This is a genomic window from Ovoidimarina sediminis, assembly GCF_032586175.1.
Lineage (GTDB): Bacteria > Pseudomonadota > Alphaproteobacteria > Rhodobacterales > Rhodobacteraceae > Ovoidimarina > Ovoidimarina sediminis.
The window spans coordinates 1-57,671 of record NZ_JAWHTE010000010.1; the positions used below are offsets into that span (position 1 = coordinate 1).

A 57,671-nucleotide genomic window follows, 5' to 3' on the forward strand; every position below is an offset into this window, starting at 1 on the left:
ATAAGCTGGAACCACAACGAGCCAGGGCCTCCGTTACAGATCAAGCCACCCTGTCCCAAATCATCTGACGACGGACACCCAGTTCTCTGGAACCTCAATCTGACCGCAGACCATAGTCTCGCCGTCAATATCGCCTTCGGCGAGAGACATCGGGCACGGTAACGTTTCGGACCTAAATGGCCATGCAGTATTGGGCCTGTCCTGTGCAAGCGTCGGCGCGGCCCCGAAAGCCATGCCTGTTGCGGCTGACAAGACAATTCGCGTAAGAGCTTTTAATGGCAGTTGAACTTTTCCTCGTCCAAGCAAAGACGGCAAGCTAGTCGATTTCGCGCGTAGAGACACTTAGGTCAGCCTCCAATAGGTCTTAAGCCTGAATTGCTCACCTCTACACGCCGTTCATTCGTTTGTCGGCCGGGCGAGTAAAGTGGTATGATTGTGCTCAGCCGACGACACAGAGGGATGATTGATTTAGAGCCCACAACGAATTTGGTATGTTAATCCGCTCTGCTTAGCTGTCTTTGTCCAAATGTCTCAATTCGATCCTCTAGAAACAGATCATTTTCGAAGCAGCGCTGACTAGTCTGAAAGCTCTTCCGAAAGCTTCCACGACTTCGCAGTACCAAAGTTCGGATACAACTCGGCTCGCTGCATCTTTGAGCCGTAGAAAATACCTGGAGGTCTAGGCAAGTTTCCGTGATCCGATGATCAAAGAATTCTGCTCGCGAGCCTTAAATTCAACGTTCCACTTGGCCGCTCAGCAGTTTGAGACGTTTGGACAAAGACAAACATATCGTTTCAGACAACTTTTTGCGCCGTGTGATTGGTACGACTGAAGGTTCGTCTTAGCACACGAGGCGCTAGTTCAAGTTGAGGTTGGGAAGCATGCGCTTCCTGTTGAAACGCTCTCATGGCATTGCGCATATTGTATAAACGCTGCGCCCATTGGATAGACAGGGTCCTCGCAAACTGAAACCTTTCTGCCGGTGTGGTGCCACTAAATCGAAGGAGAGAACATGATCCACAAATTGATGCTGCCCTTGGCGGCTACCGCAGTCGTCGCGTCCGTTTCTACGGCTTCTGCAGATATGAACCTGATTGACTGCGTGGATTTCACGATTGCGATCAGGGATGACATGATGGTGCTGGCGGAAGTGCGGGCAGGCTCGCTTGAGGCGGCCCAGGAGATGGTTTGCGCTACTGCTGAACAGCTTGAACGCCCAGAAGGTACGGATCCAGAGCGCAAGCTCGTCCACATCATGCCCGCCGATATCCATACGGTGGTTGTCTACTTCCCCAGGGCGAACTGAGGGAGTTTTTTGGACTCGCACCTCTGTGGATCCCGGACACGTTCGGGGTCTACGGACCGCTAAGATGGCGACGTCCCGCGCCTTCCAAAACATCGGGCGTCCGCGTCTGCCTTATAGCCGAGATACCTCGTAACGAGAGCGTTACAGAGTCCTGTATGCTAGGAGCAAAAGAAGGGGATTTGCTTAAGTTCGTGTGCAGATTGTTTTCGAATGCTGAAGGTTCTCTCGTGTCTGACGTCGCCGTTACAGGAGACGCAGTCGGCCGGAGGTGGGTTTGCTGGAATTTCTGGTTACACCGAGGCAACCCACCTCTGGCAAATATACTTCGTGATTAACCAATGCCTTGAGGGCTTTTTGCCGTAGGTAGCGTAAGTAGGCCGCACCCTTTGGTCCATGGAGAACTGGCCGGCGGAATGACAAATAGCCCAATCATTTGTGAGGTTTGACATGTCGATCTTGAAAAGGGGAATGCGCGGGGCTCCTGTGGCACGGTTGCAGGAGGCGCTCGGCGTGGAGACAGACGGGATCTTCGGTTCCGGAACTGAAAAGGCCGTCCGTGATTTCCAGTCATCCAAAGGCCTTTCCGTCGATGGCATCGCCGGCCCCGATACATTTGTTGCCATGGGACTTGATGAGCTTGTCTTACTCCGTGTCGGCACGCGTGGAAACGCCGTGAAGAAGCTCCAGACCGCACTTGGTATAGACGCCGATGGCCGCTTTGGGCCTGCCACGAAGAAAGCAGTCGAGGATTTCCAGCGTTCTCAGGGCTTGGATCCCGACGGGCTTGCCGGACCGGAGACACTCTCTCGGATCGACGCATTCTCGTCCTTCGATGAAACGACCGTGGCCAAAGCCGCCGTCCAGCCGGATGAGGCCGGCTACGAAGGGGAGGCGATGCCTGGGATCGATGGCGCAACAGTGGTCGCTGGATCAGAGATTGACGTTCCCGAGGAGAAATCCGTTTGGGCGAAGGTAAAGGGCTGGTTCTCGTAATGAAATCCAATCGCCAAGATGAAGGTCGGGGCGTCCTGGCGGCAGATGCTTTCGCGGTCCTACGGAGGAAAGAGACCTCGCAATTCGCGCGTCGCAACGCGCTTCTATCAACAGCAGACTGATCTACCCAGGGAGGAAAACTATGAGGATATTTGTTGCAGGTCTGATTGCCGGTTCATTGGTTGCCGGATCAGCGGTTCCGGTTGCCGCGCTGACCGACAAGGAGAAGTTTGGTCTGGCCGCGGCGGCAATCTTGGGTATCGCAGCGCTCTCGCATCACGATAATCACTACCAGGAAGGATACCGTCCTCAGAGTGAAAACGAGACGGCGATGTTTGAAGCGGGCTACCGTGACGGTTTGCACAATGTGCAATTCGACACCGGATATGGCACGCGCGCATACAGCGAGGGCTATGCCGCCGGGCATAAAGAGCGCGAAAACAGGCTCGCGCACAAGCGCAACAACACTCGCTCAGTTAAGGTCCCAGCTGCAGCCATTGCTGGCTGCAGGGATGAAGTCTCTTCGAGCTTTGGCGTGAGCACCCGCGACGTGCACATCATCAATGCCGGACAGGAAGGCTCGGACAACTACTACATCGAGCTTGCCGCGGGTCATCGCCACGCTGTTTGTGGGACAAACTCCCGAGGTCAGGTGTTCAACCTGCGCGATGGACGGCTGTAGTCGAAAGATAATCAAGCATGTGGCGCGGGGCGTTTCCGCGCCATTTTTCGGGGTTCACCCCAAAGGTACATCGTCCGCTAGAATCCACTCAGATCGTATGAGAAAGCAGACCATGAAAAAAATCACCGTAGCGCTTCTGATGTCTTTGGCTCTGACCGCCTGTCAGGAAGATGACGCCCCGGAAAGCACAGGCGGCGAGACAAGCTCATCCGAAAGTGCACCGACCGAAACCCCTGCTGAAAACACAGCAACAGCGGATGACGGCGCAGGAGCCATGGATGGTGCGACTTCGGGCGAGACAGCCCCGGCCGAGACTTCCTCGACCGCGGCAAGTAGCTCCGAGGTCACCCAGGATGCGATCGATGGCTGCATTGACGCCTTGCGTGGGACGGAAGGTGTGAGCGGCGGGACTGTGACGTCAACGGAGTTCTCGGAGGCGAACTCGCTGGTCATGCTGGAGGATAGCAGCGGAACTGCTTGGCGTTGCCTCGTGTCGAATGACGGCAGCAATGCCACGGTCGAGGCAGCAGAGAATACGGCGACTGCGGATGACGGTGGCGGTGCAATGGATGGTGCAGCACAAAGCGATACTTCCTCGACCGGCAACGCATCCGACTTATCAGACTTTGTGGGTGCGCGTGGAGGTCAGGCCGAAGGCGGCCTTATGGCCCTTGGCTTCGAGTCTATTCGCAGCGAGGGTCTGACGACCTGGTGGTTTAACCGCGAAACGGGTGCCTGTGCACGGATAACGACCTCAGAAGGCGTGTTTGCCGAGATCGAGATGCTGCCTGCCGAGGATTGCTAGGTAGTCGGTGGCTGACTCTCCAAAGCAGCGGCTAGCTTGTCTTTTTACGCTTGCAAAAGACTGTCTGAGGAATTCGGAAAAATACACGTATATCATTTGCAAATTAACTCGCATTAAAACAGGGCACCTTTTGCTGATGACTGTAGTTAATACAGAGCCCTGTATCGGAGACATTTACTGCGGAGCTGAATCCCGTTTGCTGAGGAGAGGCCGATAACTAGCAAAAAGTGTCTAGAGCTCTTCATTACCAGTCAGTCGATCATCAAACTGCGGCGGATTTGCAACCTCGGTTGCGCTCATCCTTCCGACGATCAGATGACTTTAGACAAGAAATCTAGAGACGGTCAATCATAGCAAATCAATAAGAGGCAACCGGGTAAAATAATGCGCATAATCAGGTCTTCGTGTCTCGCCACGTTGCTCTCGGCCATCATTTTTGGGCCAGCTTCAGGTCAATCCGAACAGTACAACCTCACTGGCGTCACCGTTTACGATCCGGCGGAGCTTTTGGGTTTTGCCGCGGGAATAGTGGCGCAGCGGACCGGCAGTGTGCATTCGGACGATCTGGCACAGACTGTCGAGCTGATCTACCGCGAGGACGGTCATTTCCTGGCTGAGGTCTTTGTATCCGAAGATGGGCAGACGCTCGTCGCCGACGAGGGCGAAATTGGCGAGATTGCAATTGAAGGGGCCGATGCGCGCACGTTCCGCCTGATTAAATCCTACATGTTGCCGGTGGTTGGACGTCGCGGGGTAACCCAGCGCGAGTTTGAGCGCGCGCTTATGCTTGTCGAGGACATCGAGTCGATCTCGGCATCGGCAGAGATCGACTATCCCGACGGAGCCAGTACGGCCCGCGTGCGCATCCACGTGCAAGAGATAGATAGAAGCTTCGGATACGTCACGCTTGATAATCCGTCCCGGGAATTTGGTGAGGCGGCGACACTGACTTTCAATCAGAGTTTCCTAAGCGCACTTACACCAGGCGATCTTCTTCGGTTCGAACTGCAGGGGACGGCAGAATTCGATGGCGGGGATGATACACTCTGGGGGTCGGTGGTTTACCGCATGCCGCTCGGCGGATCGGGTGCATTCGGTGAAGTGTACCTTGGTAACGCGACGGCGCGTCGAGACGCCGAAGGGGCGTTGTTGGCGACAGATATCGAGGGCAATACCGCGATCGTCGCACTGGGCTATCCCGTTTTGAGAGATGTGGACACCTACGGCTACGGCATTCTGGAATATCGCCGGTCCAGTTCGGACGTCGACGTAGGTGGGACTGAATTCGATAGCGATGTGGACGTGCTGGGCGCGAGTTGGATCTTTGGAAAAGCGCTGCCGCGCGGAGGCGCTTACGAATACGTGTTGAACGCATCTTTCGGGCATCGTGGCTCGGATGCCATAAGCTTCGATGACGGCGATGAGGATTTCTTCCACCTCCGTTTTGGGTTTGGATACGAGCACCCCGTGAAACTGCTCGGCCCAGAAACCACTGTTCGCGCCGAATTCTGGGCGCAGCATTCCAATGATCGCCTTCCACGGATCGAAGAGTTCCACGTAGGAGGACGAGAAGAGGAACGTGGTTACGTTTTTGCGGAGGCGCAGGGGGACAGCGGCGTTTCGGCAACCTTCGAGGTTAGCCGTGACCTGTTTCCCGAAGCCGGCATGCTGCGCCGCATCCGCCCGTTTGGGTTTCTTGATGTCGGCTATGTCGAGAACAACGACCCCGCACCGGATGAAGTGGAGGATGAAACCTTCGCATCGCTCGGGCTTGGTGTTGATGCAGAGCTTTCGTCCGGCTTCTTTGTCAGAAGCTACCTTGCAGCACCCCTGACCGATGGCCCGTCCACGGATTCAGGCGATCCCGCGTTCTACCTTGCTCTTACAAAAAGCTGGTGATCCCATGAACAGACTGAAGCTCGCCCTTGCAATTGCCACTCTCGCCCTTTTACCCGGCGCGGCATCCGCAAACGGCAATCAGTACGGATGGTGTATTGGTGTCGGCAACCCGCACCAAAGCGCAAACTGCGGTGGAAGCTCGGGTCTGCAGTCAGTGCCGTTGCCGTCGAATGTCCCCACGTCGAACCAGATCCCCTCGGCGGGCACGGGACCAGGACCGACGCCGGGTGGCACGCCTGCGACGATCACGGTGGTGCCAAACCCGTCGCAGACCGTGACCGGCACTGGGCCAATTCCGCCTGCGGTCGGCCAGCCAGGCCCGGCCATCACCGGGACCGGGCAACTCCCGATTATCGTGCAACCGCTCCCGCAGACGGTACTGACTGGTGTCAGTCCGGTTCCGCCACTTCAGACCTTGCCAACTCCGTCCTTCACCGGAACTGGCCAGGTCCGTATCACTGTGCAACCTGTGCCACCGATAGTTCTGACGGGCGTCTCTCCGGTTCCTTCGATTCAGACTGTTGCAGCGCCGCCCTTGACCGGCACCGGACAACCCCCTGTGGTCATCCAACCGCTTCCGCCCGCGACGTTTACCGGAACAGCGCCAGTCGGAACGATCCAGACCGTTCCAAGCCCATCATTCAATGGCCAAGGGCTGCCGACCATTATCGTAGTCCCGAACCCTCCGACAACGGTGACAGGATATGCCCCCGTGACTGCGTCGATCATTGTGCAGGGGCGTCCCGGTCCGGGCTTTTCCGGTTACTCTGCTGTGCCTCAACAGATTCCGCAAGCAATCCCTCAAGCTAGTCCCCATGCGGCACCACAGTCCACACTGCAGGCGACGCCAACTATGATACCGCGTCCGCTGCCCCGCCCTGTGGCGGTTGTCACGCAACCAGGCCGGATCACCCACACGCAGACGCCCACGCGCGCAGCCGTCGGGGAAAACCTCATCACACGAAAGACCGGTCGCCAGTCTGTTCACGACGCGCCGCGCTTTGCCGCGAAAGACGGAGGCACTTGGCATTGCCTTGCCAGCGGGCACGGCAAACGGCGCAGCTTCGTCGACGGTGAAGTGGCGGTGACCGGTGCGCTGCGGCACGTGGGTGCCGTTGATGTGCTCGGGCGCGATCTGCCGGCTCTCCACCCCGATCGGACGGGATGTCTAATCTCGATCCGCAGGCGAAAAGAGTGAAGATCTCAGGCGAAGATAGGACGTGAATCTCTGACAAGTTGACCCTTTTAGACACCTTGCTTAGGGAAGCGGGGCAGCATCGCAGAGCCCCAACAAATGCTAAAGGGACCTGCCGTGTAAGCATTTGCCGTAAGGTGGTTCTCTCTCTGGCGGGACCCAGCCGTCCTCTGGCCTATTTTCCGGTTCTCCCTTGAGCTGGCGTCAGGGTGCGAGTGCGGGCATCGCGTAAGCGCAGACAGGTATCGAGCGGAATGTAACCGATGCCAAGCTGTTGACTGACTGCCTTGCCAGGGCGTCTTCCTTGAGCCCAATCCCGAGGTCGATCATCGAAGCAGCGCCTGGCGCGCCCGCACCCGAAACTCTCATCCAGATGGATCAGAGGCCGATCATGCACTAGCACTGAATATGTACCGGTCGGATCGGGCGGCTCGTTTCTTTGGGAAGCTATCGAGGTTTCAAACTATCTATGAAGAGTAAGACGGAAGATATCCCGGAGGCAGCCCATTGAAGGTAACTCTAAGAGCCGCAGTACTGCTTTTCGCGCTCCTTGTACTTACTGCGTGCACGGCACTCAGACCATTCGACGGAGCGGTTGAGACAACGCCTCCTCCGGTCACAAAGGGTGTCTGGGCAGATATTGAGCGTATTCGTTCTGCCGATTGGCAAGTTCCTCTGAATGAAGGTTCGACAGCGCTGGAGTGGCGATTGCGCGCAATCGATTCTGCGACCAGCTCAATCGACCTTCAGAGCTTCCTATGGTCGTTCGACAAAGTGGGAAGCATCGTTCACGACCGACTCGTCGCAGCTGCAGAACGGGGTGTGAATGTCCGCATCCTGATTGATGACAGCTTCCTGCTCGGCGAAGACCGCCATGTACTCGAACTGCACCGCCACCCGAACGTTCAGTACCGTGTGTATAATCCCTACAAGCGCCGTTCGGGCAGTGCGGTGTCGCGCTTGGTCTTGAACCTGGGGGAGTTCCATAGGCTCGACCATCGGATGCACAACAAGGCGATGGTGATTGATAACCAGGTTGCCATCATAGGTGGCCGGAACCTGGCGGATGAATATTTCGGTTTCGACGATAGCTACAATTTCAGGGATATGGAGCTTCTCGTTGGAGGACCGATTGTCGAGGAAATCAGCGGCTCATTCGATGAGTACTGGAATGACCGCTGGTCCTTCCCGATAGACGCAGTCTCTCACGTGCGTGCATCGCATGTAGAGAAGGGCAGTATATCGGCTAATGCGTCCACACTAGGCTCCATGTTCCCTCCAGAGTCGGAAGGTGAAAGGAATGCGGATTGGCTCGCGGTTGCCCGTAGGGCGTATACAGGGGCGTCTCGCCTTGTCGTCGATGCCCCGCCGGAAGAAGAACCACAAGCCATGGCTGATCGGCCAGTTCAAGTGGCCGAAGAACTCGGCCGCCTAATCAATCAGGCGCGGAAAGAGGTAACGATTGTCTCAGCCTACCTAATTCCCACCCCCGGCCTCGTCGACGCTCTGCGAGATGCTGTCCAGCGCGGGGTCCGGGTGCGTCTCCTGACAAATTCAATCAATTCCAACAATCACCTGACCGCGTACACCGCCTATCACGGGCATGTTCGAGAGCTGATCGGCCTCGGAGCGGAGGTCCACGAAATGCGCGTGATGGCGCAATCTCGCAGCCGCTACATCTTGCCGCCAGTCAGCCGGAAATCGCTCGGCCTTCACGCGAAATATATGATTATCGATGGACGCCGGGTCGTTGTCGGCAGCGCGAACCTTGATCCCAGGTCGCTGCGTATCAATACGGAAATGATACTGGTTGTGGAAAGCAAGCCGCTCGCAGAGCGCCTCCTTGGTCTGACAGAACCTGACTTCGATACACTCAATGCATGGCGGCTTACGATTGGCGAAAATGGCAAAACGCTTTGGGTGGGCGATGACGTGGTGCTCGATGCGGATCCTGCAAGAAACGGATTTCAACGACTAGAAGAGTGGTTCTTCGCCCATCTCCCGATCGAGAATGAGATGTAGGATCCCACGGTTGCATGCCGACAGCGAGTAATGGTGCAATCAGGCCTCGGAGGAGACATCTGATCGTTGCACCTCGATGTCCGCTTTTTCGCGCTTGGTGGGCATTCGCGGTTGTTCACCGATCAAACGGAAACCTCGATTGTAAGGCTTTGAGTAAATCCAGGGACCACAACCAAACAAGCTCTCCCCAGGTATATGCGAACTCTCGGTGGTTTCAGGCCCCTGCAACCACCAAAAATTGAGGCTCTGACGCAACTGCGTCGGAGCCTTTTCCTTTGGCGCGGGGCCTGTTTCGAAGAGCGCGAGGATAGGGAACCGCTGGAACTTGGTTCGCGGACGGCCAACATTCAGTAACTTGCTTCATATTCCGCTTTGCGCCGTTCTTCCTCGGCGACGAAAGCGTAAAGTGCCACTGGATCGATCGATCTTGGGACCATCTCGCCTCCTCGGTTAGCCATCTCAAAGCCCTCCGCCGCAACCGATTGCTCATAGGTACGAACAATGACCTTCGCGCCGACTGCCACGCGCGCGTAAAGGTCAATGACATCTTGGTTGAACATGCGGATACACCCCGCGCTGCCCTGGTTGCCGATCGTCGCGGGGTCGTTCGTCCCGTGAATCCTAAAGTAGGTGTCGCGGCCATCTCGATAGAGGTATAGCGCGCGCGCCCCAAGGGGACTCGCCTTGCCGCCCGGAATGCCCCGAGCGAAAGGTCCGTAGACTTCAGGTTCGCTTCTCAACATATTGGTCGTTGGCGTCCAGCCCGGCCATTCCGCTTTTCGTCCGATTGTAGCCTGCCCTTTGAACCCGCGCCCCTCTCGGCCCACCGCTATGGGGTAGCGGATTGCGCCCCCGAAACCATCCACAAAGAAGAGAAACTTAGCGTGGGGATCGACGATAATGGTTCCGGGCGTCTCGTCGCCGTAATAATTGACGTACGTCCGCCGGTTAGGTTCCTGAAGATATCTGGGATCAATCGCAGCAATGGTAATGTATCCCTCTTGGACCTCACCATACTCCGGATAGTTTTTCGGAACTCCGATGGTCTCCTCCGGACTCGTTCCCGAGCATGCGGCGAGAACAAGACCGAAGGTTACGAGGACAATTTTTCGTAATGGGAAATTCTTCATTTATCACTACACTGAAACCGGTCGCTTTGAGTTCAAGGTAAGCCTCTGCCTGCGAATGGCAATCGCAAGGAATCCAATGGGTGCTGGGAAACCAATGCGAACCAGTCTCCAAAGGCACAGCATTTCAGAATGCCCAGCGGATAATGACTGTCGAAGTTAATCAAGTCACACATCAAATGGCGCAAAGTCGTTGGCACGTGATCTTTTCCATCGATCAAGATAGCCAAATTCATCAGCTTCGTCGCGCAACAGGAACCCTTCCGGCAAATAAGGATAGACCTCTTCTCCAGTTACCATATCGCGGTCACTTTCACGCATAATCAGGTGATGAGGTAGGAATTCCGAAGGATGCGAAAGCCCAGCAGCCCCGGTCATCTCAGCGAGCGCGGAAAGCGTACCATGGTGAAAGCGCGTCACACGTTCTGACTTGTCTTTGACATTGAGAGCCCGCATTCGCAGTTTGTCCTGAGTGGCTACGCCAACCGGACAGTGATTGGTGTGGCACGCTTGGGCATGTATGCACCCTACAGCGAACATGAAACCGCGTGCTGAGTTCGCCCAATCGGCGCCCAATAACATCGCCTTTGCGATGTCGAAAGCGGATATCAGTTTAGCTGAAGCGCCAATTTTTATGCGATCCCGAACCCCGGCTCCGCGGAGTGTGTTGTGCGCAAACGTCAAGCCCTCGACCAAAGGCATACCCATATGATTGGCAAATTCAAGCGGCGCGGCGCCAGTACCCCCTTCTTTGCCATCGATAACGATGAAATCCGGTGTCACTTCGGTCTCAAGCATTGCCCTCACAATGCACATGAACTCACGACGGTGGCCGATGCAAAGCTTAAAGCCCACCGGTTTACCCCCTGAAAGCTCTCGCAACTGCGCGACGTATTCCATCAGCTCGATCGGCGTAGAAAAAGCAGAATGTGACGCTGGTGATATGCAGTCCATGCAAATGGGCGGATTGCATTCAAGACATGGTCAGTTTCCGCACAATCATTGAAAACGCGAGCGAATGTAAAAATGCAACTCAAGCTATCCTCAAAAATACTCCTTGCCGCTTCTGCTTCAGTCATGATGGCAGGCATGGCGATTGCCCAAAGCTCAATAGAGATCCCCCCAGTAACACTCATCAAGAACGTTCATGTCTGGGATGGAACGAGCGATAATCTGCAAGAGGATACCGATGTACTGATCGTTGGTGACAAAATCAGAAGGGTCGCCAAGGACATTCCCGCGAGTGGAACCTACAAAGTTTCCGGCGTTCGTAAGACGGCCGAGCTGGTTCCCGATGCGCCAGGCTTCGAAGGCAAGGGATACAACCTGTTTGTCAGCGGTGAGGATGGCTCCGTAGAAGAGATTGAGGTTGAAGTCTCCGTAATCGATGGCAAGGGCGGCTACCTGATCCCCGGTCTTATCGACTCGCATCAGCACATCATGCTGTCCAAGGGAACGGGACCCCAAGACATCTTGAATAATCAGCTCCCTTACACGCCAGCCTACAATGCAATCCCTCAGGGGCATATTATGCTGGACATGGGAATAACCACGATCCGGGACACAGGCGGTAATTCGGTTGAACTCGGTATGGCGATCGATCAGGACTTTGTCGATGGCCCTCGAATTTACTCGTCGGGAGCGGGTATCTCCATTACATCGGGGCATGCGGATTTCGGGGGGCTGGCGCCCGGCCAAGGTGAAATTTATCCGGGTAGCACGGCCCATTGGTCGAGAACGCTAAACTTTATGCAGCTTGCCGATGGCGTGCCCGAAGTCAGAAAAGCTACTCGCTGGGCACTCGCGCAGGGTGCCAAGCAGATCAAGATGATGGCGGGCGGCGGCGTTGCCTCGCTGAAGGACCCGCTCGAGTCAGTCGGTTATTCCGAGGCAGAAATGCGCGCGATGGTGGAGGCGGCCACCGATTATGACACCTACGTCATGGCTCATGCGTACAACGACGAGTCAGTTCGTCGGGCAATTCGCGCAGGCGTCAAGGATATCGTTCATGGCCACCTTTTGAGCGAGGAGACAGTGAAGATGATGGCCGAGAATGACGTCTGGTTGGGCAGCTTGTCCAAGCCTTTCGGTCTAATGGAAGTGCCTTGGTTTACCGAGGAGAATCGCCGCAAAGGGAGATTGGTGCTCGAGGGCTACGAGAACGTCATGACTTGGGCAAAAAAGTACGGCGTCAAAATGGGCTGGGGTACCGATGCCGCAGCCGGAATGGTTGAAACGATAACCTACGAGTTTCAATCCCGAGCGCCATTTTTCACGCCGCTCGAGCAGTTAAAACAGGCGACTTCGACCAATGCGGAATTGCTCCGATTCTCGAACTCTCGTGATCCTTATAAAGAGGCACCGCTGGGAGTTATCGAGGAAGGCGCTTGGGCAGACATGCTCATCTATAACAAGAATCCGCTTGAGGACATCATGGTAGCGGCTGAACCGAAAGATACCCTCAAGGTCGTCATCAAAGGCGGCAAGGTTTGGAAGAACGAACTTTAGTGTCCGGGATCAGCACCTTTGGGACTGATTGAGCTCGCTCATCGGAACCATCACGGAGTGAAGATGGGAAAGAAAACCGTACCAAAGGAAGTGACGACTGAGCAGGTCGTGAAAGACATTCGCCGCAGGACCCGCAAGGTTCATTTTGCGGAGGAGAAAATCGGCATTGTGCTGGAAGGGCTGCGCGGCGAAGAGAGCATCGCAGCCCTGTGCCGGCGCGGAGGGATTGCCACCAGCCTGTTTTATTCCTGGTCGAAAGAGTTGCTGGAGGCCGGGAAGAAACGGTTGGCGGGTGATACCGTGCGTCAGGCCACAAGCCTGAGGTGAAGGGTCAGCGGGCCGAGGCTTTGGCTCTTAAGGAGGCGGTTGCCAGGGAAGAAGCCGGATCCGAACTCTGGGACCGGAATCGCGAATATCATTTTGGTGCTGCCAGACGAATTCGAACCCGTCTCCACAAGGACAGTATACCTGCCCCTATGCCGCGCCAAGTTCACGCCACTCTGCGAGAGCGGCGGCGCGGTTCCTTTTGAAAATGGCTCGGGACGTAAGATTGCGATCGGAGTTGAAGTGGTTGGAAACGGAGGCGTGGACAGCGGCGAATTTCTGAAGACTTAGCATCCGCCGAAACCGGAGCATCGCCCGCTCCCGTCGTCGGAATGGTAGGTGCGAGTTCTCCGCCCTATTGTTGAGCCAGCGACCCGTCTCCTGCCGATCGTCAGCTCCGAGTTCTTTCAGAGCAGCTCCATATGACCGCAGCTTGTCCGTCACGATGACCTCAGGCTGACCATGTTTTCGCATTGCTTTCTTGAGGAATTTCAACGCCGCCTCCTTGTCACGCGTCTTTGTGACGAAGCTCTCAAGAACCTCCCCCTCGTGATCGACGGCCCGCCAAAGATAATGACGCTCGCCGTTGATCTTCACGAAAATCTCGTCGAGGTGCCATCTCCAACGGCTCGATTTCATGCCCTCGATCCGGCGCTTTCGGATTTCGGAGGCGAACATCGGCCCAAACCTGTGCCACCAATATCGAACCGTCTCGTGGCTGACATCAACCCCGCGCTCGTGGATCAAGTCTTCGACATTCCGCAAGGAAAGCGGGAAACGGACGTAGAGCATCACCGCCAGGCGGATGATTTCCGGGCTGCTGTGAAAGCCCTTGAACGGGTCAGATTTGGTCATGTTCCGACGCTACGAGGCCGCCCTGCCCGCCTCAAGCCGAGTCTTTCTGACAGTGCCGGCTTGGTCATCCGAGGAAGCTATCCAACGCCCCCTGCCCCGCTCAAGCCGATTTAGTCTGACACTGCCGAACCTAGAGCATGACCGCCAGGCGGATGATCTCGGGGCTGGTTTTGAACCACTTGAAAGGGCTGTCCTTGGTCATGGCCGGACGCTAGCCAAGCCCCTCCCCCGCCTCAAGCCAGGTTTCTCTGACAGAGCCCGTCTCTGCCAAGATTTTCAAAGCATCGCTCGCCTTGGGAAAGAGATGCGTGAATCCTACACCTTGTTGCTGAGCCAGCAGCCGGTCTACTGTTACCCTGCATCGATCTCATTGGGGGCACACACTTTAGCTTCGAACGCGGCTGGAACGATGACGGCGAACAGTCTCTTGCTTACCGTATTGGTTGGTTGGGTTTGTCGCAATTCGCGATCGCAAGAAGGGGCGCGGAAGATCGAAATTGCTCTTAACCACCTTTGATACGAGGGAGCCAACATGCAGATCATGAAACACATTGTCTTCGTGACACTCGGCATCCTGGCTCTGGCCCTTCTGTCTGGATGGCTTTTCCTGGCCCTTCCACTCTTCTCGGATATGCGGCGTGGGCTGGCGGAAAATGTGCTTTCATCGCGGATCGGGCAACCTGTCGAGGTTCGAGGCGATGTCAGGGCCGTGATTGGGCGCAATGTCTCGGTATCGGTGTCCGGCCTGACGATCCCGAGCGAGACCATGGCCGAGGTTGAACTCGCCGCGCTGGATAGCGCGGATTTCAAGCTTGAAACTGCCGCGCTTTTCACAGGCAAGATACGTGCTGACGAAGTCGTCGTGGATGGAATGCGGGCGAATCTGCTGATCGCCGAAGACGGCACCAAGAGTTGGTCCGGGTCACTTGCCGAACTCACCAAAGCGGACAATGGTGTTGAGCCCGAAGAACGCTCGAGCGCAAACGAGAGGAGAACCGCCGCCGAGATTGTCGAACTTCTCAACGGAAGATCGATCCATATTGGTGCGCTGGAACTCCACGTTTCAGACGCACCAAGCGCATTCGAGTTCGATTTTTCGCTCAAGAACCTCGACGTCGAAGCGATCGGCGAAGGAGGGGCGCAGATCGACACGGCTGGCACGGTCAATGACGTTAACTTCAATCTTGCGGCCAGCTTCCCCGGAGACGGAAGCGGGAGCATTTCGGCTGACCTGGGAGACACGACGTTCCACTACGCCGGCCCCGAGGCAGCTGCAGGCAGCGAGCCCGTAGGAGCCGGGCAACTCTCGGTCGCCGTCGGCTCGCTCGCCCAAGTCCTTCAGGCTGCGGGTCTCGATCTGAGTTACGACGGCGTGGCGTCGTTCGATACGGCCGTGGCGTTCGAGGGCGGCCAGGTCGCGTTCGAGGATGTTCAGTCAAACGTCACGTTCGCAAACGGCCGGGAGCTGGCCATTTCGGGACGACTAAGCCGACCATTTTTAGGGAAGGACTTTGATCTGCGCGTGGCCGCGACGCTGAACCCGGGGAGCGCGCGCCCGGAAGCGGCCGAGAGGATCAAAGATTTAAGTATATCCGCACTAGATGCCCGGGTCACTGGGGATCTCGAAAATTTCGCAGTCACAGAACTCATCATGGAGACGAACACGTGGAACCATGGGCTGGACGAGATCGGGCCTGTTTCGGTCGGGAGCATCAAGCGAACTGAGGATGGAAAGCTGTCAATCCAGAACATCGCGGCCGAAGTCAGCGTCGGGGATGTTCCGATTGTGTCGGCCACCGGGTCGATCGGCGACGCGCTCAATCTTCGAGAATACGCTTTCACCGGGGTCGTTTCGGTACCGGCCTCACTCGTCGTCGGCGGATTCGACGGCCTTGGACGCGATATCGGGCGCTTCGATGCGAACGTCGCAGTCTCAGATGGCAACGGCCAGGTCCGCGTGGAGAGATTCGCGGCGAATGTTACTGGAACGGATGTCTGGAGCCTCGCGGCAAGCGGGACATGGCCCGACGTAACCCGGCTTGAAGGCGCCGGTCTGTCCGTCGCTCTGGAGATACCCTCCCCAGAGGCGTTCCTAGCGGCGATGAATGCGGGCGCCGCGGCGGCGGATCCCCTTCGCCTAACACTCGAATTCGGCGCAGATGCGAGTGCGGCAGACATCGATGCGGACCTGGTATCGGGCGGAACCCTGCTCGGATTGGATCTGGAGCTTTCGGCTCAGGATGACGTACCCAGAGCCAGAGGAAGCCTCAACAGCCAGGAGCTCATCCTTTCCGACGTGGAAAACCTGCGCAATTTTATTGTCGCGATGAAGGAGCTTGCCGACGACAAGGAAATTGAAGACGGGCGCGAAGTGCAACAGCTTGTCCTCGACGATGACCGGAGTGTACAGCCGCTTGTCCAGCCAAAGGACGGGATTGCAGCCATTCGAGAGATGTTACAGCCGTCAACGCTGCTGAGAAACGCCGACGTAGAGTTTAGCATCAACATCGAGAAGATCGTCGGACCGAAAGGTGTGACCGAACTAGACAGCACTTTGATAGCCAAAGACGGACAATTCAGATTCGGGCCGTTGAACTTCCAATACGGTGGTGGTCTCGTGACCATCAATGCTGACGCCGATCTTGGATCGGATTCAAATCTCCTGCGCGTCTCGGGCACTGCCCGCGGTTGGGACCTGGGAGATGTACTTGCAGTGGCAGATATCGACATGGATGCCCGCGGGACCATTTCGGCGGATTTCGACCTTGCAGGTCCGTTCTCGTCTCCAAAGGCATTCGCCGGAGCTGCAAGTGGCGGTGTTACAATCCGCGTCGACGATGGCGCGATTGCGTCAAGCCTCCTCGAACTCGCCGGACTTGGGATTATGCCATGGTTGTTCTCGAACGAGCGCAGGCAGGGCTACACCCGGCTCGTTTGCGCGAACGCGCCGATACGCATCGACCGAGGCAAGATTTCGACGGAGGGATCGGTGGTTGAAACCGAGCGCGTCCAATTCGTGCTCCACGGCGACATCGACGTAGCCGGCAACAGCCTCAACATCCATGGACGTCCTCGGCCTGTGGGCGAGCCCCTGTCACGCAGCGCATGGCCGTTCAACGTAACCGGTCCGCTCAACGATCCGAAATTTGATCTTTTGATCGGCGGGAACCGGCAACGCAGGGCCGACGGCGCCGACGTCATGCCGCTAAACCGGGTTCCGTGCCGGCCGGATATCCTGCAGTTGCAGTAAATCGATGGGCGTATATCGTCGTGAAACCCGAGACCTATTGCTCGGATTGACAACTCTGCACGGCGGCCAGGGCGGCGGAGGTCCCTTTGAGATCGATCTCAAACCCTGCCGCGCCCTTCGGGTAGACCCACACCGAATTTCTTTTCGCGAACTCGTCGATGAAACCGGGATTATCAAAGAATACGTAGCCACCCGGTCGGTCGCTCTCGGCCACGATCTCTGCCTCTCCCCCAAATAGTGCGTCCCCGAAATCGAACCGGAGATCCTCGATCTTTCCTTCACCAAGTTCCGTCCATCCTGCGTTGTACGCAGCAAAGAACCCCCCCCGCCGGTTGGGAACATGTCCCATGCGGACCAGCGTCGCATCGTCGAACTCTTTCTCCATGAAACAGCCGTTCCCATTTTCAGGGTCGATCAATATGACCCAGTCCCCAGCCTCACTCCAAGTTCGGCCTTCTGTAGCGTGACCTGGTAAACCAAAAAGGATCAGCGTAATGGCAAGCTTCTTGATCATTGTGCCTCCGAGTCTCGTCCCATGATCGAGCCACCAGTTTAGCAACCGGATGGGTTCAGGGCACGGCTTGCCCCTCAAGATCATCCTCCTTTGAGAGATAGCATGTTCCGCTTTGTTGTCTAATATTGCTGCGTCTGTACGCAAGGTTGCGCGAACGAGGCAGATCATGCGAACCAACCACCGCTGAAGATGCAATAGTCGAGTTTCTGTTAAGCGTCGAAAGTGCTATCTTCAAAGGGAGACAGCAATGATAATGGCGCGCTCCGGCATGTTCCTTGAAATCTTTCGAAGACCTCATGTCGCTCTAAGCCTCGCAATCGCATTACTCGCAATGCCGACTTATCCGCTTTGGGCTATTGCGCAGAACGCCGAGAGCCTGCGCGGCATCCACTATGTCACGGTCCGCGATAGGACTGGTAATGAGACACCAGAACGCTTCTATGGCGTTGGGCGCGGAACCCTCAGTAGCGGCTGGTGCGGCATCCAGGAGACGCTTTTCAGTGCTCTCTCGCCGATTTCGCAGACCGTGCCGTTTCACCTGCCAGACGAGTTTTTGAGTGTTGATTTCATTCGCGAGACAGACAGTCGTGAAACATGGACTTCACTTGAAACGTCGGCCCAAGGACGCCCCGTAACACTCTACATTCATGGCTTTTTTATTGACTTTGAGAAGGGCTGTCGGCGTGCCACGCTCTTCCAGGAGAACGCCGGAATAGAGGGATCAATGCTGTGGTTCAGCTGGCCATCAGATGGCGCAATCTTCAACTATGCCCAAGATGAGGCCGATCTTTACTGGAGCGTTCCTGACATCGCCGATCAGATCGAAGCCCTTGGGAATCGTTTCGGGCACCTTGAAGTTAACGTTGTAGGGCATAGTCTCGGCGCACGCGGTGTCGCCCTAGCACTTTACGAGCTTGCCTCTCGCAAACCGGAGATCCGGCTGGGCAACGTCGCACTTCTTGCGCCGGACATGGACTTCGGGATTTTCCAGAGGCTTCTGCCGCGCATACGCCCGATCGTGCGAAGTCTGACCGTCTACTATACCGACACTGACCGGCCGCTGGCGCTGTCGGCTCGGTTGCAGGGCTACTCGCGTCTGGGCGAGGCCGGGAACGATTTTGCCAGCCTTGAGGGCGTCGAGGCGATCAGTGTAAGCGCACTTGAGGTGCGAAGCCCAACGGGTCACCTCTACCACCTTTACAATTCCGAGGTGGGAGAGGATTTACGCCAGCTTCTACTGGAGGGACGGCTCGCTGGTGCCAGATCGAATCTTATTCCGACCGCCGGCAACATCTGGGCCCTTCAGAGCTCGAAATAGCAGCGCCGAGCTTAAAAAAGTAACGGGGGCCGTGTGGCTGAATTGAGGTCAGGATATTCTGTCGACCCATTGTTCTAATCAGGCAGGCACCTCCCGCTTCGCCACCCCGAAAGATATAAGCGACACGCCGCTTGAGATCAGTTCTATGGCAAGAAGGACGCCCAGGATCGACGCGGCAGACGCTGGAAAATTCGAAAAGATCATACCGGCAAGGACAATCGAAATAGCCCCGCTCAGCGCAACCAGCCAGAATTTCGAAATCCCGGCGATAAAAGCAAGAACGATCTTCGAAACACCGCCTGCAAGAAAAAGAAATGCGACCATCAGCGTCAGCGACAACACACCTGCGAGCGGGTTGGTAAAGAGAGAGAACCCGATGATTAGCGACACGATACCAATAAGCACGTTGAGGATCCGCGTTCCCATGCCGCCGTCTCCGCCAAACACGGAAACGATCTGTAAGACACCGACGATCATGAAGAACCAAGCAGCAATCCGCTCGGCAGTGAACGTCGCCGCAAGTGGGTTCAGCAACGCGAATATGCCCCCAACAACGGCAAGTCCGCCGATGACAACTGTGACTATCGGGCTATTCATTTTGCCTCTCCCATATCGAATTTGATAATGATCCTAGTAGCGAGCATGTTCATATCTTAGCCAAATTCTACCAGCATTTTCTGGCCGCTATCGAATCGCACACGATTTCCCATGGCTAACGATCACGGCGCAAAATAACGCTGGACAGGTAACTTTCAAACGATAATTCTCAAACTTCAATCCGGGCGACCAGCTTAGGGATGTTCGGACATCAACAGAACGGAGTGAGGATCGTCATGAAGTTTATAATCTCGATTGCAACCTACCTCGCCGCAAATGCAGCCGGTTTGCTTGCTGCCGTACTGCTCCTGCCCGGCTTCAGCATCGACTTCACTGCATTCATCGTCGCGGTTGTAATTTTCTCCGCGTTTCAGACGATCGCCGGACCTCTGGTAACCAAGCTTTCGATGAAGCAGGCGCCGCAATTGATGGGTGGAATCGCCCTTGTCACCATCCTTCTCGGGCTTCTAGTCACCGATCTTCTCATGCCCAGAATGGCAATCGGCGGGATCGCCAATCTGCTTGCAGCAACGCTCCTCGTGTGGCTCGGAGCCTTGGTCGCCACCATGCTTCTTCCAATATACGTCTTCAAGCAGGTCAGGAAGGAATAGTGGTCTCACCGATACCGCAAGAATCCGCGCAGTATCGCTTTACAGGATCCATTCAACAGGCAGCCAGCCCATCATGCGCACGATCATTCGCTGCATGGCGGAAGTATTGGGTTCGGTATCGTAAACAACCCGCTCGCCCGAGCCCCGATCTTCAATCCAGCGCAACGATCCGTCGTCGCCTTCCTCGACTTCGTAGAATATGTTTCTTTGGTCGAGTGCCCGAGAGAGGGTTTGCGCCATGGTCGGGCTTTCGATGAGAAACCCCATCTCAGTATTGAGTGAGGCCGAGCGCGGATCGAAATTAAACGACCCAATGAAGATCCGCGCATCGTCTATTGCGAAGGTCTTGGCATGTAGGCTCGACATGGAACCGGTCAGCAGCCGGGCCAGTGAGGAAGATTGCTCGAGCTCGGGACTGGCGCGCAGCTCCAGTACGTCGACGCCCGACCTTATCAAGTCGTCGCGGTACTTCACCCATGCACTATGGACCGGCGCCACATCCGTCGCCTCTAGTGAATTCGTGACGACCCGGGTTTCTATTCCCTTTTCGGCATAGCCGGTCAGCAACCGTGTGCCTGCTTCACCGGGGATAAGATAGGCCGAGACAATGTCAACCCGACTTGTCGGAGCCTCAAGGATCGCGGTGATGCGCCCCATAAGCAAGACATCTCTGTCTGTGTTCCCGATTCCTTTTTCCGGATCGTCGCTGACAAGCGTTACGTCTGTCCACTCGAAGATCGGCTCTCCGGCCACGATACGCTCGACAAGTGGCGCCTCGGCGACGGCTTCGAGGTACCCAGACCCGGCGACGCTATCGCGCGCTATTGCCGTTGCGCTCTCCATCGCTGCAAGCCCCCCGGTACCGTCCGGAAGAACCGTCTCGGCGGGATAGGAAGACTCGCTCGTCCAGTATTCGTCAAAATTTGATGAAACGTCGTCGACGACCGGTCCGATCGCCAGAGCATCGAGATCGAAGTAGGCCGTTCCATCGCCGAAAGCGAAATAGATGTCGCCGATATTGCGTCCGCCAATGACCGCGGCGACACCATCGACGGTCATCGCCTTGTTGTGCATCCTCCGATTGAGCCGCGGAAAATCAAACAAATAGGATACGAGTTTTGGTTCACGAAGAGTGAAGGGATTGAAGATGCGAACCTCAAAATTTTCCATATCGTTCAGTGCCGCCAGCACCGAATCAAGGCCTGGAATGCCGTTGTCGTCCAGCAAGAGGCGAACGCGCACTCCCCGTTCTGCCGCCGCCCTGAGCTCATCCAGAAGCAACCAACCCGTAGTGTCGGTCTGCCAAATGTAGTATTGTGCATCAATTGTCTCTTCCGCACGCCGGGCAAGCAAAATGCGCGCCGCAAGGGCATCCCGCCCATCGAACAGAGACACCACTCCGCTTTTTTCCTCGTGCGCTGCGGTCCGCTTTGTTACCGCAGCCCCGAGGGTCGTTCCTGCGTTCCCCGGAATGGCACGTGTTGCCGCGACATCCGGGCGATCGGGCAGCGGAAACGCAATCCGGAGGGAGAAGATCGCAACGACACAAAGGCCTACCAGCACCAAGACAAAGCGTAGAAGCCGCATGTAAGTCTCCCGTAAAGTTCCGAAAATACTGTCCTTCAGCAAGGAGGATTGCAAGGAACATCGCAGGTTACAGGCGCACAACGGATATTGACTTATTATTGGAGCCCGGAAAACCTTCACCTATGCTGATCGAAGCAATCCATCACCGGCCGCCGACATGAATTCAATCAGTTTAATCGCTGGTGGCGCGATCATTATCCAGATCACAGCCATCTACTGTATCTGGAAGGCAATCACCTCGGCGCGCACCCCGCAAAGCTCTATTGGCTGGTCGATTTTTCTCATTTCGGCGCCGGTCATTGCAGTTCCGGCCTATCTCTTTTTCGGTCACCACCGTTACAGGGGCTACGAGATTTCGCGCCGTTCGAGCGAGCGCGTAATACGTGGGGTGGAGTATCAGCAGATCGAACATCCGATGGCGTCCAAGCCCGCCGTGGACCCAACAGCACTAGAGAAAATCGCCGATTTCCGAGCCGTCGGCGGCAATGCGTTTCGCATTCTGATCGATGGGCAGGAGACGTTCGAGGCCATCTTTGCCGCGATCGATCAAGCCAAGAACTACGTTCTCGTCCAGTTCTTTATCGTCCACGACGATGAGATCGGGCGTGACCTTCAGAGACATCTGATCTCAGCGGCGGAGCGTGGCGTCAAGGTCAGATTTCTAGTTGACCCGGTTGGAAGCCACGGGCTTTCGAAGGACTATACCTCCCTGCTCCGAAAGGCCGGTGTGGAGGTCGCCGCCCGCGCACGTGGAAACCGCCCTCGGCACCGCTTCCAAATCAATTTCAGAAATCACCGGAAGACCGTGGTGGTTGACGGACAGACCGGGTTCGTCGGCGGGCACAACGTCGGTGACGAATATCTCGGGCGCAGTGAGGAGTTTGGGCCATGGCGCGATACCCACCTCGAAATGCGGGGCCCGGTCGTCGCGCAAGCTCAGTTGATATTTGCCGAGGACTGGCACTGGGTGATCGGCACTGACCTTATCGACGAGTTACACTGGTCGCCCGAAGCACAGCCCGAGAACCGGTCCGCATTGGTCGTGCCCACCGGTCCAGGCGATGTGCTGGACACCGGCACCCTGTTCTTTTTTAACGCGATCGCAGCTGCGCAGGATCGTGTCTGGATCGCCTCGCCCTATCTCGTCCCGGATCAGGAAGTCCTCGTAGCGCTGAAGCACGCGGCGCTGCTTGGTCGGGATGTCCGACTGATCGTTCCGGATGCTGTCGACCACTGGCTACCCTGGTTGGCCTCCTTCGCTTATTACACGGAGCTTCTACGCGCCGGAGTGCGGATCTTTCGATACAAGGAAGGCTTTATGCACCAGAAGGTTGTCCTCGTCGATCATGGCTTCGCGGCCATCGGTACCTCGAACCTGGACAATCGGTCGTTTAGGCTGAACTTCGAAATGATGGTGACTGTCCTTGACGAGGCAATCGCTGCGCAGACCGAGGAGTTTCTGAAACGGGACATGGCCCGCTCATTCGAAGTAAAGACAGCCTTCGAGGGCCGGTCACTCGCCATTCGGGTCGGTTCGCACATTGCCCGCTTGTTCGCCCCTCTGCTCTGACTATGCGCCCGTTTCTGAGGACGCGCCAGAAAACCTCCCGATCCAGTCGGTCACCAAATCTTCGATTTCTCGAAGTATTGCCGCGACGGCGTAGTCTATAAGTTCGGTGGATGAAGTCCGGATCTGTTCAAGTCTCTCGTTCAGATCATGTAATTCCGCTTCAAGCGCGTCGAGCCTTGTGTAAAGCCCATCCAGGATCACCGGTTCTTCACGATCCGCCAATGCGTCAATATCCCGCCTGACTTCCCGGATCTCTCCGGCCACCATACCAACCTGCTGCCCCAACTCGCTGATGTTGTCTGTTGTCGAGGCGATATTCTCGCTGACGTTCTCAACAGTCGAAAGGACGCTCCACCCGAGCCACAGGCACAACGCAGCCAGAAGAAGCGTGGCATTGATGAGAGCGAGTAGCAGATCCTTCAGAAGCCTGGAAAAGCGCGTACCGGTCATTGGATGGCTCCTGCTCATCATGGTCTATTCATCAGGTCGCATGGATGCCCGCCCTGCATCAAGACCCTGCCTGTTGCTTGTCTTGACGGACGATACAATATCGGCACAAATCCGGTTTGCGCTTGGAATTGAACCCCGACGCGCTACTGTTCCAGACCACCCGTGAATCCGAATATGAAGCTTGTGTTTACGGGAAATAGACTGCTGCTGCCGAACCAACGATACGTGTTTCGGACTAATGCAGTTTTCGGGTAAAAATTGAGGAGTTCGAAGCATGCTGGCTGTTACTCGGGCGGTTGTTGCTATTTTTGTTTCAGTTTTCCTGGCTTCAGGCTCGATAGCCGAAACAAGGACCGTAGATGTGACGGTAAGCTATCGAGAGAGGATCGCACTGCCACCGAAAGCCGAAGTTCAGGTCGAAATTCAGGATGTTTCGCGCGCTGACTCACCCGCTGAAGTCCTAAACTTCCAGCGCGTCGCGATCTCTCGCGTGCCGATGACGCTTCGCCTTGTCGTAGATGAGGACCAGATTGATGAAAGGCACAGCTACACTGTGAGGGGTTCGATCTATTCGGGTGACCAGGTCCTCTTCCGCTCAACGACCGCTACCCCGGTTCTAACCCGAGGCGCGCCCGACGATGTGGACCTTCTGCTTGTGTCCGCGACACCGTCATCCGCGGCCACCGCACCCGCGAACCCTATCGCCGGTGTGCAATGGGCAGCCTTCGAACTGGGAGGTCGCATGTTGATCCTCGAAGACCCGCCGACTATCGTTTTCGACACTGACGGCAGCTTCGCGCTGTATGCCGGATGCAACCGCTTCGCCGGATCGGCCTCCATCGGTGACCGAACCATCGCCTTTCCTGAAACGATGGCAGGCACGAGAATGGCTTGCCCAGATGATCGTGCAAAGCTGGAGCAGGACGTGCTCGACGCGCTCAGCTCTGCTACTGCCTTTGTCCGAAACGACGCTTTGCTGTCAATGACGAATTCGAACGGAGTTACAGTGGTCCGTTTCAACGACCGCCCTAGGTAAATCTCCGGCGATTTCTGTCCGCCTCAATCGCTTGCAGTCGCATGGCACGAAGCTCACTCAGGAGGGACCTTGTGGGTTACTCCAGCAACCATCGACCGTCTGAACTCATGCAACGCTTGAAGCGCAGTACTTCTGCCACTTCCGAACCTTTGGCGTTGAGGGAATGCTCAACCACTGCACATCGACGATCTTCACTCACGGTTGCTATCTTCGCGAAGCCGAACGACTTCGACGTCTCGTTGCGCCATCCAATCTTCGTGCCCGGCACAGGCGCCCCGCTTGCAAAAAGGCGGCGCCCAGCCTCTTCAGCCGCTGAAATGTCCGCCGCAGTCAGGTCGGTATCCTTGAAGATACTCGCAAACTGGGCCTGCCCAGGACTGCTCAGAACAAGTCCGAACAGAAAAAATGCAAACATCATTGGACGGTTGAAATTGCTCATTGACCTCAACATCTACTCTCCTGTGATCATGTCAGCTTCGTCTGACAGGTTAACATTTCTCACCTGATTTCTTGGAAGGCGTCACACCAATCGTGTTTGATCGAGTTCAAAGCACGCAGAGGGTATCCATGCGCGAGTTGCAATTTAATCTTTGTCAGGGTCTTCCAACCGACGCTTCAACAACGCTTCCGCTACCGCGCTCGCTGACGCCACAAAAACACCCAATCCGACCATAATGTAGACGATGCAAATGATCTTTCCAAACGTGGTCTCAGGGGTCAAATCACCATACCCAACGGTTGATATCGTGACCACCGCAAAGAAGGCGGCATCGATCAACGGCCAGCCCTCGACCAGCCAAAATGCGATCGTTGCTCCTGCGATCAGTGTAAACGTGAAGCCGATCAGACCCATCACACGCGGATTGGAAAAGACATCTCGTAAACCGCGATAAATGCTCAGGAATGCATTCATGGACAAGTCCTTCCTCCGCCGCCGTTTCAGTTGCGGCCAAGATCCGACGCAATGGCAAGAAGGGCGGAATTGTCCGGCAGGACTTCCAGCGCCCTGTCTAATGCCCGCAGCGCGGCCGTTCTGCCTTCTGTCGCCGCTTTTATCCTCACGATCATTACCCAGGCATCCGAAAGTTGCGGGTCAAGGCGAACCACCTCCTCGAACGCGGAAAGTGCCTGAGGGATTGCCCGCATGGTCAGGGCCATACCAGCAAGCTGCAACTGCGTTTCCGGGAAGTCGAGGCGGCCGGCCAATGCATTGCTCCAGTCCCGCATCGCGGCACCGAAGTTATTTCTTTGCTCAGAAGATAAATCATCTGTTGGGACACCGAGTAACGCGCGCGCAGCTGAGATACGGACAGTCCGGACGGGATCCTCGAGAGCTTCGGATAGAACTCGGAAACGCACGTCCGGCGGCGCGGCCTTTTGAGCCCGGGCCGCCGCCGCTCTGACAATAGGATCTGGATCTGAAACAAGCTGAGATAGTTTTTCTAACTCTCCGGGGGCGTTGGCATCTTCGAGAAGCCAGAGAGCCGTAGCCCGAACAATCCCGGGACGTGATCTGTCCAAGGCAAGCCCGACAAGGTCGAGTGCAGCCGTTTCCGGATCTCTACGTCCCTTTGCGAGCGTCTGCCCATAGTGTTCTGTTCCGATCCGACCGTTTGGAAACCGGCTCGTTATCTCAGCCGCCGCCCAGGCTGGATCCCGGTCCTCATGGCAAGATGTACATGCATCAGGCGCCCCGGTTTCGGAGGTAAGGTCAGGTCTGGGAACACGGAAAGAGTGATCGGCACGCCAATCGATTCCCATGTATACCCTTTCCGGCATGTGGCACGACTTGCACTGCGCCGCAGCAGAACCCTGCGGATGAAAATGATGGCTCGGGTCGTCGTAGAGATCACGTCTGAGACTGGTAAATTCAATGTTCCCAGCCGGAGAATGACACTGTGTACAGACGGCATTCCCCGTCGCGATTAGCTTCGACGAATGCGGATCATGGCAGTTCTTACAACCGACACCCTTTTCGTACATCCGCGACTGCAGGAAAGATCCGTAAACATATACCTCGTCCAGTATCTGGCCGTCGGCATGATAAAGGCCGGGGCGAAGCGTCGCCAGATCATAGCTATCGTGAAATGGCGTACCGGGTGTCGGCGTCGTCCGGGCCTGTGTTTCCCGTCGAGAATGGCATGACCCACATTGCTGGACGGTCGCTTCGGTCGACGCGAAGGACTGGGTAAATCCGAACTCATCCAGATCCACACCATAATCCTTACCGATATGATGCTTTTCGGCCCACTCGAGGTGCGCGCTGCCGGGACCGTGGCACGCCTCGCACCCTACGCCAATTTCCGCTTGCCTCGAAGCATAGCTCCGCCTTGCTGGGTCGTAGTTCTTTTCATAGCCAGTTGCGTGGCATTCCGCGCAGCGCGAATTCCAGTTCTTGTACGGGCCCGTCCAATGAAGACCGTCGTCAGGCAAAAGTTCCTGATCCGGATAGAGGTGAAACCATTCTCCTTCCAGCCGGTCCCAAACGACGTCAAAGCTCTGAAGACGCCCCGGTTCCGTCTCAAACAAATATTGCTGTAAGGGCTCGATCCCGACCACTGAATGAACACTGTAAGATTTGGTCGTGCCATCAAGTTCGGTAACTGAGGCCCGATACTCCCCATCCTTCATGCTGAAGCGAACGGTCATCCCATCCTGCGAAAAGCTCGTACCGTCAAAGTCTGCAACGATGGTATCCTCAGACGGCCACGTCCACGCGAGCGCGTGATGCGATTTTCTCCAGGCCTTTGCCTCTCGTTCATGACACTCCACACACGCTGTTGATCCGACATAATTGGGGTTCGCAACAGCACCACTTGGCCAAGAAACCGAAGCAACCAGCCAGACGAAAATTGAACCCGTAAGAACAGACCCTACATCGATGCCGATTGGCGAGAAGGTACTTCTTGCAAAATTACCGGGACGCATCATTTGCGGATTAGAACGGCAAGGCAAGTGTCAGGAAAAGTGCTTCTCCTTCAAGACGGTTCCGAGCGTCGAACTCGTTGAGGTACTTCGCGCGCAAGGAAACCGGACGTTGCGCAATGCTGAAATTATAGGCTGCCGTCAGCCCGACTGCGGTGACTTCTCCCTTGAAACTTCCAAGCACGGCCCCGGATCCACTGTCTCCAGTCAGCTGCTTATAGTGATACCCGATGACGCCGACCGAGAATTCTGGCGATAGCGACTTCGACACAGCCCATTCGAAGTGAAATTCATCACCGGTTTCATAGTTTGTGTCTTTGTTCTCTCCATTGAAGGTTGTCCCAACGGCAGCCGAAAAATCCCACCCCGTATCTGGATCGATATAACTTACGGCAAACGTAAGGTCGGCACCCCATCGGTTGAACGACACGTTGGCAATGCTGTTTTCATTATAGTCACCGATTGGAACATTGATCAGCGTCGCCGCGGTATAATGCAGATTGCCGCTGTGCCAGCCAACCTGCGCGCCAATAACGGGATCGCCGAATGTGAACACATCCCTCGAGACCGAAAGTGGTCCGGGTGAGAGCGATGCTTCCACGTCCTGGTACCCAATCGGCAGTGTCACTGAGTAGGCCAGGTTGCCACCTAAGAACTCGGTGGGCGTGGACCAAAGCATGCTGACCAGGTTCACGACGGCATCAGCCTCCAGACCAGCAACAATTCGACCGCCCGTCGGTATATTTAGGCTCGCTTCTGCCGACCCCGAATAAAAGTATAAATCGTTCTGGAGGTATGTTCCCGGCGGTGGTACGACACCCGCTGCGGGCCCACGCGAGCCCAGCAGGTAGAAACCCACGCCGCTTTCCGCAGCTCGCGTGTGCGTTGCAGATACGAGCAATGCAATCGAGGTGAAGGCGACAGTTAGTCCGGATACTGCAATTCTATGCATTCTATTAGGTCCTGGATAGCGAGAGGGTAATGAGCCGGTGATCGGCTTGCTCCAAATACTTTAATATTCCTCAAGATCGGGGGATGCCACCCACAGTACAGCGGGGCGGCCATCGCCGCCCCGCTTGAAATCTTGGCCTTCTTCTACTGCATACCCTTGCTAATGAAATCCTCCACCACATTCGACATATCGAAGGACGAGCCGCCCTGCACGGGGGGGAAATCCACCAAACTCTGGAGGTGCTCGGCCATCAGTACATTCATCGGCTGGAACAGCCACGAAATCTTTTGGAGCAGATGAGCCTGGGCACTGATGTCATCATAGCTCTCGTAGGGGTCTGCCCGAAGATTGTACATCATCGGCATCGTCTGTGGCTGGATCGGAGCATAGTAGTCTTCCTTGGTGGAGAAGTGCATTTTCCAAGGCCCCATGCGCACAGCCATGATCTGGCTTTCATAGTAGTGGAAGATATGGTTGCGCGCCGACTGCTCCTCTTCTCCTAGCCAGTAAGGTAGGTTGTTAACACCGTCGATGTACTGATCCATTTCCTCGCGTACACGAGTCACAGGGTCTTCGATACCAGCAGCAACAGCAAGAGACGTGAACATGTCCTCGTGCGCCTGAATTCCATTTCGCGTCACGCCTTCAGGCAGAACGCCGGGCCAGCGAATTACCGACGGCACCCGGATGCCACCTTCATATGTCGTCATCTTCTCACCCCGGAACGGCGTCGTGCCCCCGTGCGGCCATGACGAATGCTCCGGCCCGTTGTCGGTCGAGTACCACACGATTGTGTTCTCACTCAGTCCTTGCTCGTCCAACCAGTCGAGAACGCTGCCAATGTCGTTGTCGTGTTCGATGATGCCTGAGCCATAGAAATCGTATTCGGAGGTGTATTCCTCTGCCAGATAGCGGCTTTCATCACGCAGACGCGTATAGAGATGCATACGGCTGGTGTTTAGCCACACGAAGAACGGCTCTCCTGCCTCCTGCGAGGCCGCCATGAAGTCGAGCGCCTTGGGGATCATCTCTTCGGTATCGAAAGTCTTCATCCTCTCCTGGGTGAGCGGCCCAGTATCCTCGATCGTCTGGTTGCCGACCACGCCGAAGCGTTCGCTTTCGGTCGCGTCGAACTCCTCGGTGGCGAATGTGTGCAACACGCCTCGCGTGCCGAATTGCTCCTCATAGGCCTCCAGCGAACCTGAGTAGGATTCGGCGAACAGCTGGTAGTCGCGCTGCTCCGCCTCTTCCTGCGTGTTGAGGTGATACAGGTTCCCGAAGAACTCGTCGAAGCCGTGATTGGTCGGCAGGTGCTCATTCCGGTCGCCAAGATGGTTCTTACCGAATTGCCCGGTTCGGTAACCTTCTGCCTTCAGCAACTCCGCAAGGGTCGGCGACTCAACTTGCAGACCCAATGGAGACCCTGGCTGCCCCACTGTCGTCATCCCTGACCGGATCGGATACTGCCCCGTTATGAAGGCGGCACGTCCAGCGGTACAGCTTGGCTGCGCGTAATGATCGGTGAACAGTATGCCTTCTTCTGCGATCCGATCGATGTTGGGAGTGGAATACCCCATGACTGCGTGATTGTAGGCAGACAGGTTCGCCCACCCGACATCGTCTCCCCAGATCACGAGAATGTTCGGACGCTCCTCCTGAGCGTAGGCGGCAGCGCCTAATGAAGAAGCAACAACGACACTCAAAAGCCCTTTTCTCAACATTAAAGAGTCTCCCTAGATAGAATAGCGGTAGCTAAACACTCCCCATTTCAGTTTTAGAGCACGAAGAACGAAAGTCCACCTCGCAGATTCATCGAAGGCAAACCGTTACAGGAAGGCCCTAAATCACCATCCTTATGTAACCTTTTAAGGTGGCGCCGCTGTTGAAACCCCTCTTGAAAAAGTTGTGAAGCCAATCTGCGCTTATCAGCTAGAAGTTGAAAAAAAAATGAACTTGCAGGAAGCTACAGACCAAGAGTGGTTTTCGATGGATTCGCGCACCGATGAGAGTGTTTTTGACGATCTTGGCACTCATACTTTCGACCAATTTTGCCATGGCCTTGTGCGAGCTCCCTCTGATGCGAACAGATCAACGGCCCGAGCCGGAAGCGCGACCAACCGAAATAACAGTTTCATTTATAGTTTCCGATATTCTCGGCGTAGATGATCTTAACCAGCAGATTGAGATCGATTTTTTCGTTCGATTAATTTGGGCAGACCCTCGGATCGCCAAATTGAAGGGATGCCGCTTTCAAAGGGCGAAAGTTTGGACGCCGGATATATACGTATACAACTCCTCCAATGCACGGTCACGGCTCGAACAGGCGCGCGAGCAGGTCGTCGTTCGCGAAGATGGCCTGATATCTTATCGCCAAAGACTGACCGGAAGGTTTTCAAGTTATCACAACCTCGAAGAATTCCCGTTCGACAGCCAAAACTTCCGAATAGTTTTCGGGCCGATCAACTCTGATGCCAGTGAATTATTTTTTCGGATCGATGAAAGCGAAAGTTGGCTAGCCGATCGACTTAATCTCGAAGGTTGGACAGTCGATGGAATTTCCATCCAGTCAAATTCGAATTTACGAGAAGTCGATGGACGGAATGTAAGTACTGTTACCCTTACGATCAGCGCCACCCGGAACGCAATGTACTATGTGCTACGTATAATGGTTCCACTGAGTTTCGTTGTCGCGATGTCCTGGTTCATCTTTTGGGTGCCCCCAACTCGGTTCGAGTTTCAGATCGGTCTCGGCGCGACGTCTATGCTGACTATGATAGCTTTCATGCTGTCTATTTCCGGAAGTTTGCCAGCTCTGGGATACCTCACAGTGCTCGACAAGATCCTGATCTGGTCAATATCGTTGGTCTTTCTATCGATGACAGAAGCGCTGATATCGGGCCTGTTGGTTCTCACGAACCGTGAGAAAACTGCACTGAAATTAGATAGGTTATCGCGCATTCTTGCGCCGGCTCTTCTGGCTCTCGGTTGGTCCCTAATCTGGCATGGGATTATTTGATTACCGAACCGATTCCAGCTCTCCCCTGGAATGTCACAACGAACTGGATGAAATGACATAGACATATCCTCTTAATCGTTGACAATATGTGCCAGCCGGTTCACCACAGAACAGCAGTCCAACTAGGGCACCTCTGCACAGAGACCGCTCATGTTAAAAATGTATCGCGCGATATGGCGAGTAAGCGGACCCAAACAAATCTTGCTCGTCGTGCTATCGATAGGAATAGCCGCGCTTGCGGCCGCGCCACTTAAATTCCAGCAAGAAATCGTCAACCTTATTTCCACTGGGTCCTTCGCAATCTCTCAACTTTTATTGTTGGGAACCGGAATGTCGGGAGTAATTCTTGCCAGCCTTGGCCTCAAGTGGCTAATGGGATATTTGTCCCAACTGTTGGGTGAAGACGTAATTCGTCGCATCCGCAATGGGCTCGTATCCGACGCCGTCATGGATCCTGCATCCCAAGGCGCGAGACACAGGGGAGCATTGTCCACCGCGATATCGGCAGAAGCCGAAGACCTTGGAAAATTTGCGGGGAGCGCATTTTCGGAACCGGTGATGCAGGTAGGCACTCTCATAAGCGTCGTAGGCTTCGTGGCGGCGACACAGCCGGGGCTCGGAGTAATCGCTTTTTCAATGATTTTGCCACAGATCATGATTGTCCTTTTCACGCAGCGTAAAGTTAACGCATTTCTGGCCGAACGCGTTCGTATGCTGCGCCATTCAACGGATATGATAGCGTCCGCCGATCTCCAGTCTATCTCGCAGGAGGTCACCGAAGAATTCGACCGGATCTATGAGACCAGGCGAAAGATGTTCAGGTGGAAGCTTTCGACCAAATTCGTTCTCAGCGCAATAAACGGTGGAGGCACGGTTCTGGTCCTCGTACTTGGTGGGTGGTTCGTGGCACAGGGAAAGACTGATGTGGGGACGGTCGTCGCGGCTACCATCGGGCTCGACAGGCTGAGGGATCCCACGATGTATCTGATTTCGTTTTATCGTCAGGTCAGCGCGAACCGGGTGAAGTTTCAACTCCTACGAGATATGCTTGTACATAGAGTTGAATCCGACGTGGGTTAACTAGGTTTGAATTTTCCAATTCGGGGGAGGAGTTCCGATAGCCAGAGGCGGGACGCCTCGGTGTAACTGGATTATTCCCGGCAGACCCGTCTCTGGCTGACCGCGCCTACGGTATTCATGCGACCGGTCATCCGATTAAAGTGGCACAGCGAATCTAATTGTCAAATTCTGCGGAAAAGGCGCGGCTCGTTGAAGCCCCGACCGGTAGAAATTATGTGACGAATTTCGACTGAAATCGTCATCGCGAAAATTGTTGACCGCGTTCAAGGCTCGCGATCAAAAACCCGCAATCCGGTCAATCATCCAAAAGGATGCTGTACTGCCAATGCCATAGCTTGCGACCCGCGTCAGGGGGTCGGTTCGGGTCTTGATTTGGGGATATAACCGTAAGGCCGCGGCTCTTAGTGCCAGGACTAGAATGATGAACAGGATCTGACCGATCTCGACGCCCACGTTGAACGAGAAAAGTGCCAGCGGAATGTCACCCTCGGGGAGGCCAATCTCACGTAGCGCTCCGGCAAAGCCCAAACCGTGCATAAGGCCGAAGGCGAACGATACGACCCAGGGATAGCGCCCAGCCACCGGATCACGGGCCTCTGGCGGTAGAGACAGTTCATAGGCGAGAAACACAATAGAAAGCGCAATCACCGCTTCGACCGGCGGAGGCGGAACGTTCAGCCAACCCAGCGAGGCTGCCGCCAGCGTGATGCTATGGGCGCCTGTGAACGCTGTGACTGCCCAGAAAAGCCTACTGCGGCCACGGATTAGCAGCATGAGCGCGAAGACGAACAACAGGTGGTCGACGCCCTCAAGAATGTGCGTGACACCGAGCCCGATATAGCTCCACAGGATATCGATCACACCGGGATTTTCGGGAACGGTAAACGCGGTTTCGGCCGAGGTGAGGCGATATACTTGCGCCCGTCCTGGCTGGAGTTCGTAGCGGACCAGCGTGTCTGTGCGTGTCCTGTCGAGCCCCTCGATTGCGATCGCACCGCCCTCGAGCCCGCCCGGGCAGGTAGCGACCCAGCCGGTCGTCCATGCGCGCCCGTCGAAAACAGGCGGAGGAGGTGTCCCATTGGTGCAATTTCTGGGCAAAACCACGTCTATGGGCATCGGCCGGCCGCTCAAATCAGGCGCGCGCCAAATTACCCTCCAGCGGTCCTGCCCCATGGAAGCCAGATCAAGGTAGCCTGGATCGAGCGCATGGGCCGAGAGAGGCGCTGGCAAGCAGGTGGAGATAAGGATCAGCACGGCCACCAGAAGCCGCTTCATTGGTTCAGCACCTTTTCCGCATCCGGCAAAGTAACGGAGTAACGGTCCAGCAGTGCCTGACCAAAGGTCTCGCGCATCTCCCGCATCTGCAAAGCGCGCCACTCGGCCTCTACACGATCGCGGATCTCGGACAGCGGAGGGAGAAATGCGTCGGTTCTGTCGGTCACCCGCACAAGATGCTGCCCATACCCGCTCTTGACCGGCCCCTCCCATCGGCCCTTCGGCAAATCGACCAGCGCTTCGTGAAACCTCTCTCCAAAGGTCCGGTCGATGATTGGCGCGGGCGTGATCGGAACTGAGGGCGGCAGCAAGCTCGGTGAACCCAATTCCGAAGGCGCGGCCCCACTTTCCAAGGCGGCTCGAACCTCGTCCACCGCGGCATCTGGCGGCAACATGATCTGGTCGAAGGCAATGCGAGCCGGCTGCAGAAAGCGCTCGGGGGCCTCGTCAAGATAAGACTGCAAGATGGCGTCGTTTGCCTCTAGCGCAGCGGCACCCGATTCCGCGAGAAAGCGTATCTTCTGGTTCAGCCGCTGCCGGATAACCGCGTCGCCGCGGTCGAGACCGAGAGCGAGGGCCTCCCGGACATTGGCCTCCTCCAGCGCCCAGGACCGCATCAACCCGTCGAGCTCCTGCCTCGTCGGCTCCCGGTTCCATGTGGCGGTGAACTGCTGAACCAGGCGACTCGCGTCTTGCTCAGTCAAGATAATTTCACCCGGTGGCGCCGCGGTAGGTTCGTCTTCGAGGGCTGCGAAAACAATGAAGATCAACGCGCCAAGCGCAAAGAAATGGAAGAGCGGTGAATGAAGGATCCCACGCAGGTTCATCGGTGCTTTTTAGCTCGGTTTTTCTCTGTACGGTAGGGAGCATCCATCGTCCAGATGCCATAAATTTAATGGCCGAAAGCGGGAAGTGTTGGCTCACGTGGGGTGAACACGGTATCGTCCGGTCGCTCCATCCGTTTTAACTAGGCCAGATTCTTTGCGTCGCCACTATGGCGAAGAAACCGGTGAGACGAGCGAAGGTATGGTGTAATGTACCGCGCCGGTCTCCAACGCTAACAAGGTGGGGGAGCGTTCCGCCGTTCCCCCGTCATCCCATCTCAACCCTGTGGCGTGTACCAGATCGGCGAGGTATAGGCGCGCTCCTGCTGCGTCGCTCGCTTGCCTTCCGGTATCTCGACACCGAAAAATGCGGCATCGTAGGTCAGCCAGCTCGGCGTCGGAATTTCGAGGACGCGGACGTAGTAGAACGCGCGCTGCGTCGGATCGAAGTCCGGGTCCTGCCAGAAGCCTTGAAGGAACGGCTCGCCGATGGAGTTGGTATAGGTCGCCGCCGGGACGTCGACCGTATTGCCGGCCGCTGGCAGCTTGCCATCCGCTCCCAGCTCGCGATCGTCCGACCACGCGACATCGAAAACCCGTTCCTCGGTCGTGCCGTCGGGCGTTGTCCAGCCCTTAATAATTTGTACCCGGTCGAGGTTCGCGCCGTCGGGATCGCGGATTGCCCGGATGAGGAACCCGGGCGCCGCACCCTCCGGAGCCGCAGCCAGGTCGCCGCCCATGGGAACACCGTTGTTGTAGCCGTGGGCCGCGAAGTCCGAGCGTTCAAGGTCGCTTTCTTCAAAGCCGAAACCACCGAAGACACGCACGCGCAGCCGAGTGCCAGTGGTCGCGAAGGTCTCCTTCCGCTTCATCGCATCCCAGAGCGCTTCGCGGGTGTTTTCCCTTGCCCAGACCGCGGCAAGGCCCGCCGCAAGTCCATCTCCGACAATTTGGTCATCCGACGGATCGTCCGGCGTGAAACGGCCAGTGATCTGCTCCTCAAAGCGGATTGGGTCGGCCGTCGGCTCAACAAGTGTCACCTTGCCAAAGAAGTTGTTCTCTTGCGCTGTCGAAAGACCAGTGTGACTGTCAGTAGAGCCCACCACACCCATTTTGAACGGGTTCACGCCGAGTTCGGCCTCGTAGGCCAATCCGCGCTTCCAGGCCGCGCGGGCGTATTCCCGCGGCAGCATTTCCGGCGTCTTGGGCTGTTCACCAAAACTGCCCTTGTCCCAGGTATAGTAATCGGCAAACTCATCCTGCGGCGAGAGCATCGGGTGCGCCTCGCCATCGCCCTTGATCTGGGTAACTTCATAGATCGGTTCCCATCTCTGCCGGCGCTCGGCGTAGTCTGCGCTGAGCGGTTCGCCTGACAGGGTCACGTCGTCGAACATCAGCCCGTTCGAGAGGTTTCCATTGTGTGGAATGGCCAACAGGCGGCCACCCGTCAACTCTTCGTAGTCGGCCATCCACTGCCAGAGATCCTCTGGATCATCGCTGTTGTAAGTGGAGAACGGGACGACTTGGTCCGCCAGTTCCTTGCCGTCGCGGAAAATGACGTTCCGATGCAGGTTGTTGCCGTCAGGGCCCGAGGTCCACTCGTAGCCAATGAACGCGGTAAAGCTGCCGGGCTGGTTGTGCCGTTCTGCTGCCTCGGTGACGCGGGACCACATGGTTTCGTCGAGACCGGACCCGGCCATCGGGTCGCCTCCGCCCGGTGTGTTCACAGCCCCGAACCACTGTACATAGGTTTCGTCGCGCGCGTCGATTGTCCGCGGCGCGTAGGTTTCTGCAAGGGTACGGGCCCAGTCATTATAGTCAAGAAGCGGGCTCTGCTCCTCTAACGCGATGGCTATGCCCAAATTTTCAGAGTGATCAGCCACAACCAGGAAATCGAGCGGCCTTTTCAGGCGTGCCGGTATGCCTTGCGAAGAGATGACTTCCTCACCTTTGGCAAAGCGGAAGGCATCGTCCGGCGTCGTGGTCGCGAGGGCAAGACCCGCATCGGCTGAAAAGGCAGTGTGAAGATGCGTATCGCCGAAGAACACCTGGTTTGGGAAGTCCTCCTGCAGGTAGGGCGAGTATTCAATCTCCCGATCGGGGAAAGAATGCCCGAGCTCCTGAGAAAATGTAGGATACGCAAAACAGAGGGTTAATATCGTGGTAAAAAGATAGATCGCGTTTTTCATATATATACCTGTAGGGTCTGGACTCATTGAGTTTCAAAGCCAGTAAATGACAGTTGCAGCCAGAGCGATGGCTGAGAGGAAGACCTTCGGACAGCGGTCGTATCGGGTTGCCACACGCCGCCAATCTTTAAGCCTGCCGAACATGATCTCGATCCGGTTGCGACGTTTGTATCGGCGCTTGTCGTACTTCACAGTCTTCTTGCGCTGTTTTCGTCCGGGGATGCAGGCGCGTATGCCTTTGTCTTTCAACGCCTCTCTGAACCAGTCCGCATCATATCCGCGGTCTCCGAGCAGCCAGTCGACGTCAGGCAGGCTGCTCAGCAATGCCCGTGCGCCGATGTAGTCGCTGACCTGACCGGCCGTGACGAACAGGTTGAGCGGTCGGCCCTGGCTGTCGCAGATGGCATGCAGCTTAATGTTCATGCCGCCCTTGGTCCGGCCAATCAGGCGTCCACGCCCCCCTTTTTCACGCCCAAGCTGGTCGCTGTTCGGTGGGCCTTGAGATAGGTCGCGTCGATCATGACGGTCTTCTGTTCGCCGTGCCCGGCAGCCAGACCTGCCATCATCCGGGCGAAGACGCCCTTATCGCTCCACCGCTTCCAGCGGTTGTAGAGGGTCTTGTGCGGGCCATATGCTGCAGGCGCGTCGCGCCAACGTAAGCCATTGCGATTGATGAAGATAATCCCACTCAATACACGCCGGTCGTCGACCCGTGGTTTGCCGTGGGACTTCGGGAAAAAGGGCTCAAGGCGCGCCATCTGCGCATCCGTCAGCCAGAAAAGATCAGACATGTTCACCGCTCGGTTTTCGAGCCGTGAAACACGCCCCTACGCGGAAATCAATGGGTCCTGACCCTAAGCATCATCTTTCGTTCATGAGTAGCCGCACATTAGAGAGCAAGGCAACTATCTTCTGTCTGGTTGTTTGTTACCGCAGTCCCGGTTCCCACTTGGTTCTTGTCGATAGAGGCACAAAAACGCAATGATGCGAGAGAGAGCGTCGTAAGGGGCTAAGCGCCCAAAACAATCCAAAGGAAGACTGTATGAAGCCGTTATTTGTTGCGATCGGGCTCGCCCTGTCTCTTCTCGCCGGATGCTCTGGTGGCGACCGCTCATTCGAACAGACGCCGTCCTACGCGCCAGATCAGCCGACAAATACAAAGCTGGCCCGCGCGGTTCGGAGCCTGGGCGATCCCGGCGACGGCCGGTCCGGAGTTCGCCTGATCGGCAACGGGGAAGAGGCGTTCGCCTCCCGGCTCGCGCTCGCCGCGGCAGCGGAAAAAACGATCGACGCCCAGTACTACCTCTTGCACAACGATCTCACCGGCCAGATCTTCGCGTGGAGCCTTCTTGAAGCCGCCGACCGGGGCGTGCGGGTTAGGCTCTTGCTCGATGACATGGACACTGAAGGTTATGACGCCGCGACGGCGGCTCTTGACGCTCATGAGAACATCGAAATCCGACTATTCAATCCGTTCTGGAGGGACCAAAGCCTTCTGACGGCCGGCCTTACCGATTTCAAGCGGATCAACCGCCGGATGCATAACAAATCAATGACAGCCGACAATGCGATTACTATCGTAGGAGGGCGCAATATCGGCGACGAGTATTTCCTTGCCAAGCGGGAAATGAACTACTCGGACCTCGATGTTCTGGCCGCCGGGCCAGTGGTCGACGAGGTATCGAAAAATTTCGACGACTACTGGAACAGCAAGTTTGCCGTGCCTGCCAGCGCGGTCGTCGGAGAGCCTGAAGGATTTACGCTCACCGAAGCGCGAGAGCGCCTCAAGGCGATCATGGGTGACGCGCGTGAAACGGAATATGCCACTGTCGTACGCAAGGCGGCCGAAGAGAATTTCACCCAATCCACATTGTCGCTCAACTGGGTTCCTGCTCGGATGTATTCGGATCCGCCTTCAAAAGCAGCAGGCGAGGACAACGACGAAGAGATACTGGCTTCGCAACTCGCGAGATACTTCGCCGGAGCGACGTCAAAGGTAGAGATCATCTCCGCTTATTTCGTTCCGCGGAAGCGCGGGACCGCATGGTTGCAGGAGCTTGAGGCTCAGGGCGTCGAGGTGTCCGTGGTAACAAATTCGCTGGCGTCGAATGACGTCAAACCGGTTTACGCGCATTACGCAAAGGACAGGCGGGCGCTACTCGAAGGTGGGATCGAACTCTATGAGCTTCGCCCCGATGCGGATCGCGAACAACGACGCGGTGTCAACTGGGGCCAGTCCCAATCCGGCCTGCATACAAAAGCATTCACGATTGACGGCCGGTATCTCTTTGTCGGCTCCTTCAACTGGGACCCCCGTTCAGTAAACATCAATACCGAGATGGGTATACTGATCGACTCAGCCGAGTTCACGGCGAGTGCGTCGAAAGCACTGAGAGAGGTCCTTGAGGCAGAAACATTTGCGGTTCGGCTGGAAGAAGACGATCGGATCTCCTGGACCCAGACTGACCCGGACGGAACGCGGCGGATCTACTACTACGAGCCGACAGGATCGCCCTGGGATCATTTTGTGGCGAAGTTCTACCGGATCCTTCCAATCGGCTCCCAACTCTGATCGCGCCCCCAGAATGCACGGACACGTCATTTCCAAACGCCACGTTTGTTCGCTGGTTTTACCAAGTCAAAGAGCGCTCCGTCTTAACGGCAAGGATGGAGCGTCGGCATGGATATCGACTTTGATCCAATTTCACGGAGAAATGGACGGCATATGTCCGGGATTGCCGAAAGCGGGAGATCGCCGCGTCACCTCAAATCGACGACAAAGATTTTGTTTCTTAGCTCAATAGTTCACCTAATGAGATCGACCAGCGTCGCCTCTATTATACTGGGGATTAGGCCCCTATCTGCGGCACCCTGTCATACACTTGGCTCACCTTGCTGGCACCCTGAGGTGATCCGATGGGCCTCGATAGTAGGGTGCCGCTTCCCTCCCCTTGCGTTCTATCCATGTGGCTAAGGGACCCCCACGGGGGGTAAGTCTGGGAAGGTTCACGTAGATAACCCGCGCAGATTTTTTCCCCAAAACACGGATCAAATCCAATAAAAGGGGCACACGCCGAGACACAGGTTCTCGGATAAATGCGAACATCTAACTCAAACGCTTGTCTATTGATTGATGCAGTCTCAGCCGAAGAGTTGAGCCACTGCTGGCCACACCGTTTTTGGCCTGCGGTGGCTGGGTGCGGGCCGTGAAAACGCTGGTCGTTTCGGGGCAGAATCTGAGTATGGCCGCCCCCGTCTTTAGCCTGAGACCCGAACGGATACCCGAGCCCCGGGCTCGGATGACAAGCATGGGAGATGCGAAAGATGACAGAGATTACCATCGGGATCGATGTCTCGAAAGACAGGTTGGACGTCCACCGCTTACCGACCGGTGAAGAGCAAGACTTCGCGAATACCAAGTCCGGTTTGACCGCGTTGATCCGATGGCTTGGCGCAGGCCCTGTCCTACGCATCGTCTTCGAGCCGACCGGGCGCTATCATCGCGACCTGGAGCGACGCCTCGCTGCAGCATGCTATGCGCTGGTCAAGGTGAACCCACGGCAGGCAAAACGGCTCTGCGAAGCCCTCGGCGTGCGCGCCAAGACCGACCGCGCAGATGCCGCCATGCTGGCACGCATGGGTGCTGCGCTGGCACTGGAGCCGCAACCGGTCCGGCCGGACATCCTGAACGAACTCAATGAACTGGTTGTCGCCCGACGGGCACTGATCAAGGACCGGACAGCAGCGAAGAACCGCGCCAAAGGCCTGCGCCTTGCCCTCCTGCGTCGGCAGAATGCCACCCGCCTGGGCAGGATCGAGGCCGACCTTGCGGCCATCGACAAAGCCATCGCCGTTCTGATCGCATCCGATCCGGCACTCGCCAGGAAACAGACGATCCTTCTCAGCATTCCCGGCGTCTCGGATGTTACGGCGGCGGCGCTTCTCGCCCTGGCCCCGGAACTTGGCGATCTCGATCAGCGCCAGATCGCCGCGCTGGCGGGCCTCGCGCCCATCACCCGCCAGTCCGGAAATTGGCGTGGGCAATCCTTCATCCGGGGCGGACGCGCGCGCCTGCGCGAGGCCCTCTACATGCCAGCGCTCACCGCCATCAGGACAAACCCCGACTTCAAACGCATCTACGCCAGACTCACAGACAGCGGCAAACCAGCCAAGGTCGCCATTACTGCCGTCATGCGAAAGCTCGTCATCCTCGCAAACGCGCTCCTACGAGACCAACGAAATTGGTCGCCAGAAGCGCCTTGACCAAACACGGATACTCAGATGACTGCGTTGAGGCCGAAGCAGCCACAAGCACATCATTGCGCTGTGGCCGCTTTCCGACAAATCGATGTTGTATCGCGTTGTACTTCCGCAAACTGAACCGAGAGCACGAGCCTTTTACCGCCTAGCTAGGCGTATACCAGATGGGCGAGGTGTAGGCCCGTTCTTGCTGGCTCACATCCATGCCCTCGGGCAAGTCGACGCCGAAGAAGACACTGTCGTACGTAGTCCAGCGCGGGGTCGGAATCTCGATGACGCGAACATAGTAGAACGCCCGCTGTGACGCGTCGAAATCTGGGTCCTGCCAAAATGCCGCTAGGAACGGTGCGCCGATTGTGTTGGAATAACCGGCCGTGCCCGCATCGACGGTGTCGCCCACCGGCGGCAGCTTCCCATTGGCGCCGGGCGTCCGATCGCCAGACCACACCACGTCGTAGACGCGCTCCTGTGGCCCCTCCGCCGTAGTCCACCCCTTGATCACTTGAATTCGGTCGAGATTGGCGCCGTCAGGATCGCGCAATGCCTGGATGAGAAATCCCGGTGCGGCACCGTCCGGAGCGCTGCTCATGTCACCGCCCATCGGGACTCCCGCTTCGTATCCATACGCGGCGAAATCTGAACGGTTCATGTCCTCCGCCGTAAATTCCCATCCACCAAAGACACGCACGCGTAGTCTTGTGCCAGTGGTGGCGTAGACCTCCTTGCGTTCCATTGCGTCAAAGAGCGCCTCACGTGTGTTTTCGCGAGCCCAGACCGCAGCAATTCCCGAGGCGAGCGCATCAGCGTGGGTCAGGTCGTCTGAAGGGTCCGGTGTCGCCCGACCTGTGATCGTCTCGTTATAGCGGATCGGATCGCCTGTTGGTTCCACAAGCGCGACCTTGCCGAAGAAGTTGTCCTCCGTTGCTGTCGAAAGGCCGGTATGCGCATCGGTTGAGCCCACGACACCAAACTTGAACGGGTTGCTCCCCAGGTTTGCCTCATAGGTAAGGCCCCGCATCCACGCAGATCGGGCATATTCCTTGGGCAACATATCGGGTGTCTTCGGATCGGGGCCAAAGCTGCCCTTGTCCCATGTCCCATAGTGGGCGAACTCGTCATCGACGGAGAGCATGGGATGCGCTTCGCCATCTCCCTTCATTTGGGTGATCTCGTAGAGTGGTTCATACTGCATGCGCCGCTGCGCGTAAGCCGCAGTCAGCGGCTCGCCAGACAACGTGATGTCGTCGAACATCAGGCCGTTAGACAGATTGCCGCCATGGGGGATGGCAAGCATCCGTCCGCCGGTCGCCGTCTGATAATCCTCCATCCAGTCCCACAGCACCTCAGGGTCGTCGCTGTCGTAGGAACTGATCGGAACCTTCTGGTCGGCGAGATCTTTGCCGTCCCGATAGATGATGTTGCGATGCATATTCGACCCGTTCGGCTGTGACGTCCATTCGAAGCCGATAAAGGCCGTGAACGCACCCGGATCGTTGTGTCGTTCCGCGGCTTCTGTCGCTTTCTCCCACATCGTCTGACCGAAGGGCGTGCCAGCCAGAGGATCTTCCCCGGCAAAGGTCGCCCGCATCCAGAACTCGTAGGACGCAATCTTTGCTTCCTCCGTGCCAGGTGCCGCGATTTCCGCCAGCTGAGCACCCCATTCGGTGTCGGTCAGGACCGGGTCTTCCTCGGCCAACGCAGCAGGAATGCCGAGGTTTTCGGCGTGGTCTGTGACCACGAGAAAATCAAGCGGCCGCCTCAGACGCGCCGGAATTCCATTGGACGAGATTACCTGTTCGCCTTTGGCGAACCGAAACGCGTCGTCAGGGGTCGTTGTGGCGCCAACAAGGCCCGCATCGGCCGAGAACGCGGTATGCAGATGAGTGTCACCGAAGAAGACTTGGTTCGGGAAGTCTTCCTGCAGATAAGGTGAGTATTCAATTTCCCGATCGGGGATTGAATGACCTAGCTCCTGCGCGATGACCTGCGTGCATACAATTAGCCCGGCAAACGAAACGGATACAAAAGCCAGAGACTTTCTCATCAAATATACCCCCTTAGAACATAAGAATGTCTGTGCCGCAGATTGACGTCCCGGCCTCTTCAGCGTTTCTTTGACGCTAGCACACGCAAGGCGTGAACGAATGCCGATTCTAGGCAATCTAAGAGCGGAAAATCTTGTCCATGTCTGAGTTTCGAAATTTGGGACAGCTTCCGAACGTTGCATGGCTTTCGATTGTCTCGGAAGCCGTGCGTATTCGGATACTACAGAGCTGTGTGCTTCGGGAAGCCGAACGCGGCAAAGTGCTTTATCGCTTTGGCGATGCGCCGGACGGACTATACGGATTGATTTCCGGCTGCATACGCATGGACACTGTTCAGTCGTCACATGGTCCTACGATGCTGAGCCTCTTCCACAGCGGATCATGGCTAGGCGAAGTCGAACTGTTTTCCAGGATGGGCCGTCTTACAACGCTGACAGCGCTTCGTCCGACCCGATACGCCTTCCTGTCAAATGCCGCCATCGACGCAATCGCACGTGAAGCCCCGGAACTATGGAAGGCCCTTGGAAATCTTGCTGCAGAACACGTTAGCTTAGCAGTTGCAGCTATGGACGATCTCGCCATTCGCTCCTCACGCATCCGCGTCATGGCCATACTGCTTCGCCTTTGCGGCGCACGAATAGAAAACGGCTCTGGAGGGATTGCGAGGGAGTTGGATGTAACGCAAAGTGAACTCGCACAACTGGCAAACTTGTCGCGATCTGTGCTGAGCGATCTGCTTAATGAGATGGAAATTGAAGGCTTATTGAGCAGGGAGTACGGAAAACTGACGATCCTCGACATCAAGAGATTGAAGCTAGAATTGTAATCACTTGGCGTTTTAGGAATGAGGTTCAAGGAAAGGACGGCTTAGTCCGCCTCTCGGACATAGAGCCCGTTCTGACGAAGGCTCGCTGACGGCATTAGCAGACTGCTCGCAATCGAAACCTCGGTTCGACGACCGTCGATGACCAGTCAGCATGCCAAAACCGGCCATATGACAGATAGGAAAAGATGACGGAGAAGGAGCCAATGCAGTAGTTAACTAAAGCGAAGTCGCGCTTTATTCCTGACCTATTCATCTAGGCGGAGTGAAGCTGTGCCAAAATTCCCGAGCTGATGGTGCTGTGAACTGGATGGTGGCCGGACGTGGCATTACACACTCTGAACGGACTGACGATGAAACCCAGACAAAGCCAATGACCCTGTCCTGCCAGTTTGCCTTATGAACGTTGCGACTTATGTTACCAAAAACTGAAAGTCCGACGTCCAATTTTGCGATTGCTGTAGTTCGAGAGAATTGAGGAGGGCAGTGTCCCAACCGGTCAGAATCATCCCAATCACCTGGCCGGATCTCTGATGGGCAGAACCCCCTCGTGGTTCTGCCCATCAATCCCTTCCGAGATACATATGTGATCACTGGCGGCGCTGTGGTACCAGAGACATTCGAACGAGCCAAAAATAAGCTGCTGGACACGCCGTCGACGAGTCTCCGACGCAAAAGTTAGTCGACGCCGGTGTCCGCAAAGCTACTTGCCCATCGCAACTTGCGGAATATGCAGCCCATAGCCCGCAACGCTCCATCGAACGACGGGCGGATGATGCGGGCATCATCGCTCTCGCCTCTCAGTATGGTCGCTACCCCTACCGCCGGATCACGGCTCTGCTGCGGGATGCCGGTAGGGTCGTGAACGTGACCCGTCTCAAGGCAAGTTTCTCTGAAAGAGTCCTCTTGCTTCTTTCCAAAAGCGGTTCGATCTTGTCGATGCTAACGGCAGTCTATTTCCGTTGAGAATTTCCGAAACTAGAGACCGAGCATGATACTGCAAGACGTTCTCGAGAGTTATCGTTTAGCGCTCCGCACCTGGCTGCCTTTCCTGACGGCGCATCTCTTCATCCGGCTGGTCGTCGCGTCGCTAATGGTGCCTGTCATCGGCCTTCTTCTGGCCCTGACACTGGCGTTCTCGGGCCAGTCTGCACTTACCGACCAGGACATCGCAAAGTTCCTTCTGACACCTGCCGGGGCGATCGGGGCGCTGGTGATCCTGTCGCTTCTCGTCATCGCGCTGGTGCTCGACGTCCTCGTGGCCACGGCGATCCTCCGGCAACGGCCCGCGGGGCCGCTCACCACCCTCGCGCTCGCCACACGCTTTACCCTCGCTTCGGCGCCAAGACTTCTGCCCTTCGTCTCGCGGTTCCTTCTCAGGGTGCTTCTGATCGTCCTGCCGTTTGTGATCGCCGGCGGCGCCATCGCCAATGTTTTTCTGACCGAACACGACATCAACTACTACCTGACCGAGCGCCCGTCGGACTTCCTGATCGCGGTCGGTCTGACCGGCCTTATCCTTCTCGCGCTCGCCCTCATCCTTCTCTCACGGCTCAGCGCATGGGCGATCGCGATGCACTTGGTCGTGTTCGACGGCGTGTCGGCACCCCGCGCCTTCGCAGACAGCGCCGCACGGATGGACGGGCACCGCGCCGCACTGACCCAGCGCCTCGTGGTCTGGCTTCTGATCCGGGCACTTATCGCGACAGCGATTGGCGCCATCGCCGCGATGGCGGTGACGATGATCTCTGGATGGAGCCCCGATAGCCTTCGAACGCTTGCGGCGGCGATGGTCCTGAACGGTCTGCTTTACGCTGCGGCCAATGCGGTCCTCAATGCGGTGTCGAACGGGGCGCTCGCCGACCTCCTGAATGCGGAGTTCGACCGCGCCCTCGCCGGACGGCAGCCCACACACCGGATCACGGCATCGGACGGATTGGGCGGGCGGGAGCGCGCCGCCATCGCCGTTGTCGGGGTCGCCGCCCTGATGGGGCTCGGGACCGGCGGGCTTCTGGCCGAGCGCCTGAAGCAGGATGCGCAGGCAGAGGTCATTGCCCACCGGGGCGCGGCGGCGCTGGCGCCGGAGAACACCATGGCCTCGGTCCTGCGCGCGATCGAGGACGGCGCGGACTGGATCGAGATCGACGTTCAGGAAAGCGCGGACGGCGAGGTGATCGTCGCCCATGACAGCGACTTCATGAAATCGTCAGGCGTGCCCACCAAGGTCTGGAACGCGACCGCCGCGGACCTTGCGGAGATCGACGTCGGAAGCTGGTTCGACCCGGCCTATTCCGGCGAACGCGTGCCCCGTCTCGCCGATGTTCTCGCGGCGGCGAAGGACCGGGCGGGCGTGGTGATCGAACTGAAGTATTATGGCCATGACGAAGACCTCGAGCGGCGGGTCGCGGCCATCGTCGAAGAGGCGGGGATGAGCGATCAGATTTCCACCATGTCGCTCAAATTCCCCGCGGTGCAGAAGATGCGCGCGCTTCGCCCAGAATGGCGCACGGGCGTTCTGGCGGCAACCTCGATCGGTGATCTGACCGGGCTTGAGGGCGATTTCCTCGCCCTCAATCAGGCGCGGATCAACGCCCGCGTGATCGCCCGCGCGAACGCCCAGGGCAAGGATGTCTATGCATGGACCGTGAATGACCCGATGAGCATGGTGCGTATGCTCTGGTTAGGCGTCAACGGGCTGATCACCGACGATCCCGCCCTCGCGGGGCGGGTAATCGAAGGCTACAACGGCCTCACGGTCGCCGAGCGCCTGATCCTCGCACTGAGCGACCGGGTCAGCATCACGATCGATCCCGGCGATCTGAACGATCTCCGCCCATGACCGGACTCCGGACCTTTTGAGCGCTTTCATGCTCTGCTCGATCGCCACGGGCGCTCTGGGCGAAGAGACCGACGGGAAGGTAATCGACCTTCTCAGACCAACCGAACTGCCGGCACACCGCTCCCTCATGGCTGTCGCGGCGGCGGATGACGACGTGCTGGCCCCTTTGTCACCGATGGCTGCAGCGGCGGCATGTCCGCCGAATGGTCCCTCGTGCCCGATGCGTTCCGCGATCTGGCGAGAACCGAAGACGGGGCTCTGCCCTGGACCGGGTGCTGCTTGATCTATGACCGCGCCTATCACAATGCCGGCGGCGCCACGGATCCCGATGAAAGCTACGAGGCCCGGCTCCGGGCCGACGAGGCGCTGCGCGCCTGCGTGATCAGAACGGGCGAAGCGCGGACCGCGGAGGCGGCGTAACGGCTTGGGCTGACCGAGACGCGCAGGTCGACACCGGTTACCGTCTCCTCGCGCAAAGCATGTTCAACGCCGTGCGCCTCGGCGGCGAGCCCTGTTCAGGCCTCACCTGGCGCTGGGGCTACGGCTACCGGGCAAGAAGCGCCGTCGCCGCTTGACGGTCATGAACACGCTGGAAGACTTCAAGCGTCTGTCTGCGACCTTCGCCAGCTATGACATGCCGGTGCGGGTCGGGTTCGAGGCGACCGGGAACTATCACCGGCCTTTAGCACATCATCTCGGCCAGGCCGGGTTCGAGCTGAAGCTGGTCTCTTCGGTCGGCCTGGCCCGGACATGCGAGGCCCTGCACAACAGTTGGGATAAGAACGACCCGAAGGACGCGCAGGTCAATCTGCACATGACCTCTCAGGACGGCAACTGAACTCTTTGACTATTCTGGCATTTCGCGAAAGCGCAGAACGGTCACACCAGCATCATTCGTCAGCGCAAGGTTCGACCCGCTTCTCAAATATCCAGTGACTGTCGAGAGCGCGTCTAGGGTATCGCGTTCGAGCCGTTCTCGTTCCTCAGGGCAGGCCCTACTCGTCCCCGCAATATTGTCAGGCATGCTGAACTCACCATCGCTCGCGTCGACAGTGCCTGTGAACCGGTTGCATCCGCCATAAAGTGCAAATTGCCCGTTCTGATCGATCGACAAGGTAGGAGGGTCGTCAGCGATAAGCATGCGCCCAGCAATTTCGTATGCTGCCCAGGTGATGCCCTTGATCGATTGGTTAGGACTGCTGCTCCCGGTTCTCTGTGGCATCATTTCTAAGACAATTTCCGTGGATCTAGGTGCGCCACGAGTGAGCACGGGTGTCGCGGTCGTCGAGCGGAACATCACATTACCATCGGAAATAATCTTTGCTGCTACCGTGTAGGTGAGACGTTCTTCGATGAGATTGGTGTCGTAGGCAATCTCGACTGTTCTCGGGACGCCGGCGAGTTTGAACCGCTGCGAAGATAGCCGAACCGAAGGCGCGTCCGCACGCGAGGTATCAAGGAGTTCAACTTCCAAAACGGCATCCGGAGGAAGCGCGATCCGCTCACGGTACGTAACGGTCGTGTCGAGATGCATGGTTTCCGCAAGTCCCGTCGAAGCAAACGGCAACAGAGCCACCAATAGCGCAGCAACACCAACTTCTGTACGCATGTCCTTCTTACCTCCAGTAGCTAGCAATCGATGAGTTTCGCATTCATTTCACAGGGGTCTATCGCAAGAGGCTGAGCTGATTTGCAAGGTTGCTTCTTGCGAGAATGGGTCAAGCGGAAGTCAAACGGCGCGACCGGGTTGACCTAGGAGATGGACTGAATCGGTGTCCTTTTCTCGCAGTGATCAACGTTTCCTGCGCCAACGCTTGGGCCAAGCTCATCCCATTGGACGGGGCTTCAAACTTAGATTACGGTCGAAAGACCATTCTTGGCACGGTATCTCAACTGGCAATTCGTGCTTGTTTCTTCGTAAGTTCAGCTGCGACATCTCGTTCCACGACATGCAGTTCGCGCTGAGGGAACGGGATCGTAATGCCTTCTGCATCGAACCGTTCCTTGGCCTGCCCCGTTAGATCCCAATAGACGGTCCAGTAGTCATCGGACTTGCACCAGGGGCGGCAGAAGATGTTGACTGAACTGTCGCCGAGTTCACCAACAAAGATTTCGGCGGTTGGGGACTTGAGACACTTCGGATGTTCGGCGACGAGCCGACGCAGAACCTCAATGGCATGGTTCGCATTGTCGGAGTATGCCACGCCGAATACGAGATCTACCCGGCGTTCGGGCGACGCGCTTACATTCGTTATGACATCGTTCCAGATTTTCGAGTTCGGAACCACGATGATCTGGTTGTCGTATGTCCGGATCATGGTGGACACGATCGACATATCTTCGACCACACCAGACGATCCGCCGACCTCGATGTAATCCCCGGTATCAAAGGGCTTGAGGATCATGATCATGAGGCCACTCGCAAAGTTTCCGAGGGTTTCCTGAAGCGCAAAGCCAAGGATGAAAGAGACGCCTCCGAGGATTGCGAAAAGAGGTGTCACATTCACGCCGAACAGTCCGAGCACCAAGACCGCCCCGAAGATGAAGGTCATCCAGAATACTGCAACGACCACGAAGTTGCGAAGGAGACGGGAGAGTTTCCTGGTTCGAGCGAGCCCGCGCTTGACAAACCCGCTGACGAAGCGCGCCGCGAGCCGGAGCAACCAAAGGGCCAGTGAAAAGCCGACGATCTTTAGAAATATTCCAAGGCCTCCACTCGGAGAGACAGTCCATTCGAGAGCCAGCGCTATCAGCGCCCTGATATCAGTAGTGCGGACAACGCCGACTGCGAGAGAGGCGAGGTATTGGCGGTGTGGTGCGACATCGTCCTCCGGTGCGCCCTTGAGTTCCCAGGCATCCAGAACGGTGCGATAGCTGTCCTGGATCGCCCTTTCTCTGGTTAGAGCCTCCGCAATCTGGTCACGCGTGTTTTGCGCCGCCTCGCCGTCGAGCCCGTCAAGCACAAAGTTCAGCGCCGTGATCTCTTCCAGAGCCGCCCGGGTATGGCCTTGCCAAACCAAGGCCAACTCCGCCAGGTCGTCGACCGTCATCGGTACGGTAAGCCGCCTCATTTCTCCGGCGGTGACAGCAGCTGAAGTCGCATCCGGGAGAGTGGGTGTTATCCGTTGGGATTCTCTGGCATCTTCTGCAGTTGCTACCGTAAGCCCGAGAAAGATAGCCAGGATCAAAACGACTAGTGTTCGGGCTGCTTTCACAGCGACCTCCTCCGTCAGGGCAAGAAATGTCATCATCTTAGGCCTAGCGCACACCGCCTCTCAGTCCAGCCGCGGAACGGTTCGTAGGCGGGAATCCCCGGTTTGACGTATGGGTCCTCGTAAGAATTCAGTCGCGAAGGAGGCTCCAAGTGCCACCGTTAGGGTCGCAAGACTTCAGTGATTTGAAAAGGCACCAATGCCTTATTTAATCAGCAAGTCAGGCTCGGGCGGATCATCTGCAGGCAGTACGCCGTGCGTCATTTTGCCTTTGCTGGTTCCACATAATCTGGACCGCTTCCATTCCAGCCTTGGGTGCATCCTCGCAAATCGTACCCGCCCGTCGGCAGCACACGTCGACAACCGAATTGCGCTTATACCAAGCGCACCGCCAAGCGCCATTACAACCGGGAAAATAACTGGCAGTAGCCACAGCGCCGGAGGACCGAGCACTGCGCCCCACGGGCCAACGGCGACCATGGCGACGATATGATCCCACCCAAAGAGCGGATGCAGGAAACCACTTATAAAACCTCCATCCGCAGTTCCATGATCCCCATGTGCATGCGCTGTTCCCGCGACCAGGACCGCAACCACGACCAAAATAACTCTCGACAAGTCTCAGTCCTCTCAGTTGCCTTGATCGTGTACGCACTTGCCCAAACCTATCACTAGCCCGGCGTGTACCAAATCGGCGAAGTGTAGGCTCGCTCCTGACCTTTCAAGACAACCTCCGGATCGTGGGTGATACCGAACTTCACCGCGTCGTAGGCCGTCCAGCGCGGCGCGGGGATTTCGATCACTCGTGCATAGTAAAAGGCGCGCTCGGCCGGATCGAAATCTGGGTCCTGCCAAACGGTGCCTAGTTCGGCGGCGCCTATCGTGTTGGTCCAACTCGGGATGCTCAGGTCCACCGTGTCACCCACAGCAGGAAGTTTGCCCTCGCCGTCGGGTTCTCTGTCGCCTGACCATGTAACATCGTAGACCTGCTCCATCGCTTCGCCGGTCTCGGCGTCAAACCAGCCTTTTATAATCTGGATGCGATCGAGATTCGCGCCCATCGGATCACGTAAAGAATAGACAAGAAGCGTCGGTGCTGCGTCTTCGGATGGGCTATCGGCGTCGGATCTATTTCACGGAGAAGCAGAAGGCAGACATCTGGGATCGCTGGCAACGCGGCGAGTCTATGAGTTCGATCGGCCGATTGTTCGATCGCAACTCCTCCTCAATCTACCCGTTGCTTGCGAGGACTGGCGGCATACGCCCGCCGGAACGCAGGCGGTCTCGCTTGGCACTGACCTTGGCGGAGCGCGAAGAAGTGTCCCGAGGTCTGAGAGCCGGGCTTTCCCTGCGCTCCATTGCGAGACAGTTGCGGCGCGCGCCATCGACGATCAGCCGTGAGGTTCGTCTCAACGGTGGTCGGCGCACCTATCGAGCAGCCAGCGCGGACCAGGCGGCCTGGGATCGTGCACGGCGGCCGCGGCCTTGCAAGCTGGCGCACCGACCAGCGCTCTGTCAGACAATTGCAGAGAAGCTTGAACGCAAGTGGTCACCGCAGCAGATCGCCGGTTGGCTGAAACGAAAGCATCCCGATAACGAGGACGCCCGGGTGTCCCACGAGACCATCTACCGAAGCCTGTTCATCCAGGCGCGTGGCGTGCTGAAGAAGGAGCTCCTGGCGCATCTTCGGGCGACCCGCGCGATCCGTCGGTCTCGGCACGCCAGCCTGAAGCGGGACGGGCTCGGCCAGATCAAGGACGCGGTCTCGATCCGGGAACGACCTGCCGCCGTCGAAGATCGTGCGATCCCGGGGCACTGGGAAGGGGACCTGATCGCGGGGTCGAAGAACAGCTTCATCGCCACGCTGGTCGAGCGACGCACCCGCTACCTCATGCTCGCGAAGGTGAGTGGCAAGGAAACTAAGGCGGTCGTGGCAGCCCTGGCCGGGCAGGTCCAGCATCTACCCAGAGAGCTTTGCCGCACGCTGACCTGGGACCGCGGCAAGGAGCTTGCAGACCACAAGAGCCTAACGCTTGCCACCGATCTCGACATCTACTTCTGTGATCCACACAGCCCCTGGCAGCGTGGCACCAATGAGAACACCAACCGGCTCCTGCGACAATACTTCCCGAAGGGCACAGACCTCTCTGTGCACACCCAGTCGGATCTCGATGCCGTCGCAAGAGAACTCAATGAGCGACCAAGAAAGACGTTGAACTACTTCTCACCCGCTGAGAAGTTCGACGAGTGTGTTGCGGCGATCGGTTGAATCGGCACCTTAAAGATGACGTTGCGATGCAGGTTGTTGCCTTGCTCAAGAGACGTCCATTCGAAGGCGATGAATGTCGTAAACGTGCCGGGGTCGTTAAACTCCTCGGCGGCGAGGCCGCCCTGCCCGTCTCAACCGAAACCCTTCTCACAACACCCTCAATGATGTATTATCAAGACAAAGATCCAGAAGCAATCAACTGATTTTCTTGGAGTTTCTATGTACAACAGAATACTCATCGCAACAGACGGTTCAAAGTTGGCGGAAAAAGCAGTTGACCATGGTTCTCGTCTTGCCAAGTCAGTCGGAGCAACAATTCTCTTTGTAACGGTGATCCAATTGATGTCCGACTTGGACCTGAAGAACAGCACCGAACGTGAAGTCTTCGATATCCACGACAAATCATCGAGTTCGTCCTCAAAAAAAATTCTTGCAGATGCCGAGAAACATGCCGCGTCGATTGGCGTAAACTGTGAAATCAAGCATGTCGGAAGCGAATACAAACCTTATAAAGCTATTCTGAAGGCCGCAAAATCAGAGGGCTGCGACCTGATCGTCATCGCATCTCGCGGGCATCGCGGAGTCAAAAAGATGCTTCTCGGAAGCCAAGCTCAGGAACTTATTTCCCTAAGCAGGATACCCGTCCTCGTTGTTCGCTAGGAGTATTTATTATCACCAGCCCTCATTGGCGTCCCTCCTTGATATCCATGGCGAGACCACAGTAGCTTTACCGGCGTTGCCTAACGCAACCCGCTTAGCCTCGCTTGAAATCGGCCAAACAAAATTGGCGTTCTATTTGCAGGTTTACAGTGCTCAATTTTCTATAAATAATTTCTGCAGCAACCCACCGGTTTCTTGATCATAGCGCCAAAATCAACCCGGCTTAAAAGCGGTCGACCCCTGACATGCCATGACAGACCACTAATTACGGCCTTTGAAATTGCCACCTAAAGATCGGCCAAGAATATCAACCTTCCCGTTCCGAATGGCACTTACCTGTATAATTTATATATACTTCTTTATTCTCTAATGACTTGGACAAGACGTTAAAGGATCCATCGTCCAATGAGATTCTTAGGTTAAGCTGCCGATTTTCATCCATGCAAGAAAACTCCAGAGCCTTCTCATCAAATTCCACGAGCTGGAAGGATCGTTTCTTACAGAGGGCGCGTTGATTTACAATTTTCCCGTCGTGAAGCAAAACGGAAAATTCGTGATCAACTTCGAGGATCTCCTCGGTCTTCAAGAGGGCTTTATCAATAGCGCAATTGAGGAAACTAAGTTCTCCTGCAGTAGCCGCGCTGGAATAGATTAATGTCGTCACCACAACTCCCAATACTCCCCAAGTGGACATCGCACTGTCTTTTTTTTCTCTTGACGAATGCACCACGAGTGAAAACTTAGACCTGATTGTCTCTATTGGGAAAAGTGGTGTCATCTTGATCTCGAGTTGGCTCTTGCTGATTCTAAAGACTGGAAGCATCCGGATACATCAAGTTTGCGAGGTCGTTTGATATCCTTAGTTGTTGTCCGGCTCTCAGGGCTTTGTGCTGTCCTGAATGGCGGAAGATGCAGCCGCAGCAAGCTTGAGATTATCAACCTCATCTGAGCGATTTTTGCTATCGGTCCCCGGCATAGCCACGCGAACTTCGCGACGCGCAAACGGAATGCCCGCCTCCGCGAGCTGCTTGTGCACCTCCGTGAAGATCGCCTTGCGCATTTCCCATTGCTTTCCAGGCTTAGCCGTAAACTTCCCCCGGATTGTCATGCCTACATCATCGATCGAAATGACGCCCTGCGACTTGAACGGCTCAAGGAAATAGTCGCCAAACTCGGGATGCTGTAGCAAATCCTGCCCGATCTTCTTGAAAATCTTTCTGACACGTTCAGGATCGGTGTCGAAGGGGAAGATGAACGGTAGCTTCATGATCCCCCAGTCACGCGAATAGTTCTTCAGGAACTGGATCTCACCGTAGGGCACGGTGTAGACCGGTCCTCGGTGGTGGCGAAGCTGCATCGATCTGATTGATATCTTCTCGACGGTTCCCTTGGTCTCTCCCATCTCGACGTATTCACCCATGCGGAAAGCGTCATCTATGAGGAAAAAGGCTCCGGACACCACGTCAGTCACAAGCTTCTGCGCGCCAAAACCGATCGCGAGGCCAGCGATGCCGGCACCGGCGAGAAGAGGTGTTGTGTCGATGCCAAGCTCGCTAAGTGCGATTAAGCTGAATACCGTGGCGATGGCAATATGCACAACTAAGCGTAAAAGTGGTAACACAGTCGACAGTCGCGAACCGCCCTTCCCCCCCACCTCACCCGCGCTTGCCGCCTCAGCGGTCAGCCCCTCTGAAGTCATTTCATTCGCGAGCTTGCGATTGATAAAAAGCGTAGCCAGTTCCCAGCAAAGATAGCCCAGCACTAAGACGAAGTTCACGTCGAAGAACGCATCGACAACGCGGCCGGCCGCCCCCGCGCTCGCCAGGAATTCACGCGTCAGCCCCCAGGACCCGGCGATAACTACCAGCACGATCCCGAACACCAACACCCGCCCTATCCGCTTGTACGCAGATTTCGTAGCGGCCCACGCATCTTCGGCCACCTCCCCGGAGCCATGCATCTTAGGCATCAAATGGGGCACCAATCCCCGGATCAACGTATCGAAGGCGGGAGCCATCAATAGAAGTGTAAGTGTCAGGATATCCGGGCGGTTGGAGAGCAAGTCCGCGGCGCCATAACTCACGATGGTTGCCGCCAACCACCACATCACAAAAACCGACGCGATTGCAAAACCGGGATAGGCGCGGGCCACGCGATCCTCGAAGGCCGTGACGCTTTCTTCGTCACCGCGCATCATCGACACGATCCCCTCCCAAGCGTGCCATATGATCCAAGCTAGATAGAACCGAAACAAAAGGTCGAACCAAAAAGCCAGGCTCAAAGTACCCAACTGGACACCGCCCAGCTCGTTGAAGGTCGAGAGCGTAGTCCCCACACCACCCAACAGTGCGAGCCCCACGGGATGCCAGGAAAGGAAACGCGCGGTATTAGTATCGGTTTGGACCAGCCGATACTCGGGCAACTCGGGCGCCAGAACGAACCGTGCGATAGCATAAACCAGCCGGGGCACGAAGATGACGGCGAACAGGACGCGATCCGCAAGCGGAAGCAGATCGCCCAATGTAAACTGGTGCAGCGTAATCAGCGCCGCTGCATAGAACAGCACAAGACCCAATAGATCGCGCAAAGCTCGAGTGGTGAGAAAGCTAAATGCTTGTTTGAGTGTAGGCTCGGTCAAGCCATCTGGACGCACCAGCCGACGTCGCATGAAGCGGTTTGCCAGGAATTCAACCAAAAGCCCAACGGCCGATGCAACAGCAAGGCTCGATAGCAGGAGCCCCCATCCCACTCCGCCATAGGTGGCATTGAAGGTTGAGATGGCTTCGCCTTGTGTGGTGATCGCACTTGGAAGGCCGGTCAAGCCGCGCAACAGCGCGTTGAAGGCGCCAACTGTTCCGTGAAAAACGAGCTCGCCGAAATCCAGTGGTGGCGCCGCTGTCACTGCCTGCGCTTTCAGCTCATCCAACAGTATTGCCCGCACCTGCTCGTCTGACATTCGTGAAACAAGTGCGTCAATCGCCTCGGGGGGCAGGTCCTGCGAGAGGGTCGCTGTCGGCTCCCCGTCCGCTCCATTGTTTCCGGGCAGACCGAGCTGCGCAGCGGCAGGCAACGCGACAAGTATCAACATCATCTGCAGTAACACTGGCCCCAATAGCGCGAGCATCACCGCCGGTCCGGTGACGGAACGGATCAATGTCAGTGACCTCAGGGCAGTATTTTGAAATCTCAGTTTCATGGTTTTTCCCAGCTCACTGCAATCTTGCTTGAATTCGTCGGCAACCAAAACAGCGTTCTGCAAGAGAACCTCTTCTTGTGATCGTAATTCATGAGGTCTCCGCTCCCTTCGCCACCGCGAGTTGACCGTCCCACTTCTCGTTCGAGATCTTGGGTTCGTCCGGGTCAGCCATGTAAGACGAGGTCATGATCTGAGTTTAGTTCTCGTTGACGACCCAAACAATGGTCTGATGTAGGTCCGAGTAGATCATCGGCAAATCAAAGCCCCGGTTGGTGAAACTGTTGATCTCGTAGTTGATCGCAATATCACCAAGATCGGAATATAAAACGAATGGGCGAGGCTTCTTCTTTAGCAACTGTATTTCTCAAGCGACTTGATTGGTCCATTTCAGACGAGATTTGCAGAGTGCGTTTGCGATGATGACGAGCTTGCGTGCGACTGCCGTGATGACAACTTTGTGTGGCTTTCCCGCGGCTCGCAGACGGCCAGCGAAGGTTTTCAGAATCGGGTTGTGATGGCTGGGGACGAGGGCCGCCTGGAACATGACGTGTCGCAGCTGACGCCTCCCTCCGCCAATGGCGCGCTTGCCGCGCATGGCACCACTATCATTTGCGATCGGAGCTAAGCCCGCGAGCGCGGCGGTCTGTTCGCCCGAGAGTTGGCCGAGCTCTGACATTTCGGCGATCAGCATGGAGCTGGCGACTGGACCGATCCCGGGAACGGAACGCAAGTTACCGGCAGTCGTAGCCTGGTCATCATCCGAGGCCATGGTCTGCTCGATCCGCACCTCCAGCTCTGCAATCTGGCGATCGAGAAGGCCTTTCAACTCGGCGTCCATGGCGTCAAACATATCCGCCGATCCCAGCTTCCCGTGCGCCTTGATCTGCGCCAGGAGCCGTTTGCGGGTCTCGACCACCTGCCCACGCTTTGAGGTCAAAGCCCTCAGAAGGCGCAGCTTTTCATGTGGCAACTCGCGTCCTGCATCCGGTCGAAACAGCATGAACCGCGCGATGAGTTCCGCGTCGATCCGATCCGTCTTGGCCCGTGTGCCTCGGCTCGCGGCGAATGCTTTGATCTGCGCAGGTGGCAATTGCCGGGTCGCAATCCCGGCACCGTCGAGGGTGGACCACAACCGCCATTCCTGCCCGCCAGTAGCCTCGAAGCAAACCAGCGCGCCCAGTTCAAGAGCGAGTTGAGCGACCTGCTCGTGACCTTCAAGCTTGTTCGCCAGTCGCGCGCGCTTGCCTTCTGGCAGACAGTGAATATCCAACCAATCGCGGCTGACATCTATCCCGATGATCCTTGTCTGTGATATTTTACCCATGCTCTCTTCCTTCTGCTCCGCGGTCCTGATCGGCCGCATTCAACTGTTCGAGATGATCAAGAGAGACGGTGCTGGCTCGCTAACAAACGTGGTCAACGCCACAAGGCTCAGACGCCAAACACCGTCCCGTCA

48 protein-coding genes and 5 pseudogenes are annotated in these 57,671 nt (G+C 56.7%); 27 read left to right on the top strand and 26 right to left on the bottom strand.

Features of this window, described 5'->3' with window-relative positions; translation table 11 throughout:
* Positions 1 to 1,013: 1,013 nt before the first annotated feature.
* From RXV90_RS12735 to RXV90_RS12755, 5 genes are all read left to right on the top strand, one after another.
* Complete coding sequence (locus RXV90_RS12735; RefSeq protein WP_316649143.1) at positions 1,014 to 1,307, top strand: hypothetical protein; 294 nt, start codon at positions 1,014 to 1,016, stop codon at positions 1,305 to 1,307.
* A 447-nt stretch (positions 1,308 to 1,754) separates the two neighbouring features.
* Complete coding sequence (locus RXV90_RS12740; RefSeq protein WP_316649144.1) at positions 1,755 to 2,300, top strand: peptidoglycan-binding domain-containing protein; 546 nt, start codon at positions 1,755 to 1,757, stop codon at positions 2,298 to 2,300.
* 142 nt (positions 2,301 to 2,442) lie between these two features.
* Positions 2,443 to 2,982 carry a hypothetical protein gene (locus tag RXV90_RS12745; protein ID WP_316649145.1) on the top strand — a complete coding sequence of 180 codons (540 nt, stop codon included), beginning with the start codon at positions 2,443 to 2,445 and terminating at the stop codon, positions 2,980 to 2,982.
* 112 nt (positions 2,983 to 3,094) lie between these two features.
* On the top strand, positions 3,095 to 3,787 hold the full coding sequence (locus RXV90_RS12750; RefSeq protein ID WP_316649146.1) for a hypothetical protein: 693 nt from the start codon (positions 3,095 to 3,097) through the stop codon (positions 3,785 to 3,787).
* A 417-nt stretch (positions 3,788 to 4,204) separates the two neighbouring features.
* Entirely contained in the window at positions 4,205 to 5,686 is a 1,482-nt protein-coding gene (locus RXV90_RS12755) for a ShlB/FhaC/HecB family hemolysin secretion/activation protein (RefSeq protein ID WP_316649147.1), read from the top strand.
* A 78-nt stretch (positions 5,687 to 5,764) separates the two neighbouring features.
* On the opposite strand, the gene RXV90_RS12760 is transcribed toward RXV90_RS12755, so the two are convergent.
* On the bottom strand, positions 5,765 to 5,971 hold the full coding sequence (locus RXV90_RS12760; RefSeq protein WP_316649149.1) for a hypothetical protein: 207 nt from the start codon (positions 5,969 to 5,971) through the stop codon (positions 5,765 to 5,767).
* A 568-nt stretch (positions 5,972 to 6,539) separates the two neighbouring features.
* Here RXV90_RS12760 and RXV90_RS12765 point away from each other — a divergent pair.
* Both RXV90_RS12765 and RXV90_RS12770 read left to right on the top strand, forming a co-directional pair.
* Positions 6,540 to 6,884 carry a hypothetical protein gene (locus RXV90_RS12765; protein ID WP_316649150.1) on the top strand — a complete coding sequence of 115 codons (345 nt, stop codon included), beginning with the start codon at positions 6,540 to 6,542 and terminating at the stop codon, positions 6,882 to 6,884.
* A 705-nt stretch (positions 6,885 to 7,589) separates the two neighbouring features.
* Positions 7,590 to 8,903 carry a phospholipase D-like domain-containing protein gene (locus RXV90_RS12770; RefSeq protein WP_316649151.1) on the top strand — a complete coding sequence of 438 codons (1,314 nt, stop codon included), beginning with the start codon at positions 7,590 to 7,592 and terminating at the stop codon, positions 8,901 to 8,903.
* A gap of 347 nt (positions 8,904 to 9,250) precedes the next feature.
* Here the strand turns inward: RXV90_RS12770 and RXV90_RS12775 are convergent, their stop codons facing one another.
* Both RXV90_RS12775 and RXV90_RS12780 read right to left on the bottom strand, forming a co-directional pair.
* Entirely contained in the window at positions 9,251 to 10,033 is a 783-nt protein-coding gene (locus tag RXV90_RS12775; protein ID WP_316649152.1) for a L,D-transpeptidase, read from the bottom strand.
* Positions 10,034 to 10,198: 165 nt separating this feature from the next.
* Positions 10,199 to 10,993: pseudogene (locus RXV90_RS12780) on the bottom strand (glutamate synthase-related protein); the annotation flags it as partial.
* Between the two features lie 63 nt (positions 10,994 to 11,056).
* Between RXV90_RS12780 and RXV90_RS12785 the strand changes: the two are divergent.
* Together RXV90_RS12785 and RXV90_RS12790 are read left to right on the top strand one after the other, a co-directional pair.
* Positions 11,057 to 12,538 (top strand): metal-dependent hydrolase family protein, encoded by a 1,482-nt coding sequence (locus tag RXV90_RS12785; RefSeq protein WP_316649153.1) that lies wholly within the window; start codon positions 11,057 to 11,059, stop codon positions 12,536 to 12,538.
* A gap of 63 nt (positions 12,539 to 12,601) precedes the next feature.
* Positions 12,602 to 12,909 (top strand): annotated as a pseudogene (locus RXV90_RS12790) (transposase); the annotation flags it as partial.
* Between the two features lie 103 nt (positions 12,910 to 13,012).
* Here the strand turns inward: RXV90_RS12790 and RXV90_RS12795 are convergent.
* Positions 13,013 to 13,717 (bottom strand): IS6 family transposase, encoded by a 705-nt coding sequence (locus RXV90_RS12795; protein ID WP_316649154.1) that lies wholly within the window; start codon positions 13,715 to 13,717, stop codon positions 13,013 to 13,015.
* Between the two features lie 532 nt (positions 13,718 to 14,249).
* Between RXV90_RS12795 and RXV90_RS12800 the strand changes: the two genes are divergently transcribed.
* Positions 14,250 to 16,967: an AsmA family protein gene (locus RXV90_RS12800; RefSeq protein WP_316649155.1), complete on the top strand. Its 2,718-nt coding sequence runs from the start codon at positions 14,250 to 14,252 to the stop codon at positions 16,965 to 16,967.
* Between the two features lie 34 nt (positions 16,968 to 17,001).
* On the opposite strand, the gene RXV90_RS12805 is transcribed toward RXV90_RS12800, so the two are convergent.
* Positions 17,002 to 17,481, bottom strand: a complete 480-nt coding sequence (locus tag RXV90_RS12805) for a hypothetical protein (RefSeq protein ID WP_316649156.1) — start codon at positions 17,479 to 17,481, stop codon at positions 17,002 to 17,004.
* Positions 17,482 to 17,728: 247 nt separating this feature from the next.
* Here RXV90_RS12805 and RXV90_RS12810 point away from each other — a divergent pair, with 247 nt between their 5' ends.
* Complete coding sequence (locus RXV90_RS12810; protein WP_316649158.1) at positions 17,729 to 18,799, top strand: alpha/beta hydrolase; 1,071 nt, start codon at positions 17,729 to 17,731, stop codon at positions 18,797 to 18,799.
* A 78-nt stretch (positions 18,800 to 18,877) separates the two neighbouring features.
* On the opposite strand, the gene RXV90_RS12815 is transcribed toward RXV90_RS12810, so the two are convergent.
* Positions 18,878 to 19,396 carry an HdeD family acid-resistance protein gene (locus RXV90_RS12815; protein ID WP_316649159.1) on the bottom strand — a complete coding sequence of 173 codons (519 nt, stop codon included), beginning with the start codon at positions 19,394 to 19,396 and terminating at the stop codon, positions 18,878 to 18,880.
* A gap of 236 nt (positions 19,397 to 19,632) precedes the next feature.
* Here RXV90_RS12815 and RXV90_RS12820 point away from each other — a divergent pair, with 236 nt between their 5' ends.
* Positions 19,633 to 20,007 (top strand): hypothetical protein, encoded by a 375-nt coding sequence (locus tag RXV90_RS12820; RefSeq protein ID WP_316649161.1) that lies wholly within the window; start codon positions 19,633 to 19,635, stop codon positions 20,005 to 20,007.
* Between the two features lie 39 nt (positions 20,008 to 20,046).
* On the opposite strand, the gene RXV90_RS12825 is transcribed toward RXV90_RS12820, so the two are convergent.
* Positions 20,047 to 21,594, bottom strand: a complete 1,548-nt coding sequence (locus RXV90_RS12825) for a phospholipase D family protein (protein WP_316649162.1) — start codon at positions 21,592 to 21,594, stop codon at positions 20,047 to 20,049.
* A gap of 157 nt (positions 21,595 to 21,751) precedes the next feature.
* Here RXV90_RS12825 and cls point away from each other — a divergent pair, with 157 nt between their 5' ends.
* Positions 21,752 to 23,164: a cardiolipin synthase gene (gene cls, locus RXV90_RS12830; RefSeq protein ID WP_316649163.1), complete on the top strand. Its 1,413-nt coding sequence runs from the start codon at positions 21,752 to 21,754 to the stop codon at positions 23,162 to 23,164.
* Here the strand turns inward: cls and RXV90_RS12835 are convergent, their stop codons facing one another.
* Positions 23,165 to 23,614, bottom strand: coding sequence for a hypothetical protein (locus RXV90_RS12835; protein ID WP_316649164.1), 450 nt, complete (start codon positions 23,612 to 23,614; stop codon positions 23,165 to 23,167). It abuts the gene before it with no gap.
* 274 nt (positions 23,615 to 23,888) lie between these two features.
* On the opposite strand from RXV90_RS12835, the gene RXV90_RS12840 reads away from it, so the two are divergent.
* Positions 23,889 to 24,650: a YbaY family lipoprotein gene (locus RXV90_RS12840; RefSeq protein ID WP_316649165.1), complete on the top strand. Its 762-nt coding sequence runs from the start codon at positions 23,889 to 23,891 to the stop codon at positions 24,648 to 24,650.
* 76 nt (positions 24,651 to 24,726) lie between these two features.
* Here the strand turns inward: RXV90_RS12840 and RXV90_RS12845 are convergent, their stop codons facing one another.
* The 5 genes from RXV90_RS12845 to RXV90_RS12865 all read right to left on the bottom strand — a co-directional run bounded on the left by RXV90_RS12845 (position 24,727) and on the right by RXV90_RS12865 (position 30,248).
* Complete coding sequence (locus RXV90_RS12845; protein ID WP_316649166.1) at positions 24,727 to 25,089, bottom strand: hypothetical protein; 363 nt, start codon at positions 25,087 to 25,089, stop codon at positions 24,727 to 24,729.
* A 144-nt stretch (positions 25,090 to 25,233) separates the two neighbouring features.
* Positions 25,234 to 25,563: a potassium channel family protein gene (locus RXV90_RS12850; protein ID WP_316649167.1), complete on the bottom strand. Its 330-nt coding sequence runs from the start codon at positions 25,561 to 25,563 to the stop codon at positions 25,234 to 25,236.
* Positions 25,564 to 25,589: 26 nt separating this feature from the next.
* Entirely contained in the window at positions 25,590 to 27,581 is a 1,992-nt protein-coding gene (locus RXV90_RS12855) for a multiheme c-type cytochrome (protein WP_316649168.1), read from the bottom strand.
* A gap of 7 nt (positions 27,582 to 27,588) precedes the next feature.
* Positions 27,589 to 28,527 (bottom strand): SphA family protein, encoded by a 939-nt coding sequence (locus RXV90_RS12860; RefSeq protein WP_316649169.1) that lies wholly within the window; start codon positions 28,525 to 28,527, stop codon positions 27,589 to 27,591.
* A 143-nt stretch (positions 28,528 to 28,670) separates the two neighbouring features.
* Positions 28,671 to 30,248 (bottom strand): arylsulfatase, encoded by a 1,578-nt coding sequence (locus tag RXV90_RS12865; RefSeq protein ID WP_316649171.1) that lies wholly within the window; start codon positions 30,246 to 30,248, stop codon positions 28,671 to 28,673.
* A gap of 293 nt (positions 30,249 to 30,541) precedes the next feature.
* On the opposite strand from RXV90_RS12865, the gene RXV90_RS12870 reads away from it, so the two are divergent.
* Both RXV90_RS12870 and RXV90_RS12875 read left to right on the top strand, forming a co-directional pair.
* On the top strand, positions 30,542 to 31,543 hold the full coding sequence (locus tag RXV90_RS12870; protein WP_316649172.1) for a ligand-gated ion channel: 1,002 nt from the start codon (positions 30,542 to 30,544) through the stop codon (positions 31,541 to 31,543).
* Positions 31,544 to 31,753: 210 nt separating this feature from the next.
* Positions 31,754 to 32,623, top strand: a complete 870-nt coding sequence (locus RXV90_RS12875; protein ID WP_316649285.1) for an ABC transporter transmembrane domain-containing protein — start codon at positions 31,754 to 31,756, stop codon at positions 32,621 to 32,623.
* 276 nt (positions 32,624 to 32,899) lie between these two features.
* On the opposite strand, the gene RXV90_RS12880 is transcribed toward RXV90_RS12875, so the two are convergent.
* The 4 genes from RXV90_RS12880 to RXV90_RS12895 all read right to left on the bottom strand — a co-directional run bounded on the left by RXV90_RS12880 (position 32,900) and on the right by RXV90_RS12895 (position 37,702).
* Entirely contained in the window at positions 32,900 to 33,898 is a 999-nt protein-coding gene (locus tag RXV90_RS12880; protein WP_316649173.1) for a HupE/UreJ family protein, read from the bottom strand.
* Positions 33,895 to 34,725 carry a peptidylprolyl isomerase gene (locus RXV90_RS12885; RefSeq protein ID WP_316649174.1) on the bottom strand — a complete coding sequence of 277 codons (831 nt, stop codon included), beginning with the start codon at positions 34,723 to 34,725 and terminating at the stop codon, positions 33,895 to 33,897. The genes RXV90_RS12880 and RXV90_RS12885 overlap by 4 nt, the downstream gene beginning before the upstream one ends.
* A gap of 275 nt (positions 34,726 to 35,000) precedes the next feature.
* On the bottom strand, positions 35,001 to 36,911 hold the full coding sequence (locus RXV90_RS12890) for a DUF3604 domain-containing protein (protein WP_316649175.1): 1,911 nt from the start codon (positions 36,909 to 36,911) through the stop codon (positions 35,001 to 35,003).
* A 33-nt stretch (positions 36,912 to 36,944) separates the two neighbouring features.
* Positions 36,945 to 37,702 (bottom strand): IS5 family transposase gene (locus tag RXV90_RS12895; protein ID WP_316649176.1). Its coding sequence is split into 2 segments (ribosomal slippage): positions 36,945 to 37,381 and positions 37,381 to 37,702, totalling 759 coding nucleotides; the frame shifts between segments, so codons are not numbered across the junction.
* 251 nt (positions 37,703 to 37,953) lie between these two features.
* Between RXV90_RS12895 and RXV90_RS12900 the strand changes: the two genes are divergently transcribed.
* Both RXV90_RS12900 and RXV90_RS12905 read left to right on the top strand, forming a co-directional pair.
* Positions 37,954 to 39,483, top strand: a complete 1,530-nt coding sequence (locus RXV90_RS12900; protein ID WP_316649177.1) for a phospholipase D family protein — start codon at positions 37,954 to 37,956, stop codon at positions 39,481 to 39,483.
* A 752-nt stretch (positions 39,484 to 40,235) separates the two neighbouring features.
* Complete coding sequence (locus RXV90_RS12905) at positions 40,236 to 41,174, top strand: IS110 family RNA-guided transposase (protein ID WP_316649286.1); 939 nt, start codon at positions 40,236 to 40,238, stop codon at positions 41,172 to 41,174.
* Positions 41,175 to 41,316: 142 nt separating this feature from the next.
* Here the strand turns inward: RXV90_RS12905 and RXV90_RS12910 are convergent, their stop codons facing one another.
* Positions 41,317 to 43,215, bottom strand: coding sequence for a DUF3604 domain-containing protein (locus RXV90_RS12910; RefSeq protein WP_316649178.1), 1,899 nt, complete (start codon positions 43,213 to 43,215; stop codon positions 41,317 to 41,319).
* Positions 43,216 to 43,355: 140 nt separating this feature from the next.
* On the opposite strand from RXV90_RS12910, the gene RXV90_RS12915 reads away from it, so the two are divergent.
* The 6 genes and pseudogenes from RXV90_RS12915 to RXV90_RS12935 all read left to right on the top strand — a co-directional run.
* On the top strand, positions 43,356 to 44,042 hold the full coding sequence (locus RXV90_RS12915; protein WP_316649179.1) for a Crp/Fnr family transcriptional regulator: 687 nt from the start codon (positions 43,356 to 43,358) through the stop codon (positions 44,040 to 44,042).
* Positions 44,043 to 44,340: 298 nt separating this feature from the next.
* Entirely contained in the window at positions 44,341 to 44,442 is a 102-nt protein-coding gene (locus tag RXV90_RS12920; protein ID WP_316649180.1) for a hypothetical protein, read from the top strand.
* Positions 44,443 to 44,780: 338 nt separating this feature from the next.
* Positions 44,781 to 44,921: pseudogene (locus tag RXV90_RS25845) on the top strand (IS3 family transposase); the annotation flags it as partial.
* Positions 44,922 to 45,030: 109 nt separating this feature from the next.
* Positions 45,031 to 46,878: a glycerophosphodiester phosphodiesterase family protein gene (locus RXV90_RS12925; protein ID WP_316649181.1), complete on the top strand. Its 1,848-nt coding sequence runs from the start codon at positions 45,031 to 45,033 to the stop codon at positions 46,876 to 46,878.
* Between the two features lie 192 nt (positions 46,879 to 47,070).
* On the top strand, positions 47,071 to 47,298 hold the full coding sequence (locus RXV90_RS12930; RefSeq protein WP_316649183.1) for a hypothetical protein: 228 nt from the start codon (positions 47,071 to 47,073) through the stop codon (positions 47,296 to 47,298).
* 118 nt (positions 47,299 to 47,416) lie between these two features.
* Positions 47,417 to 47,695, top strand: a pseudogene (locus RXV90_RS12935) (IS110 family transposase); the annotation flags it as partial.
* A 30-nt stretch (positions 47,696 to 47,725) separates the two neighbouring features.
* Here RXV90_RS12935 and RXV90_RS12940 read toward each other — a convergent pair.
* The 4 genes and pseudogenes from RXV90_RS12940 to RXV90_RS12955 all read right to left on the bottom strand — a co-directional run.
* Positions 47,726 to 48,487, bottom strand: a complete 762-nt coding sequence (locus RXV90_RS12940; RefSeq protein ID WP_316649184.1) for a YbaY family lipoprotein — start codon at positions 48,485 to 48,487, stop codon at positions 47,726 to 47,728.
* Positions 48,488 to 48,767: 280 nt separating this feature from the next.
* Positions 48,768 to 49,928, bottom strand: a complete 1,161-nt coding sequence (locus RXV90_RS12945) for a mechanosensitive ion channel family protein (protein WP_316649185.1) — start codon at positions 49,926 to 49,928, stop codon at positions 48,768 to 48,770.
* Positions 49,929 to 50,294: 366 nt separating this feature from the next.
* On the bottom strand, positions 50,295 to 50,687 hold the full coding sequence (locus RXV90_RS12950) for a HupE/UreJ family protein (protein WP_316649287.1): 393 nt from the start codon (positions 50,685 to 50,687) through the stop codon (positions 50,295 to 50,297).
* A 74-nt stretch (positions 50,688 to 50,761) separates the two neighbouring features.
* A pseudogene (locus RXV90_RS12955) lies at positions 50,762 to 51,184 on the bottom strand (DUF3604 domain-containing protein); the annotation flags it as partial.
* Positions 51,185 to 51,198: 14 nt separating this feature from the next.
* Here RXV90_RS12955 and RXV90_RS12960 point away from each other — a divergent pair.
* Positions 51,199 to 52,359, top strand: a complete 1,161-nt coding sequence (locus tag RXV90_RS12960) for an IS30 family transposase (protein WP_316649187.1) — start codon at positions 51,199 to 51,201, stop codon at positions 52,357 to 52,359.
* Here the strand turns inward: RXV90_RS12960 and RXV90_RS25850 are convergent.
* On the bottom strand, positions 52,308 to 52,430 hold the full coding sequence (locus tag RXV90_RS25850; protein ID WP_410482367.1) for a DUF3604 domain-containing protein: 123 nt from the start codon (positions 52,428 to 52,430) through the stop codon (positions 52,308 to 52,310). The two genes, RXV90_RS12960 and RXV90_RS25850, sit on opposite strands and share 52 nt — an antisense overlap.
* Between RXV90_RS25850 and RXV90_RS12965 the strand changes: the two genes are divergently transcribed.
* Positions 52,386 to 52,562 (top strand): hypothetical protein, encoded by a 177-nt coding sequence (locus RXV90_RS12965; RefSeq protein WP_316649188.1) that lies wholly within the window; start codon positions 52,386 to 52,388, stop codon positions 52,560 to 52,562. The genes RXV90_RS25850 and RXV90_RS12965 overlap by 45 nt on opposite strands.
* Positions 52,563 to 52,578: 16 nt before the next feature.
* The gene (locus RXV90_RS12970; protein WP_316649189.1) at positions 52,579 to 53,019 is read left to right on the top strand and encodes a universal stress protein; all 441 of its coding nucleotides are present in this window, start codon (positions 52,579 to 52,581) and stop codon (positions 53,017 to 53,019) included.
* 307 nt (positions 53,020 to 53,326) lie between these two features.
* On the opposite strand, the gene RXV90_RS12975 is transcribed toward RXV90_RS12970, so the two are convergent.
* The 3 genes from RXV90_RS12975 to RXV90_RS12985 form a co-directional block, all read right to left on the bottom strand.
* On the bottom strand, positions 53,327 to 53,797 hold the full coding sequence (locus tag RXV90_RS12975) for a hypothetical protein (RefSeq protein ID WP_316649190.1): 471 nt from the start codon (positions 53,795 to 53,797) through the stop codon (positions 53,327 to 53,329).
* 99 nt (positions 53,798 to 53,896) lie between these two features.
* On the bottom strand, positions 53,897 to 56,278 hold the full coding sequence (locus RXV90_RS12980; RefSeq protein ID WP_316649191.1) for a mechanosensitive ion channel family protein: 2,382 nt from the start codon (positions 56,276 to 56,278) through the stop codon (positions 53,897 to 53,899).
* Between the two features lie 301 nt (positions 56,279 to 56,579).
* The gene (locus tag RXV90_RS12985; protein ID WP_316649192.1) at positions 56,580 to 57,578 is read right to left on the bottom strand and encodes an IS110 family RNA-guided transposase; all 999 of its coding nucleotides are present in this window, start codon (positions 57,576 to 57,578) and stop codon (positions 56,580 to 56,582) included.
* Positions 57,579 to 57,671: the final 93 nt, after the last annotated feature.

What these genes read in the sequence shown, in the direction of transcription:
- RXV90_RS12735 (WP_316649143.1), top strand. Translation starts at nt 1,014, where the DNA reads ATGATCCACAAATTGATGCTGCCCTTGGCGGCTACCGCAGTCGTCGCG.
- RXV90_RS12740 (WP_316649144.1), top strand. Translation starts at nt 1,755, where the DNA reads ATGTCGATCTTGAAAAGGGGAATGCGCGGGGCTCCTGTGGCACGGTTG.
- RXV90_RS12745 (WP_316649145.1), top strand. Translation starts at nt 2,443, where the DNA reads ATGAGGATATTTGTTGCAGGTCTGATTGCCGGTTCATTGGTTGCCGGA.
- RXV90_RS12750 (WP_316649146.1), top strand. Translation starts at nt 3,095, where the DNA reads ATGAAAAAAATCACCGTAGCGCTTCTGATGTCTTTGGCTCTGACCGCC.
- RXV90_RS12765 (WP_316649150.1), top strand. Translation starts at nt 6,540, where the DNA reads ATGATACCGCGTCCGCTGCCCCGCCCTGTGGCGGTTGTCACGCAACCA.
- RXV90_RS12775 (WP_316649152.1), bottom strand. Translation starts at nt 10,033, where the DNA reads ATGAAGAATTTCCCATTACGAAAAATTGTCCTCGTAACCTTCGGTCTT.
- RXV90_RS12785 (WP_316649153.1), top strand. Translation starts at nt 11,057, where the DNA reads ATGCAACTCAAGCTATCCTCAAAAATACTCCTTGCCGCTTCTGCTTCA.
- RXV90_RS12795 (WP_316649154.1), bottom strand. Translation starts at nt 13,717, where the DNA reads ATGACCAAATCTGACCCGTTCAAGGGCTTTCACAGCAGCCCGGAAATC.
- RXV90_RS12800 (WP_316649155.1), top strand. Translation starts at nt 14,250, where the DNA reads ATGCAGATCATGAAACACATTGTCTTCGTGACACTCGGCATCCTGGCT.
- RXV90_RS12805 (WP_316649156.1), bottom strand. Translation starts at nt 17,481, where the DNA reads ATGATCAAGAAGCTTGCCATTACGCTGATCCTTTTTGGTTTACCAGGT.
- RXV90_RS12810 (WP_316649158.1), top strand. Translation starts at nt 17,729, where the DNA reads ATGATAATGGCGCGCTCCGGCATGTTCCTTGAAATCTTTCGAAGACCT.
- RXV90_RS12815 (WP_316649159.1), bottom strand. Translation starts at nt 19,396, where the DNA reads ATGAATAGCCCGATAGTCACAGTTGTCATCGGCGGACTTGCCGTTGTT.
- RXV90_RS12820 (WP_316649161.1), top strand. Translation starts at nt 19,633, where the DNA reads ATGAAGTTTATAATCTCGATTGCAACCTACCTCGCCGCAAATGCAGCC.
- RXV90_RS12825 (WP_316649162.1), bottom strand. Translation starts at nt 21,594, where the DNA reads ATGCGGCTTCTACGCTTTGTCTTGGTGCTGGTAGGCCTTTGTGTCGTT.
- cls (WP_316649163.1), top strand. Translation starts at nt 21,752, where the DNA reads ATGAATTCAATCAGTTTAATCGCTGGTGGCGCGATCATTATCCAGATC.
- RXV90_RS12835 (WP_316649164.1), bottom strand. Translation starts at nt 23,614, where the DNA reads ATGACCGGTACGCGCTTTTCCAGGCTTCTGAAGGATCTGCTACTCGCT.
- RXV90_RS12840 (WP_316649165.1), top strand. Translation starts at nt 23,889, where the DNA reads ATGCTGGCTGTTACTCGGGCGGTTGTTGCTATTTTTGTTTCAGTTTTC.
- RXV90_RS12845 (WP_316649166.1), bottom strand. Translation starts at nt 25,089, where the DNA reads ATGAGCAATTTCAACCGTCCAATGATGTTTGCATTTTTTCTGTTCGGA.
- RXV90_RS12850 (WP_316649167.1), bottom strand. Translation starts at nt 25,563, where the DNA reads ATGAATGCATTCCTGAGCATTTATCGCGGTTTACGAGATGTCTTTTCC.
- RXV90_RS12855 (WP_316649168.1), bottom strand. Translation starts at nt 27,581, where the DNA reads ATGATGCGTCCCGGTAATTTTGCAAGAAGTACCTTCTCGCCAATCGGC.
- RXV90_RS12860 (WP_316649169.1), bottom strand. Translation starts at nt 28,527, where the DNA reads ATGCATAGAATTGCAGTATCCGGACTAACTGTCGCCTTCACCTCGATT.
- RXV90_RS12865 (WP_316649171.1), bottom strand. Translation starts at nt 30,248, where the DNA reads ATGTTGAGAAAAGGGCTTTTGAGTGTCGTTGTTGCTTCTTCATTAGGC.
- RXV90_RS12880 (WP_316649173.1), bottom strand. Translation starts at nt 33,898, where the DNA reads ATGAAGCGGCTTCTGGTGGCCGTGCTGATCCTTATCTCCACCTGCTTG.
- RXV90_RS12885 (WP_316649174.1), bottom strand. Translation starts at nt 34,725, where the DNA reads ATGAACCTGCGTGGGATCCTTCATTCACCGCTCTTCCATTTCTTTGCG.
- RXV90_RS12890 (WP_316649175.1), bottom strand. Translation starts at nt 36,911, where the DNA reads ATGAAAAACGCGATCTATCTTTTTACCACGATATTAACCCTCTGTTTT.
- RXV90_RS12900 (WP_316649177.1), top strand. Translation starts at nt 37,954, where the DNA reads ATGAAGCCGTTATTTGTTGCGATCGGGCTCGCCCTGTCTCTTCTCGCC.
- RXV90_RS12905 (WP_316649286.1), top strand. Translation starts at nt 40,236, where the DNA reads ATGACAGAGATTACCATCGGGATCGATGTCTCGAAAGACAGGTTGGAC.
- RXV90_RS12910 (WP_316649178.1), bottom strand. Translation starts at nt 43,215, where the DNA reads ATGAGAAAGTCTCTGGCTTTTGTATCCGTTTCGTTTGCCGGGCTAATT.
- RXV90_RS12915 (WP_316649179.1), top strand. Translation starts at nt 43,356, where the DNA reads ATGTCTGAGTTTCGAAATTTGGGACAGCTTCCGAACGTTGCATGGCTT.
- RXV90_RS12925 (WP_316649181.1), top strand. Translation starts at nt 45,031, where the DNA reads ATGATACTGCAAGACGTTCTCGAGAGTTATCGTTTAGCGCTCCGCACC.
- RXV90_RS12930 (WP_316649183.1), top strand. Translation starts at nt 47,071, where the DNA reads ATGTCCGCCGAATGGTCCCTCGTGCCCGATGCGTTCCGCGATCTGGCG.
- RXV90_RS12940 (WP_316649184.1), bottom strand. Translation starts at nt 48,487, where the DNA reads ATGCGTACAGAAGTTGGTGTTGCTGCGCTATTGGTGGCTCTGTTGCCG.
- RXV90_RS12945 (WP_316649185.1), bottom strand. Translation starts at nt 49,928, where the DNA reads ATGACGGTCGACGACCTGGCGGAGTTGGCCTTGGTTTGGCAAGGCCAT.
- RXV90_RS12960 (WP_316649187.1), top strand. Translation starts at nt 51,199, where the DNA reads ATGGGCTATCGGCGTCGGATCTATTTCACGGAGAAGCAGAAGGCAGAC.
- RXV90_RS12965 (WP_316649188.1), top strand. Translation starts at nt 52,386, where the DNA reads ATGCAGGTTGTTGCCTTGCTCAAGAGACGTCCATTCGAAGGCGATGAA.
- RXV90_RS12970 (WP_316649189.1), top strand. Translation starts at nt 52,579, where the DNA reads ATGTACAACAGAATACTCATCGCAACAGACGGTTCAAAGTTGGCGGAA.
- RXV90_RS12975 (WP_316649190.1), bottom strand. Translation starts at nt 53,797, where the DNA reads ATGACACCACTTTTCCCAATAGAGACAATCAGGTCTAAGTTTTCACTC.
- RXV90_RS12985 (WP_316649192.1), bottom strand. Translation starts at nt 57,578, where the DNA reads ATGCGGCCGATCAGGACCGCGGAGCAGAAGGAAGAGAGCATGGGTAAA.